Annotated in this window: 69 protein-coding genes and 11 pseudogenes (2 of these 80 running past the window's edge); 50 read left to right on the plus strand and 30 right to left on the minus strand. The window is 69.6% G+C overall.

Annotated features, from left to right (window positions below; all coding sequences use genetic code 11):
* The 3 genes in view from LP418_RS13755 to LP418_RS13765 are tightly spaced (each overlapping or abutting the next) and all read left to right on the plus strand, a layout consistent with a single transcriptional unit that may run on beyond the window.
* Positions 1–406, plus strand: the 3' portion of a protein-coding gene (locus LP418_RS13755) for a cytochrome P450 (RefSeq protein WP_257956696.1). 443 nt of this gene lie to the left of the window's left edge; the window shows 406 of its 849 coding nt (coding positions 444–849); its start codon lies off the left edge, out of view; the stop codon is at positions 404–406.
* On the plus strand, positions 357–611 hold the full coding sequence (locus tag LP418_RS13760; protein ID WP_257956697.1) for a cytochrome P450: 255 nt from the start codon (positions 357–359) through the stop codon (positions 609–611). The genes LP418_RS13755 and LP418_RS13760 overlap by 50 nt, the downstream gene beginning before the upstream one ends.
* Positions 578–985, plus strand: coding sequence for a cytochrome P450 (locus LP418_RS13765; RefSeq protein WP_257956698.1), 408 nt, complete (start codon positions 578–580; stop codon positions 983–985). The genes LP418_RS13760 and LP418_RS13765 overlap by 34 nt, the downstream gene beginning before the upstream one ends.
* Positions 986–1,021: 36 nt before the next feature.
* Here the strand turns inward: LP418_RS13765 and LP418_RS13770 are convergent, their stop codons facing one another.
* From LP418_RS13770 to LP418_RS13790, 5 genes are all read right to left on the minus strand, one after another.
* Entirely contained in the window at positions 1,022–2,149 is a 1,128-nt protein-coding gene (locus tag LP418_RS13770) for a sulfotransferase family protein (protein WP_257956699.1), read from the minus strand.
* A complete protein-coding gene (locus tag LP418_RS13775; protein WP_257956700.1) occupies positions 2,146–2,925 on the minus strand; it encodes an SDR family oxidoreductase in 780 nt (259 codons plus the stop codon). The genes LP418_RS13770 and LP418_RS13775 overlap by 4 nt, the downstream gene beginning before the upstream one ends.
* Positions 2,926–3,102: 177 nt before the next feature.
* Positions 3,103–3,780, minus strand: a complete 678-nt coding sequence (locus tag LP418_RS13780; RefSeq protein ID WP_257956701.1) for a hypothetical protein — start codon at positions 3,778–3,780, stop codon at positions 3,103–3,105.
* 473 nt (positions 3,781–4,253) lie between these two features.
* The gene (locus LP418_RS13785) at positions 4,254–4,538 is read right to left on the minus strand and encodes a hypothetical protein (protein ID WP_257956702.1); all 285 of its coding nucleotides are present in this window, start codon (positions 4,536–4,538) and stop codon (positions 4,254–4,256) included.
* Positions 4,513–5,133, minus strand: a complete 621-nt coding sequence (locus LP418_RS13790; RefSeq protein ID WP_257956703.1) for an LLM class flavin-dependent oxidoreductase — start codon at positions 5,131–5,133, stop codon at positions 4,513–4,515. Before LP418_RS13790 ends, LP418_RS13785 begins: the two co-directional genes overlap by 26 nt.
* Before the next feature lie 68 nt (positions 5,134–5,201).
* Here LP418_RS13790 and LP418_RS13795 point away from each other — a divergent pair, with 68 nt between their 5' ends.
* Positions 5,202–5,591: a nuclear transport factor 2 family protein gene (locus LP418_RS13795; protein ID WP_257957039.1), complete on the plus strand. Its 390-nt coding sequence runs from the start codon at positions 5,202–5,204 to the stop codon at positions 5,589–5,591.
* Between the two features lie 86 nt (positions 5,592–5,677).
* Complete coding sequence (locus LP418_RS13800) at positions 5,678–6,223, plus strand: hypothetical protein (protein WP_257956704.1); 546 nt, start codon at positions 5,678–5,680, stop codon at positions 6,221–6,223.
* A gap of 78 nt (positions 6,224–6,301) precedes the next feature.
* On the opposite strand, the gene LP418_RS13805 is transcribed toward LP418_RS13800, so the two are convergent.
* From LP418_RS13805 to LP418_RS33445, 4 genes and pseudogenes are all read right to left on the minus strand, one after another.
* Entirely contained in the window at positions 6,302–6,949 is a 648-nt protein-coding gene (locus LP418_RS13805; protein ID WP_257956705.1) for an MFS transporter, read from the minus strand.
* On the minus strand, positions 6,934–7,422 hold the full coding sequence (locus LP418_RS13810; RefSeq protein ID WP_257956706.1) for a hypothetical protein: 489 nt from the start codon (positions 7,420–7,422) through the stop codon (positions 6,934–6,936). The genes LP418_RS13805 and LP418_RS13810 overlap by 16 nt, the downstream gene beginning before the upstream one ends.
* Positions 7,419–7,775, minus strand: a complete 357-nt coding sequence (locus LP418_RS33440; RefSeq protein ID WP_442940269.1) for an EamA family transporter — start codon at positions 7,773–7,775, stop codon at positions 7,419–7,421. Before LP418_RS33440 ends, LP418_RS13810 begins: the two co-directional genes overlap by 4 nt.
* A gap of 217 nt (positions 7,776–7,992) precedes the next feature.
* A pseudogene (locus LP418_RS33445) lies at positions 7,993–8,136 on the minus strand (EamA family transporter); the annotation flags it as partial.
* Positions 8,137–8,387: 251 nt separating this feature from the next.
* Between LP418_RS33445 and LP418_RS13820 the strand changes: the two are divergent.
* Positions 8,388–8,552 (plus strand): hypothetical protein, encoded by a 165-nt coding sequence (locus LP418_RS13820; RefSeq protein ID WP_257956707.1) that lies wholly within the window; start codon positions 8,388–8,390, stop codon positions 8,550–8,552.
* Positions 8,553–8,565: 13 nt separating this feature from the next.
* Positions 8,566–8,886 (plus strand): MarR family winged helix-turn-helix transcriptional regulator, encoded by a 321-nt coding sequence (locus LP418_RS13825; RefSeq protein WP_257956708.1) that lies wholly within the window; start codon positions 8,566–8,568, stop codon positions 8,884–8,886.
* A gap of 199 nt (positions 8,887–9,085) precedes the next feature.
* On the opposite strand, the pseudogene LP418_RS13830 reads toward LP418_RS13825, so the two are convergent.
* The 7 genes and pseudogenes from LP418_RS13830 to LP418_RS13865 form a co-directional block, all read right to left on the minus strand.
* Positions 9,086–9,933: pseudogene (locus LP418_RS13830) on the minus strand (aldo/keto reductase).
* 39 nt (positions 9,934–9,972) lie between these two features.
* Complete coding sequence (locus LP418_RS13835) at positions 9,973–11,412, minus strand: M4 family metallopeptidase (protein ID WP_257956709.1); 1,440 nt, start codon at positions 11,410–11,412, stop codon at positions 9,973–9,975.
* Positions 11,413–11,728: 316 nt separating this feature from the next.
* Entirely contained in the window at positions 11,729–11,992 is a 264-nt protein-coding gene (locus LP418_RS13845; protein ID WP_257956711.1) for a hypothetical protein, read from the minus strand.
* 148 nt (positions 11,993–12,140) lie between these two features.
* Positions 12,141–12,377, minus strand: coding sequence for a hypothetical protein (locus tag LP418_RS13850; RefSeq protein ID WP_257956712.1), 237 nt, complete (start codon positions 12,375–12,377; stop codon positions 12,141–12,143).
* 263 nt (positions 12,378–12,640) lie between these two features.
* Positions 12,641–13,432: a hypothetical protein gene (locus tag LP418_RS13855; RefSeq protein ID WP_257956713.1), complete on the minus strand. Its 792-nt coding sequence runs from the start codon at positions 13,430–13,432 to the stop codon at positions 12,641–12,643.
* A 68-nt stretch (positions 13,433–13,500) separates the two neighbouring features.
* Positions 13,501–14,730, minus strand: a complete 1,230-nt coding sequence (locus LP418_RS13860) for an aminotransferase class I/II-fold pyridoxal phosphate-dependent enzyme (RefSeq protein ID WP_257956714.1) — start codon at positions 14,728–14,730, stop codon at positions 13,501–13,503.
* A gap of 28 nt (positions 14,731–14,758) precedes the next feature.
* Positions 14,759–14,998 (minus strand): hypothetical protein, encoded by a 240-nt coding sequence (locus LP418_RS13865; protein WP_257957331.1) that lies wholly within the window; start codon positions 14,996–14,998, stop codon positions 14,759–14,761.
* 31 nt (positions 14,999–15,029) lie between these two features.
* Here LP418_RS13865 and LP418_RS13870 point away from each other — a divergent pair.
* The 13 genes and pseudogenes from LP418_RS13870 to LP418_RS13925 all read left to right on the plus strand — a co-directional run bounded on the left by LP418_RS13870 (position 15,030) and on the right by LP418_RS13925 (position 24,790).
* Positions 15,030–15,837: pseudogene (locus tag LP418_RS13870) on the plus strand (nitrilase-related carbon-nitrogen hydrolase).
* Positions 15,822–16,856, plus strand: a complete 1,035-nt coding sequence (locus LP418_RS13875) for an amidohydrolase family protein (RefSeq protein ID WP_257956715.1) — start codon at positions 15,822–15,824, stop codon at positions 16,854–16,856. The pseudogene LP418_RS13870 and the gene LP418_RS13875 overlap by 16 nt, the downstream one beginning before the upstream one ends.
* Entirely contained in the window at positions 16,825–17,100 is a 276-nt protein-coding gene (locus LP418_RS13880; protein ID WP_257956716.1) for a hypothetical protein, read from the plus strand. Before LP418_RS13875 ends, LP418_RS13880 begins: the two co-directional genes overlap by 32 nt.
* 165 nt (positions 17,101–17,265) lie before the next feature.
* Positions 17,266–18,282, plus strand: a complete 1,017-nt coding sequence (locus LP418_RS13885; RefSeq protein WP_257956717.1) for a TIGR03842 family LLM class F420-dependent oxidoreductase — start codon at positions 17,266–17,268, stop codon at positions 18,280–18,282.
* A gap of 285 nt (positions 18,283–18,567) precedes the next feature.
* Entirely contained in the window at positions 18,568–19,161 is a 594-nt protein-coding gene (locus tag LP418_RS13890; RefSeq protein WP_257956718.1) for an ABC transporter permease, read from the plus strand.
* Positions 19,158–20,795 (plus strand): ATP-binding cassette domain-containing protein, encoded by a 1,638-nt coding sequence (locus LP418_RS13895; protein WP_257956719.1) that lies wholly within the window; start codon positions 19,158–19,160, stop codon positions 20,793–20,795. Before LP418_RS13890 ends, LP418_RS13895 begins: the two co-directional genes overlap by 4 nt.
* Before the next feature lie 68 nt (positions 20,796–20,863).
* Positions 20,864–21,181: pseudogene (locus LP418_RS33450) on the plus strand (ABC transporter substrate-binding protein); the annotation flags it as partial.
* Positions 21,063–21,563 (plus strand): ABC transporter substrate-binding protein, encoded by a 501-nt coding sequence (locus LP418_RS33455; protein WP_442940270.1) that lies wholly within the window; start codon positions 21,063–21,065, stop codon positions 21,561–21,563. The pseudogene LP418_RS33450 and the gene LP418_RS33455, both read left to right, overlap by 119 nt.
* 142 nt (positions 21,564–21,705) lie before the next feature.
* Positions 21,706–21,840 (plus strand): hypothetical protein, encoded by a 135-nt coding sequence (locus tag LP418_RS13905; protein WP_257956721.1) that lies wholly within the window; start codon positions 21,706–21,708, stop codon positions 21,838–21,840.
* A gap of 221 nt (positions 21,841–22,061) precedes the next feature.
* Positions 22,062–22,160: pseudogene (locus LP418_RS13910) on the plus strand (hypothetical protein); the annotation flags it as partial.
* A complete protein-coding gene (locus LP418_RS13915) occupies positions 22,115–22,996 on the plus strand; it encodes an aminotransferase class III-fold pyridoxal phosphate-dependent enzyme (RefSeq protein ID WP_257956722.1) in 882 nt (293 codons plus the stop codon). The pseudogene LP418_RS13910 and the gene LP418_RS13915, both read left to right, overlap by 46 nt.
* A 129-nt stretch (positions 22,997–23,125) precedes the next feature.
* A complete protein-coding gene (locus LP418_RS13920) occupies positions 23,126–23,290 on the plus strand; it encodes a hypothetical protein (protein WP_257956723.1) in 165 nt (54 codons plus the stop codon).
* A gap of 8 nt (positions 23,291–23,298) precedes the next feature.
* Positions 23,299–24,790, plus strand: a pseudogene (locus tag LP418_RS13925) (CoA-acylating methylmalonate-semialdehyde dehydrogenase).
* A 42-nt stretch (positions 24,791–24,832) separates the two neighbouring features.
* On the opposite strand, the gene LP418_RS13930 reads toward LP418_RS13925, so the two are convergent.
* Positions 24,833–25,072 carry a hypothetical protein gene (locus LP418_RS13930; protein WP_257956724.1) on the minus strand — a complete coding sequence of 80 codons (240 nt, stop codon included), beginning with the start codon at positions 25,070–25,072 and terminating at the stop codon, positions 24,833–24,835.
* An 18-nt stretch (positions 25,073–25,090) separates the two neighbouring features.
* A complete protein-coding gene (locus LP418_RS13935; protein ID WP_257956725.1) occupies positions 25,091–25,771 on the minus strand; it encodes an SGNH/GDSL hydrolase family protein in 681 nt (226 codons plus the stop codon).
* A 207-nt stretch (positions 25,772–25,978) separates the two neighbouring features.
* Here LP418_RS13935 and dnaK point away from each other — a divergent pair.
* From dnaK to LP418_RS13960, 5 genes and pseudogenes are all read left to right on the plus strand, one after another.
* A pseudogene (gene dnaK / locus LP418_RS13940) lies at positions 25,979–27,855 on the plus strand (molecular chaperone DnaK).
* A gap of 29 nt (positions 27,856–27,884) precedes the next feature.
* Positions 27,885–28,169, plus strand: a complete 285-nt coding sequence (locus LP418_RS13945) for a hypothetical protein (protein WP_257957332.1) — start codon at positions 27,885–27,887, stop codon at positions 28,167–28,169.
* A complete protein-coding gene (grpE, locus tag LP418_RS13950; RefSeq protein WP_257957041.1) occupies positions 28,115–28,498 on the plus strand; it encodes a nucleotide exchange factor GrpE in 384 nt (127 codons plus the stop codon). The genes LP418_RS13945 and grpE overlap by 55 nt, the downstream gene beginning before the upstream one ends.
* Positions 28,499–28,505: 7 nt before the next feature.
* Entirely contained in the window at positions 28,506–29,594 is a 1,089-nt protein-coding gene (locus tag LP418_RS13955) for a DnaJ C-terminal domain-containing protein (RefSeq protein ID WP_442940198.1), read from the plus strand.
* An 84-nt stretch (positions 29,595–29,678) separates the two neighbouring features.
* Positions 29,679–30,098, plus strand: a complete 420-nt coding sequence (locus LP418_RS13960; protein ID WP_257956726.1) for a heat shock protein transcriptional repressor HspR — start codon at positions 29,679–29,681, stop codon at positions 30,096–30,098.
* A 2-nt stretch (positions 30,099–30,100) separates the two neighbouring features.
* Here LP418_RS13960 and LP418_RS13965 read toward each other — a convergent pair whose 3' ends face one another.
* Positions 30,101–30,238 carry a hypothetical protein gene (locus tag LP418_RS13965; protein WP_257956727.1) on the minus strand — a complete coding sequence of 46 codons (138 nt, stop codon included), beginning with the start codon at positions 30,236–30,238 and terminating at the stop codon, positions 30,101–30,103.
* A gap of 130 nt (positions 30,239–30,368) precedes the next feature.
* Positions 30,369–32,207: an acyltransferase family protein gene (locus tag LP418_RS13970; protein ID WP_257956728.1), complete on the minus strand. Its 1,839-nt coding sequence runs from the start codon at positions 32,205–32,207 to the stop codon at positions 30,369–30,371.
* Positions 32,208–32,296: 89 nt separating this feature from the next.
* Between LP418_RS13970 and LP418_RS13975 the strand changes: the two genes are divergently transcribed.
* Positions 32,297–32,536, plus strand: coding sequence for a hypothetical protein (locus LP418_RS13975; RefSeq protein WP_257956729.1), 240 nt, complete (start codon positions 32,297–32,299; stop codon positions 32,534–32,536).
* On the plus strand, positions 32,463–33,131 hold the full coding sequence (locus LP418_RS13980; protein WP_257956730.1) for a hypothetical protein: 669 nt from the start codon (positions 32,463–32,465) through the stop codon (positions 33,129–33,131). Before LP418_RS13975 ends, LP418_RS13980 begins: the two co-directional genes overlap by 74 nt.
* On the opposite strand, the gene LP418_RS13985 is transcribed toward LP418_RS13980, so the two are convergent.
* From LP418_RS13985 to LP418_RS14005, 5 genes and pseudogenes are all read right to left on the minus strand, one after another.
* On the minus strand, positions 33,105–33,608 hold the full coding sequence (locus LP418_RS13985) for a pentapeptide repeat-containing protein (RefSeq protein ID WP_257956731.1): 504 nt from the start codon (positions 33,606–33,608) through the stop codon (positions 33,105–33,107). The two genes, LP418_RS13980 and LP418_RS13985, sit on opposite strands and share 27 nt — an antisense overlap.
* Before the next feature lie 216 nt (positions 33,609–33,824).
* Positions 33,825–34,214: a carbohydrate kinase family protein gene (locus tag LP418_RS13990; protein WP_257956732.1), complete on the minus strand. Its 390-nt coding sequence runs from the start codon at positions 34,212–34,214 to the stop codon at positions 33,825–33,827.
* Entirely contained in the window at positions 34,162–34,416 is a 255-nt protein-coding gene (locus tag LP418_RS13995) for a hypothetical protein (protein WP_257956733.1), read from the minus strand. Before LP418_RS13995 ends, LP418_RS13990 begins: the two co-directional genes overlap by 53 nt.
* Positions 34,417–34,467: 51 nt before the next feature.
* Positions 34,468–34,767, minus strand: a complete 300-nt coding sequence (locus tag LP418_RS14000; RefSeq protein WP_257956734.1) for a hypothetical protein — start codon at positions 34,765–34,767, stop codon at positions 34,468–34,470.
* Positions 34,764–35,305 (minus strand): annotated as a pseudogene (locus tag LP418_RS14005) (cysteine hydrolase family protein). Before LP418_RS14005 ends, LP418_RS14000 begins: the two are co-directional and overlap by 4 nt.
* 144 nt (positions 35,306–35,449) lie before the next feature.
* Here LP418_RS14005 and LP418_RS14010 point away from each other — a divergent pair.
* The 9 genes and pseudogenes from LP418_RS14010 (at position 35,450) to LP418_RS14045 (ending at position 39,420) form a co-directional block, all read left to right on the plus strand.
* Positions 35,450–36,787, plus strand: a complete 1,338-nt coding sequence (locus tag LP418_RS14010) for a hypothetical protein (protein WP_257956736.1) — start codon at positions 35,450–35,452, stop codon at positions 36,785–36,787.
* Entirely contained in the window at positions 36,784–37,104 is a 321-nt protein-coding gene (locus LP418_RS14015) for a hypothetical protein (RefSeq protein ID WP_257956737.1), read from the plus strand. The genes LP418_RS14010 and LP418_RS14015 overlap by 4 nt, the downstream gene beginning before the upstream one ends.
* The gene (locus tag LP418_RS14020; RefSeq protein ID WP_257956738.1) at positions 37,077–37,748 is read left to right on the plus strand and encodes a DUF4393 domain-containing protein; all 672 of its coding nucleotides are present in this window, start codon (positions 37,077–37,079) and stop codon (positions 37,746–37,748) included. Before LP418_RS14015 ends, LP418_RS14020 begins: the two co-directional genes overlap by 28 nt.
* A gap of 218 nt (positions 37,749–37,966) precedes the next feature.
* Positions 37,967–38,026, plus strand: a pseudogene (locus tag LP418_RS33460) (hypothetical protein); the annotation flags it as partial.
* A gap of 30 nt (positions 38,027–38,056) precedes the next feature.
* Positions 38,057–38,317 carry a hypothetical protein gene (locus tag LP418_RS14025; RefSeq protein WP_257957333.1) on the plus strand — a complete coding sequence of 87 codons (261 nt, stop codon included), beginning with the start codon at positions 38,057–38,059 and terminating at the stop codon, positions 38,315–38,317.
* The gene (locus LP418_RS14030) at positions 38,262–38,462 is read left to right on the plus strand and encodes a hypothetical protein (RefSeq protein WP_257957042.1); all 201 of its coding nucleotides are present in this window, start codon (positions 38,262–38,264) and stop codon (positions 38,460–38,462) included. The genes LP418_RS14025 and LP418_RS14030 overlap by 56 nt, the downstream gene beginning before the upstream one ends.
* A gap of 85 nt (positions 38,463–38,547) precedes the next feature.
* Complete coding sequence (locus LP418_RS14035; protein WP_257956739.1) at positions 38,548–38,733, plus strand: hypothetical protein; 186 nt, start codon at positions 38,548–38,550, stop codon at positions 38,731–38,733.
* Positions 38,663–39,301, plus strand: a complete 639-nt coding sequence (locus LP418_RS14040) for a TetR/AcrR family transcriptional regulator (RefSeq protein WP_257956740.1) — start codon at positions 38,663–38,665, stop codon at positions 39,299–39,301. The genes LP418_RS14035 and LP418_RS14040 overlap by 71 nt, the downstream gene beginning before the upstream one ends.
* The gene (locus tag LP418_RS14045; RefSeq protein ID WP_257956741.1) at positions 39,286–39,420 is read left to right on the plus strand and encodes a hypothetical protein; all 135 of its coding nucleotides are present in this window, start codon (positions 39,286–39,288) and stop codon (positions 39,418–39,420) included. The genes LP418_RS14040 and LP418_RS14045 overlap by 16 nt, the downstream gene beginning before the upstream one ends.
* 392 nt (positions 39,421–39,812) lie before the next feature.
* Here the strand turns inward: LP418_RS14045 and lepB are convergent, their stop codons facing one another.
* A complete protein-coding gene (gene lepB / locus LP418_RS14050; protein ID WP_257956742.1) occupies positions 39,813–40,238 on the minus strand; it encodes a signal peptidase I in 426 nt (141 codons plus the stop codon).
* A complete protein-coding gene (locus LP418_RS33465; RefSeq protein WP_442940199.1) occupies positions 40,235–40,543 on the minus strand; it encodes a S26 family signal peptidase in 309 nt (102 codons plus the stop codon). The genes lepB and LP418_RS33465 overlap by 4 nt, the downstream gene beginning before the upstream one ends.
* A gap of 139 nt (positions 40,544–40,682) precedes the next feature.
* On the opposite strand from LP418_RS33465, the gene LP418_RS14055 reads away from it, so the two are divergent.
* The 8 genes from LP418_RS14055 to LP418_RS14090 all read left to right on the plus strand — a co-directional run bounded on the left by LP418_RS14055 (position 40,683) and on the right by LP418_RS14090 (position 45,735).
* On the plus strand, positions 40,683–41,297 hold the full coding sequence (locus LP418_RS14055; RefSeq protein ID WP_257956743.1) for a hypothetical protein: 615 nt from the start codon (positions 40,683–40,685) through the stop codon (positions 41,295–41,297).
* A gap of 107 nt (positions 41,298–41,404) precedes the next feature.
* Complete coding sequence (locus LP418_RS14060) at positions 41,405–41,965, plus strand: DUF6114 domain-containing protein (RefSeq protein WP_257957043.1); 561 nt, start codon at positions 41,405–41,407, stop codon at positions 41,963–41,965.
* 148 nt (positions 41,966–42,113) lie between these two features.
* Entirely contained in the window at positions 42,114–42,995 is an 882-nt protein-coding gene (locus tag LP418_RS14065) for a DUF6230 family protein (protein WP_257956744.1), read from the plus strand.
* Entirely contained in the window at positions 42,986–43,306 is a 321-nt protein-coding gene (locus LP418_RS14070) for a DUF6230 family protein (RefSeq protein WP_257956745.1), read from the plus strand. The genes LP418_RS14065 and LP418_RS14070 overlap by 10 nt, the downstream gene beginning before the upstream one ends.
* A 14-nt stretch (positions 43,307–43,320) precedes the next feature.
* Entirely contained in the window at positions 43,321–43,647 is a 327-nt protein-coding gene (locus tag LP418_RS14075; RefSeq protein WP_257956746.1) for a hypothetical protein, read from the plus strand.
* A gap of 148 nt (positions 43,648–43,795) precedes the next feature.
* The gene (locus LP418_RS14080) at positions 43,796–44,140 is read left to right on the plus strand and encodes a DUF6114 domain-containing protein (protein ID WP_257956747.1); all 345 of its coding nucleotides are present in this window, start codon (positions 43,796–43,798) and stop codon (positions 44,138–44,140) included.
* A gap of 159 nt (positions 44,141–44,299) precedes the next feature.
* Entirely contained in the window at positions 44,300–45,097 is a 798-nt protein-coding gene (locus tag LP418_RS14085; protein ID WP_257956748.1) for a hypothetical protein, read from the plus strand.
* Entirely contained in the window at positions 45,094–45,735 is a 642-nt protein-coding gene (locus LP418_RS14090) for a DUF6230 family protein (protein WP_257956749.1), read from the plus strand. The genes LP418_RS14085 and LP418_RS14090 overlap by 4 nt, the downstream gene beginning before the upstream one ends.
* 224 nt (positions 45,736–45,959) lie before the next feature.
* Here LP418_RS14090 and LP418_RS14095 read toward each other — a convergent pair whose 3' ends face one another.
* The 3 genes from LP418_RS14095 to LP418_RS14105 form a co-directional block, all read right to left on the minus strand.
* Positions 45,960–46,472: a TetR/AcrR family transcriptional regulator gene (locus LP418_RS14095; RefSeq protein ID WP_257956750.1), complete on the minus strand. Its 513-nt coding sequence runs from the start codon at positions 46,470–46,472 to the stop codon at positions 45,960–45,962.
* Positions 46,460–47,782, minus strand: a complete 1,323-nt coding sequence (locus LP418_RS14100; protein WP_257956751.1) for an alpha/beta fold hydrolase — start codon at positions 47,780–47,782, stop codon at positions 46,460–46,462. The genes LP418_RS14095 and LP418_RS14100 overlap by 13 nt, the downstream gene beginning before the upstream one ends.
* A 100-nt stretch (positions 47,783–47,882) precedes the next feature.
* Positions 47,883–48,665 (minus strand): DUF2786 domain-containing protein, encoded by a 783-nt coding sequence (locus tag LP418_RS14105; RefSeq protein ID WP_257956752.1) that lies wholly within the window; start codon positions 48,663–48,665, stop codon positions 47,883–47,885.
* Positions 48,666–48,806: 141 nt separating this feature from the next.
* Here LP418_RS14105 and LP418_RS14110 point away from each other — a divergent pair, with 141 nt between their 5' ends.
* The 6 genes and pseudogenes from LP418_RS14110 to LP418_RS33470 all read left to right on the plus strand — a co-directional run.
* Positions 48,807–49,043 (plus strand): hypothetical protein, encoded by a 237-nt coding sequence (locus tag LP418_RS14110; RefSeq protein WP_257956753.1) that lies wholly within the window; start codon positions 48,807–48,809, stop codon positions 49,041–49,043.
* Positions 49,040–49,357 (plus strand): hypothetical protein, encoded by a 318-nt coding sequence (locus LP418_RS14115; protein ID WP_257956754.1) that lies wholly within the window; start codon positions 49,040–49,042, stop codon positions 49,355–49,357. The genes LP418_RS14110 and LP418_RS14115 overlap by 4 nt, the downstream gene beginning before the upstream one ends.
* Positions 49,336–50,082 carry a hypothetical protein gene (locus tag LP418_RS14120; RefSeq protein ID WP_257956755.1) on the plus strand — a complete coding sequence of 249 codons (747 nt, stop codon included), beginning with the start codon at positions 49,336–49,338 and terminating at the stop codon, positions 50,080–50,082. Before LP418_RS14115 ends, LP418_RS14120 begins: the two co-directional genes overlap by 22 nt.
* A 108-nt stretch (positions 50,083–50,190) precedes the next feature.
* Positions 50,191–52,771: pseudogene (locus LP418_RS14125) on the plus strand (ATP-dependent Clp protease ATP-binding subunit).
* 101 nt (positions 52,772–52,872) lie between these two features.
* Positions 52,873–53,277 (plus strand): NPCBM/NEW2 domain-containing protein, encoded by a 405-nt coding sequence (locus LP418_RS14130; RefSeq protein ID WP_257956756.1) that lies wholly within the window; start codon positions 52,873–52,875, stop codon positions 53,275–53,277.
* A gap of 35 nt (positions 53,278–53,312) precedes the next feature.
* A pseudogene (locus LP418_RS33470) lies at positions 53,313–54,310 on the plus strand (NPCBM/NEW2 domain-containing protein); it runs 338 nt beyond the window's last position.

The following is a 54,310-nucleotide window of genomic DNA, read 5'->3' on the forward strand; positions in this document are numbered from 1 at the left end:
CCATGCCCTGCGTGAGTACGCCGCACTCGTGACCGACGTCGCCACGGCGGAGGTGGACTCGTGGTTGCCGGGGGAGTCGTTCTCAGCCCTCCAGCGGATGAACCGGCTGACCCTCGAGGTGATCCTGCGCGTCGTCTTCGGCGTCACCGACGAGTCGCGGCTCGCGCAGATGCGGCCGCGGGTCAACAAGGTCGTCGACATCAGCCCGGCCATCCTGTTCGGCTACGGCATGCCGCGGTTGCAGAACCTCGGACCGTGGAAGCGCTCGAAGGACAACTCCTTCGAGCTCGACGCCCTGATCTATGCCGAGATCCGCGAGGCGGCGCGCGGCGTCCGACCCGGCCACGCGGACCGACGTGCTGTCGCGCCTGATCCGCGTCGGCACCGAGGGCGACTCCACCGATGACCGCCTCACCGACGAGGAGCTCCGCGACCAGCTCGTCACCCTGCTGCTGGCCGGCCACGAGACGACCGCGACGGCGCTGGCGTGGGCGCTCTACGATCTCGGCCGCTCGCCGTCGCTGCTCGCCCGCTCGCGCCCGCGGCGCTCGAGGGTGACGACGACTGGCTCGAGGCGGTGCTCAAGGAGTCGATGCGGCTGCACCCGGTGATCCCGATGGTGGTCCGGACGCTGATGAAGCCTGCGAGCATCGGCGGCTACGACCTGCCCGCCGGCACCACCGTCGGGCCCTCGATCATCATCGCCCACTCGCGAGCGGACAACCATGACCAGCCGGAGGCGTTCAGGCCGGAGCGCTTCATCGACGGGCAGCCCGCCACCAACACTCGGATCCCGTTCGGTGGGGGCGTGCGCCGCTGCATCGGCGCCGGCTTCTCGTTGATGGAGGGCGTGGTCGTGCTCCGCGAAGTGCTCTCGAGCTATGCCGTCGAGGCGATGGGCGAGGACCAGCCGAAGGTCCGCAACATCACCAGCGTGCCGCGGGACGGCGCGATCATCCGCGTCACTCGCTCCGCCGCTGGTTGAGCAGGCGCGCCAGCGCCGTGTCGAAACCAAGGCGGCTCAGGCTTCGAGCGCGTCGCGCACCTGCGCCTCGGTGAGCCCGTAGTCGGCCGGGTCATAGGCATGCTTCGGAGCGCGTACGCCGCTGCGTGACCGCGCGAGCTCGGCCGACGCGGCCGCTGCGACCGCGTCATTCCGGGTGAGCCCGGCCTCGGCGTACACGCTCCGCAGGGTCGAGAGGGGGTCGGCGACGAGGTCGCCGTACGCCACGTCGATCACGTCCCCCGAGTGCGGGCTCGCGCGGAGTGCCGCCTGCTCGCGGACGAGCAGGTCGAGCTGGGTGCGGCCGATGGTGTCACCGACGAAGACGTCGGACGTGCCGCGCGTCGAGGCCGCGGCCAGTGAGCACATCGACGCGGTGCAGGCCACCGGGTCGCGGTGGGTGACCACGATGACCGCTTCGGGATGGACCGTCCGGATCGCGTCGAGCGCGACGAGGTGACTGGGGTTCTTGAGGATCCAGCGCTGGTCGGCGTCGTGCATCCCGATCAGCCGGAGCAGGTCGCGGTGGCGCTCGTAGGCGGGGGTCCAGTCCTGTTCCCGGAGCCACGCCGAATATGACGGCGTGAAGGCCCGGGTCTCGAAGGCGACGGAGCGGCCGGCGTGCTGGAGCAGTCGCCAGCACTCCTCGTGCGACGCGGCGTCGGAGTAGTGCAGCCCGGCGAGCTCGGGGTTGGCCTCGTGGAAGGCGGCGTAGCCACCCTGCATCGCGCTGAAGATCGGGTCGGACTCCCGGGTGTCGCGCGGCGGCCTCGGCTGGGGGAGGTCGGCCAGCCACTGCTCGAGCCCTTGGTGCGCAGGGTCCGCGGTCATGAGGCGTTGCAGCAGCGTCGTACCGGATCGGGGGAGGCCCATGATGAACACGGGCTTCTCGATCGCGACGTCCTTCGACGCAGGGTTGGCGCTGAAGCCCTGCTGCGCCATCAGCTTTGCGACGAGCAGGCCCTTGACCATGCCGCGCATGCGGTAGTTGCCGACGTCGGTCAGTCCGGAGACGGTCGCGTAGTCCTTGAGCAGGACCTGCAGGCCCTCCTCGTGGGTGTCGTCGCCGAGGTCGGTCAGGCCGGTCGTACGCATGGCCGCCGCAGTGATGTCCGCCAGCGATCCGACGTCGTCTCGCTGTCTCACGAGTGGAACTCGCCGCAGTCGATGTTCAGCGTCTGCCCGGTCACCGCGCTGGCCGGGTCGCTCGCCGGGAACAGCGTCGCCCGCGCGACCTCGTCGGGCGTCGCGAGCCGCTTGAGGTCTGTCGGCGCGGCCTTCTCCGCGTAGACCTCGTCGTGCGTGCGTCCCGACTCGGAGGCGATCCAGTCGAAGTAGGCCTTGTTGACGTCCTCGTAGATGTAGGAGGGCGCGACCGAGTTGACCCGGATCCCGCGCGGCCCGAGCTCGGTCGCGAGGCTGGAGCTCAGGTGCTGCAGCGTGCCCTTGGACAGCTTGTAGCCGCTGTACTCCGGCTGCGACGTGTAGACCACGCACGAGCTGATGTTGATGATCGAGCCGCTCGACTCGGCGAGGGCGTCGGCGAACAGCGAGCTCAGCCGCAGGGGCGCGAAGACGTTGGTCTCCTGTGCCGCTCGCAGTGCGTCGAGGTCGAGGGTCGAGATCGGGTCCATCGGCGGGATCCCGAAGGCGTTGTTGATCAGGCAGTCGACGCGGCCGAACTCCTCCAGCGCCTTCTCGACGAGCCGTGCCCGTTGCGCCTCGTCGGTGATGTCGGTGGGTACGGCGAGGGCCCGGCCCCCCAGCTCACGCACGACGGCCGCCATCTTCTCCAGTCGGCGCTCCGTGCGACTCGCGAGCACCAGATCTGCGCCCATCCGCGCCGCCTCCTCACCGAGCGCGCGGCCAAGCCCGGGCCCGACACCGGAGAGCACGATCACCTTGTCCTTCAGCAACGTCATGCCCGCAGACTAGAACGTGTTCCAGTTGCGCGTCGAGGGGCTGGTCCCGCCCGCGTAGTCCAGTGGCAGACGGTCGTCCCAAGGGTCGATTCACGACCATCTGCCACTGGACTACCGAGCCGGCGGTTGAGGAGGTCGCGCAGCGACCGTCACGAAACCCCGGGCCTCCTGTGATGGTCAGCTGATCATCCGCCGCGCGACCCCGACTCGGCGCGCCTCGATCCGCGCGGCGTACTCCGCCGGCGTGACCCGCTGGTCGTCCAGCGACGACATCGACGCGAGCGAGGAGAAGGGCACGACCTTCACGACGGGCCCGCCCGGTGTCTCGTCCGTCCGCTGCCAGCGCAGCATCATCACGCCAGCCGTGTGCCCGGTGGTCTCCAGCCAGTTCGCGATCCCGGGGTCGCGCTCGGAGATCACGTAGCGGAGCACGTCGCCGGAGCGCACCGACTGCGCCGCGGTCAGCGAGGTCTGGTGGTGCTCGTAGTCGGTCGACACGTACCACTTCGAGCCGACCCGGATCGCTTGGTACGGCGCCGCGCTCACCGGCACCTCCACGACCAGCGCCTCGTCGTCGCCGAGCGCGTAGTGCCCGATCGAGGAGAACTGCGTGGTCAGGCCCCCGGGCGTCGTGGCCGGGGCGGTCAGGGTGTTGACCGGCTCCTTGTAGGTGAACCACTCCGGGAAGGCGAACCACGTGGACAGCCGCCCGGTGAGCAGCTTCGCCGCAACGGCGTACCTCTTCTCGATCCGGTCGACCGAGACCGGAGCGCGCGGCACCCCGGCGGTGTCGAGGCGCTGGATGCGCAAGGTGCCGCGGTCCTCGGAAAGCCAGTCGGAATAGACCTCGCGCACGATGAGCGTCGAGCCCTTGCGGAGTCCGAGCTCGGGCCCCGAACCTCCACTCGAAGGAGCCGTCGTCCGAAACTGAGAGCGACCGGTCGTCGAAGGCCGCCAGCGTGTCCGGCGTGCCGGAGGACGTGTAGCCCCCGCTCATGATCTGGAAGGACAGGTCGGCGGTCGTGCCGCGCTGTCCGGAGACGACATACGAAGCGCCGGACGTGAGGTAGGCGTTGAAGTAGATCGCGTCGGGGTTGTCGAGGCCCCGGCGCGCGTACTGGTGCGTCGGGTTGATCAGCACCGGGTGCTCGAGGTCGTAGTCGAACGCCATCTGGATCGCCGAGCGGATCGAGCCGGCGAGGTAGTCGAGCCCTTCGGCGAGCTCCTGATCGGTGATCTCGAAGGGCGGGTTGCGGATCATCCGCTCGGCCTCGGCGACCGCCTCGCGGAATGCGTCAAGCGGTTTCGTGACAGGACTTCGTCCTTCCTCAACCACCGATGCGTCCTATCACCGAGTCGGCGTACCGCTCCAGGTGCTCGACCTTCTTCTCGAGCGGCTCGAGGTCCGGCCCCTTGGTGTAGGGCACGCGGAACCCGACGATGCAGTCGGTGACCCCGCGGTCCTCGAGCGCCTTCACCCCGTCCGGCGTGTAGGCGTCGTAGGAGATGACGTGCACCTCGAAGTCATCACGCGTGTCCCCCTCCTCGGCCCGGATCGAAGCCAGCCGCGTGAGCAGCCGGTCGAGCTCATCCCCGTCGCCGCCGGCGTGCATCCAGCCGTCTCCCTTGCGTACGGCGCGGCGCAGCGCCGCGTCGCTGTGCCCGCCGACCGGGGAGCGGGATCGGAGCGCTCGGCGCGGGAGTCTGCTTCAGCGCCGGGAACTTGTAGAACTCCCCGTCGTAGCCGAAGAAATCGCCCGAGGTCAGTCCGCGCAGCACGTCCATGCACTCGTCCATCCGCTTGCCCCGCCGCTCCCACGGCACGCCCAGCGTCACGAAGTCCTCCGGCCGGGGCGAGAGTCCGACGCCGAGCCCGAGCCGGTTGTCGGAGAGGAAGGCCAGCGACGAGGCCTGCTTGGCGACCAGCACCGGCGGGCGCACCGGCAGCTTGAGCACGAACGGCGTCAGCCGCAGCGTCGAGGTCACCGCGAAGAGGTGCGCGCAGAGCACCATCGTCTCGATGAACTCCTTGTCCTCGAGGAACTCGCGATCGCCCGTGTCGGTGTAGGGATAGCTCGAGTCCGACTCCTTGGGATAGATCAGCGAGTCGGCCACCGTCATCGAGGTGTAGCCAGCCGCCTCGGCAGCCCGGGCGAGCGGTGCGTAGAGCCTCGCGTCGGTCATCGCTTCGGCGTACGTGAATCTCATGGCTACACAGTAGAACGTGTTCTAGGCTGGCGCCATGGACCTGCAGGAGCTGAGCGACCGCCGGGGAGATCACCGACCTCATCACGCGCTACACGCGCGCCGTCGACACCCGCTCCTTCGACGACCTCGCCCACGTCTTCACCGACGACGCGGTCCTCGACTACTCGATCGTCGGCGGGCCGAAGGACGTCCCGGCTGTCGTGGTGCCGTGGATCGAGAAGGGCCCGGCCGGCTTCGACCGGTTCCAGCACCTCGTCGGGCAGATCTCGATCGAGCTCGACGGGGACGCGGCCCGCGCGACGGCGTACTTCACGAACCCGATGGTGAGCATCAACCCGGACGGCACGGAGAAGCTGTGGGAGGTGGGCGGCTACTACCACCACGACCTCGTGCGTACGCCGAACGGCTGGCGCTCGCGCGGCATCGTCGACGACATGGTGTGGACCCGCGGCTTCTGACCGGGCTGGGTCACCGACCCGGTTGGGTTCTCACCCGCCCGTCCGTGACAATGGGGCGACAGCAGGACGCAACGAGGAGAGTGCACGTGGTCGACACCGAGGACCGCCCGGTCCTGACCGGGCTGATCGCGCTGGTCGCCGTCGCCGCGGTGATCGGCATCATCGGCGGTCTGGCCGCGCTCGTCGGCAGCAAGGTGATGGGCCTCGACGGTGACCCGGCTGCCTCCGCGCAGGACGACTCGACTAACAGTGCGACGCTCTACCTGCCCGAGCCGACCATCACCTCCGAGACCGTGGTCCCGGAGACGCCGGCCTCTCCCACCGCCGAGTCCGTCGACCCGTCGACGAGTGCGACGACCAGCGAGATCTCGCTGACGGCCGGCCAGCAGTCGGTGACCGCCATGCAGTCGATCGACCTCACCGGCACCTTCCCCACGGGCGAGGGTGCAATCCTTCAGGTGCAGCAGAAGGTCGGCGACGGTGAGTGGCGGGACTTCCCGGTCACCATGACCGTCAGCAACCAGACGTTCGGCGGCACCATCCAGACCGGCCAGCCGGGCGTGAACACCTTCCGCGTGATCGACACCGACAAGGACATCCTGTCCAACGAGGTCGTCGTCACCGTCGGCTAGCCAACTTTCTCTGACCGAGGTCCACCCGGTGGGTGAAGTAGCCGACCCACAGTGTCCCGACGGCCGCGCCCGCCCCCATCACGACGCAGGCGGTCGCCGGGGGCGCCACCGCGGCCACGGCCCCCACGAGCAACGCTCCGCCGGAGCCGCCGATGTCGCCGCACAGTCGCCAGCCGCCCGGGTGTGCGCGCCCCCCTCGACCGGCGCCGTGTCCGCGCCGAGCGTCATCACGATTCCCGCGCCCGGGCCGTTGCCGACGGCGATCAGCCCCATCACGGCGCCGACCGTGACGGCCGTGGTGGACAGCGGTAGCAGGAGGCAGCCGATGGCCGTGGTCGCGACGACGGGTACGGCGACGACGAACCGCCCGTAGTTGTCCATCAGCCAGCCACCGGGCCAGAAGAAGGCGAGGTCGACCGCGGCGGCCACCCCGAAGATCAGCGACGTGGTGCTCGCGGACAGCCCGACGTGCTCGGCCCACAGGGGGAGCAGACCGATCCGCAGCGCCCGGCTGGCGGAGATGATGACGACCGCGACGCCGACCGTGAGCAGCGTGCGTCGGTGGGCCGCCAGCACCGAGGAGACCGACAGGTGCGGGGCGGTGGCGCGGCGCTCCGAGCCGTAGTCGGGCATCGATCGCGCCAGCAGGGCCGAGACGAGCGACATGGCCGCAGCCAGCCAGAAGACCCGTGTCAGCCCGCCGACTCGGATCAGGGCCGCCCCCACCGGGGGGTCCGATGAGGACGCCGATACGCATGCTGCCGCCCATCGCCGACATGGCCCGGGCGCGGAAGGCGAGCGGCACGGCGTCGATGAGATAGCCCCGGCGCGCCATCATGAAGACCGTCCGTGGTCATGCCGCTGAGGACGACCGCGACGCCGAGCGCGGCCACCGAGTCGGTGGCGGCGGCGAAGGCCATCGCGACCGCGTCGAGGGAGCCGACGGTGGTCAGGGCTCGCCGCTCGCCGATGCGCGCGACGAGAGCGCCGGCGGGCAGGGAGGCGACCGGGCTGCCGAGCCCGAGCAGCGCCACCATGAAGGCCGCGGTCGACACATCGGCCCCGAGCTCGAGGGCTCGCAGGGCGAGGATCGGGATGACGGCCCCGTGGCCGATCGCGCTGACGATCGAGGGCCCGTACGCCGCGAGGGCGATGTCGCGCAGACGGAAGTCCGCGGCCTCCGTGCCCCCTGATGTCACCTCGCCATTGTCATCCCTCGCTCGGGCGTCGGCTGCACCGGGCCGACAGGCGCTGCCTTCCTCGGGCGGGCCACCCGCTGGCCGAGGACGACCCCGCCGATGACGAGCAGCACACCCAGCGCCTGCGCGGGACCGAACGCCTCATGGGCGAACGCGACGCCCAGCGCCGTACCCACCACCGGGTTGAGCAGGCCGATCAGGGATACGGCCCCGGCCGGCATGGCGCGCAGGCCGGTGAACCAGCAGACGTAGGCGAGGCCGGTGCCGACGATCGCGATCCGGGCATAGCCGAGCGCCGCCGAGAGGTCGACGGCCGGCGGCGCGCCCTCGACGATGAGGGCGACGGGGAGCAGGGCCGGGCCGCCGACGACAAGCTGCCGGGGAGACCAGCGTGATCATGTCGACGGGCGGGGTCCAGCTCTTGATCAGCACGAAGCCGAGTGCGCTGACCAGCACCGATCCGATCGCGCCGGCGAGCCCGAGCGCGGTCACGCCGTCAGGGCTCTTGAGCACCAGCAGGGTGACCCCGGCGATGCCGATGAAGGCCGCCGCGACCCGCGCAAGGGCGGCGCGCTCGCCGATGACCAGCCGGGCCACGGCCATGACCACCAGCGGGGAGCCGGCCCGGACCGTCGAGGCGAGCCCGCCGGGCAGGTGGTAGGCGGAGACGAAGATCAGCGGGAAGAAGAGCCCGATGTTCAGGAGCCCGAGCACGACAGCCTTCCACCACCAGTCGCCGTGGGGGAGCTGGCGACGCCCGGGCGAGCAGGGCGAGGCCGACGGGCAGTGCGCGGACCGGGGCGGCGAAGAGCGGTCGGTCCGGCGGCAGGAACTTCTCGGTGACGATGTAGGTCGTGCCCCGGGCGGCGGGAGCGACCGCCGTGAGCAGCACGAGGCCGAAGCGGTGTCGGAGAATAGTTTCCACGGAAGAGATAATATCTGCCGAGGCAGATATATTCCGAACTGTGAGCAACGACCTCGACCACGTCGGCCGGATCCGGGAACGGTGGGCCCGCGAGCGGCCAGACCTCGACACCGCGCCGATGGGCATCATCGGCCGCCTGCACCGGCTGGCCGACGCGCTCGACGCCGAGCTCCGCCCGGTGTTCGAGGCGGGCCGGCCTGAGTGACGGGGACTTCGACGTGCTCGCCTCGTTGCGTCGGGCCGGCGACCCGTTCGCGCTCACGCCGAGTCAGCTCGCCGAGACCACGATGATCACCTCGGGCACCGTGACCAAGCGCGTCGACCGCCTCGCGGCCGCCGGGCTGGTGACCCGCGAACGCGTCGAGCACGACGGTCGCGTACGCCGAATCGCCCTGACCGTCGCCGGCCGCGCGCTCGTCGACGAGGTCGTCGAAGCCCACTTCGCCAACGAGGAGCGCCTGCTCGCGGGGTTCTCCGCGATCGAGCGGACGCGCCTCACCCACCTGCTGACCCGGTGGACGCGCTCGCTGGGGATCTGAGGCCGGCTCCCCGCCGTCCGTACGGCGGTGAGTGAGCCACATTTCGGCGCGATGGAATGTGGCTGACCCACCTCCCCCGGCGCGCGTCCCCGGTCGACACGTGGAACAGCGGTGCCACAGCGACATTTCGTGCATCAGAAATGTGGCTGCGACACCGCTGGTGCAGGCGTGCGGCGACGCCTCGACCTGCGCCGGCCGGCTAGCTCGGGATCCAGTCGAAGACGTCGGGGTCGGGCCCGATCCGCCCGGCCGGGCCGAGGTCGAGCTCGTCGATGGACGACATCTGGGCGTCGGTGAGCGACCAGTCGAAGAGGTCGAAGTTCTGCTGCATCCGCTCGCGGTGCATCGACTTGGGGAAGACGATGTCGCCGCGCTGGATGTGCCAGCGCAGCGCGACCCGGGCCGGCGACTTGCCGACGAGTGCCGCCAGCTCGCCCATCACGTCGTCGTCGTTGACCTTGCCCTGAGCGATCGGCGACCACGCTTCGGTGAGCACCCCGTGGCGGGCGTTGGTCGCGCGCACGTCGGAGTTGGCGAAGAAGGGGTGCACCTCTACCCGGTTGACGACGGGGACGACGCCGGTCTTCGACACGATCTCGTCGAGATGCGAAGGCTGGAAGTTGGAGACGCCGATCGAGCGGGTCCTCCCCTCCGCCCGGAGGGCCACGAGCGTCTCCCACGTGGAGACGAAGTCGCCGTCGTAGCGCGTCGGCAGCGGCCAGTGGATGAGGAAGAGGTCGACCCGGTCCGGGCCGAGCTTCGTCAGCGACTCGTCGAGGGAGCGGCGCGTCGTCGGGACGGTGGAAGCCGTTGTTGAGCTTGGTGGTGATGTAGAGGTCGTCGCGGTCGAGGCCGGAGTCCTTGATGGCGGCGCCGACGCCCTCCTCGTTGTTGTACATCTGCGCCGTGTCGATGTGGCGGTAGCCGACCCGGAAGGCCGTGAGCACGGTGGCGGCGGTCTCGTCCGGCGGGACTCCGGAAGACACCGAAGCCGAGCTGCGGGATCGAGGTGCCGTCGTGGAGCGGGAGACTGGGAACGGAAGTCATGTGGTCGAACATAACCAGCCGTCCCCAACCTCCCCGGGATCAGCTCACGCTGACCGCGGTGTCATCGACGACGAAGCTCGTCTGGAGCGAGGAGTCCTCGTTCATCAGGAACTTCACGGTCACGGCCTTGCCCTTGTGCGCGAGCAGGCTGTGGCTGAACTGCGTGTACGTCGAGTTGGTGCCCACGTTGCTGAAGGTGCGCAGCGTCGAGGTCACCCCGCCCACGATCACCCGGATCTTCAAGGTGTCGTAGACGGTCGAGCCGGACTCGGCAGTGTCCGTGCGGATCCAGTAGGACAGGTTCGCCGCGGTCGCCGTCGAGGGGATCGTGACCGTCTGGGTCAGGTTCTCCGTCGAGGTCGACCCGTTGCCGCCGAACCACGCCTTGTAGGAGCCGGTCCGCGCCGGGCGGCCCGTGTTCGTCGTGATCAGGCCCGTGGTGCCGGCCCACGAGGCCGCACCCGACTCGAAGCCGGGGTTGAGGAGGATGTTGCCGCCCGTGGGAGGAGGCGTGGTGCCACCACACGTGGGGTCGCCCGTCTGGGCCGGCACGTTGACCGCGTCCCACGCGGTCTTCACGGTGTTGAACTGGGCGCAGGTGCTGTCCGGGTTCTTGGCCGCCTGCAGGGTCCAGGTGCGGTACTTCAGGTAGGACGACGACGAGGTCTTCATCAGCATCGCGTTGTAGAGGACCTTGATGGCGGCCTGCTCGCCGATGCCCGTGGTGCTGGTGCCGTCGCACTGGGAGACGCCGCCGCGCGACAGCAGGTAGAACCAGTGGTCGCCGGGGCCGGCGGCCGCGTGCACCTCGGCGTTGGGGATGGAGGTCGTCCAGCAGGCCGGGTCGCCCGCGTTGGCCGGGTTGGAGCCGTCGCGGATCGGGCCCCGGCCGACGAGGTTGATCTCTTCGCCGATCGTGTGGTCGGGGGAGTCGTACGGCGACGTCTGGCCGTCGTAGTACTCCGTGGCCGTCGCCAGCGCGTCACCGATGAACTCCCGGGTGCCCCCGCCGGAGATCCCGCCCGGGGTCTTGTCGTCGACGCCGTGGCCGAACTCGTGGGCGACCACGTCGATGGAGCTGATCCACTGGTTCGACTGGTTGTGGCCGATCTGGATCTGCGTGCCGTCGTAGTAGGCATTGATGTCGTTGAGGCCGACCCGGATCGGCACCCAGCCGCCGGTGCCGTTCATGCCGTTGCGGCCGAGCCACGACGACATCATCGCCTTCATCTGCTGTGCGCCGTAGAGCGCGTCGACACAGCCCGTCTCCTTGTTCGTGGCGACGCCGTTGCCCCACACGTCGTCGGTGCCCGAGAAGGTGACGTTGTTGGCCGAGTCCCGGCACTTCAGCGTGGTCGCCGTCGGGTCGGTCATGTTGAAGCTCGTGCCCGAGCCGCTGGTGGCGAAGGCCAGCGGGTTGGGTCCGCTGTAGGCCGCACTCCCGCTGCCGTGGATCACGTGCTCCTTGGTCCCGAGCACGGCGCCGTCCTGCGCGTCGACGTACACGGACTGGCGAGACGCCTCCCCGGCGTCCCGGCCCGACACGGTGGTCTCGTAGGCGAGGCGGCTGGTGGCGCCGTCCTGCCAGATGACCGGGGTGGTGGGCTCGACGTTCTCGACCGAGTCGACCTGTCCGCGTGCGATCTCGACGGCCCGGTCCTGCGACAGCGTCGGGTCGACGGAGGCGACGTCGACGGGGGCCGTCTGGGCGACCTCGGAGTTGAGGACCGTGCCGTCGGCACCGGTGACGACGACGAAGTCGCCGCCGACGACGGGCAGGCCCCGGTGCAGACGCTCATAGGCGACGGAGACCGTGCCGTTGCCGCCCCGGAAGGTGGCTGAGCGGACGAGTCTGTCGCCCTCGGCCAGCTTGACCTTGCCCTCGTGCCCGGGCGATCCACTGGGCCGCCTTGTCGTTGGCCGCCCGGAGCGAGCTGGGCTCGTCCTGTACGGCGTTGGCTGGCGCCACGGAGGTCATCGGCATGGCCGGGGTTGCGGCCGACAGGGCCAGTGCGGCCAGTCCTGCCAGTCGTGGAGTGCTCGCGAGTGAGCGGTTCACGGGGGTTCCTCTCCTTCATGGCCGGGTCTCGGCCACCGGATGCGACGGCGGGGTCACCGGCGCACTGCACAAACTGGCAACGCGAGAGTGCGCAGGTCTATGGAGAGGGCCTTGCAGGAAGATGCAATGCGAGAACTTGTAGAACCGCTCAGCGCCTGAGTCGCACCGAGCTGCTGGTGATCGCCGGTCCGGCGGTGCTCTTGGGCAGGACGACGCGGTAGGTGCCGCGGCGGAGGTTGACCACGACCACGTCCTTCGGGCCGCGGGTGCGGACGCGCTCGATCTTGCGCCAGCGCTTGCCGACCTTGCGCTGGATGACGACGCGGTAGTTGCTGGTCGAAGAGTCGGGGCCGACGTCGATGCGCAGCCTCGACTTCTTCTTCACGGCCTTCGTGGCAACGGTGCGACCTGCCGGCTCGCCGACGGGCGGCGGCGGGGTCGCGGGGGCGGTGACGGTGATGAGGGAGACCGCGGCGGTTGGGTCCCGGTTGCCGTAGGCGTCGGTGGCGCGGACCGAGATCTGGTGCTTGCCCGGAGTGAGCTTGACTCGGGTGCCGCCCCGGCAGGCGAACCCGGGGTTCGAAGTCCCAGCGGCACTCGAAGGTGGCGTTGGGCTCGTCGGCGGAGAAGGTCACGTGGATGACGTCGTCAGTCGTCGCGGTCGCCGGCGCTGAGGTGATCTTGGTGTTGGGCGCCGTGGTGTCGACGTAGATCGTCACCTGAGGTTGTGCGATCAGCCGATGATTGCCCGGTGTCCCCGGGGAGTTGATGGCATAGACGTAGACGGGTTGCGCGCCCGTCTTGGTCGTTGTCAGTCGCTGGCTGAAGCCCGGCCTGCCGTCGGAGCGGAGGCCGCTGGTGTTGAAGATGTGGCGCTCGACGCCGGGGGTGTCGTAGTTCCCCCGATGTAGACATGGATCTCGACCGGTGCCGTGGGCGCGTTGGGGTCGCTGCCCCAGCCGGCGACGTCGATCGTGCGGTGGACGGAGGAGGAGATCGACTCGAGGGCCCCCGAGGGCGACGGGTCGGCGATGACGACCCGGCCGGTCCCGAGAGCAATGCCGGATCTCCGCCCCGGGTGTCGATGCCGTAGACCGCCCGGGGCTGGTCGCCGACGACGGCGAAGTCGAGGAGCCTGTCGAATCCGTGGAGGTCGCCAGCGGACGGGTAGGTCGCTCCGACGTCCGGCCGGGACAGCTTGGCCTCGCCGATGTTGATTCCCTGACCGCCGACGTAGACGTGGATGGTGACGAAGGCGCCCGGCTGGTCGGGGTCGATCGCCCAGCCCGCGACCCGGACCCTGCCCGGTTCGGGGCTGTCGAAGATGTCGACCGCGCCGGTCGGGACAGTGGCACTGGCCGGCGCCGCGACGACGACCTGCAACAACCCCGCCAACAGCGCGACCACGCTGACGCGCACGAGCATGGCGACAACGCGCATGTGCTTCCCCCCGGAGCAAGACCCGATTCTGGAGCACAGGGTACGCCGCGAGCCGCCTCTGCAGGGATTCAGACGGCCGCCGCGGCGGCCACTGGGGCGGCCGCGACCTCCGACGCGTGCTCGGGATCGACCGGGCCGGACGTCACGCGGATGTGCGGTGAGCGGGCGTCGCCCGGGAAGAACGGCGAGCCACCGGCGACCCGGATGCCCTCGGCGGCCGGGTGGAGGAGGGCAGCGCGCTCGTCGAGCACGGGCAGCCACAGGTTGATGCCGTCGGGCGTGCTGACGGCCATGCCCGGGTCGGCCAGTCGCGCGGTCAGGTCGCGCTGGCGGCCGAAGTACTGTCGCCGCGCCTCCGACACCTCGTCCATCGACCGGGCCCGGGTCAGCAGGTCGTGCAGGATCGTCTGCACCATCCGCGACGTCCACCCCGGACCCAGCATCCGCCGCGCCACGAGCGCGTCGACCAGCTCGGCCGGTCCGCCCGGGGCAGCGATGCGCAGGTCGGGGCCGTGCGACTTGGAGAAGCTGCGCACGTGCACGACGCGCTGCGGGATGTGGGAGCCGAGCGAGACGTCCGGGCTGGTGCTGATCGCCCCCGAGTGGTCGTCCTCGATCACCCACGGCATCGGTTCCTTGCGGCGTCGCGACAGCACGCCGGCGAGCTCGCGCGCCCGGTCGGGAGACATCGAGATGCCGGTCGGGTTCTGGGCGCGCGGTTGCAGGACCACCGCCACTGGGCGCGCCCCCAGCGCCGTACGCAGGGAAGCGGGACGAATGCCCGAGTCGTCCGACTCCACGGGCACGATCTCGGCGCCGAGCGACTCCACGAGGTCGTAGAACGGCGGGTAGCCGGGGGACTCGAGCACGACCCGGTCGCCGAGGTGGACGCACTGCTCGAGCACGCGCACAATGCCGTCGGTCGCGCCGTCGACGACGGTGATCGCCTCGCTCGGGTAGGGCCACGTCGCGTCCGGGACGTCACGCAGCTGGGGCAGCACCGGCTCGTCCCGGTAGACGCCCGTCCCCGCGCGGGCCGACACCCGCCCGAACGCGGGCCCGAGGCTCGGCAGCAGCTCCGGGTCGGGGGTGCCGCGCGACAGGTCCATCCGCAGGCCCGCTGGGCTCGCGCCGACCAGTCCCCGCTGTCGTGGGCTCAGCCGGGCACGGGGCGTCTCGCGCACGAAGGTGCCCGAGCGTCCTCGCGAAACCACGACGCCCGTGCCACGGCGAAGCGCCTGCCACGCGGAGCTGACGGTGGCCGGGCTGACGCCGAGCTCGGCGGCGACCTCGCGCACGGTCGGCAACCGGTCGCCGGGCCCGAGCTCACCGGCCCGGATCGCCCGGCCGAAGGCGCCGGCGATGCCCCGGGGGTGACCGGTCGACGAGCGTGGCGAGGTCGGGCGAGCTCACCATCAGGGCTCCGATCGTGCCGCCGACGGCGGCTGCGAATTTACGCTCGGGAAAGGCATAGGAAATGTTCAAGCAAGAGGATAACGTTCCGGGCGGCAGCGTAGCCAACACCCGCGGAGGACATTCGATGACGACCGTCAGGGCAGCGATCACCCAGACCACGTGGACCGGTGACAAGGACTCGATGCTGGACAAGCACGAGCAGTTCGCGCGAGATGCGAAGGCGCAGGGCGCCCAGGTCATCTGCTTCCGGGAGCTCTTCTACGGCCCCTACTTCGGCATCACCGAGGACAAGAAGTACTACCGCTTCGCCGAGCCCTCCGACGGCCCGATCGTGCAGCGCTTCGGCGCTCGCCAAGGAGCTCGAGATGGTGATGATCCTGCCCATCTACGAGGAGGACATGACCGGCGTCTACTACAACACCGCCGTCGTCGTCGACTCCGACGGCACGATCCTCGGGCAGTACCGCAAGCACCACATCCCGCACCTCGACCGCTTCTGGGAGAAGTTCTACTTCCGTCCCGGCAACGGCGGTTATCCCGTCTTCGACACCGCGGTCGGCAAGATCGGCGTCTACATCTGCTACGACCGGCACTTCCCCGAGGGATGGCGCGAGCTGGCCCTCAACGGTGCGCACATGGTGTTCAACCCCAACGCCACCAAGCCCGGTCTGAGCAACCGCTTGTGGGAGGTCGAGGGACCGTGTGCCGCGGTCGCCAACGGCATGTTCGTGCTGCAGCCCAACCGGGTCGGCCGCGAGGACAACGAGTACGGCGAGCTGGCGGTCGACTTCTACGGCACCAGCCGGGTCATCGACCCGCGCGGCAACTTCGTCGGAGAGCGCGGCTCCGGCGAGAAGGAGGAGATCCCGGTGCGCGACCTCGACCCTGGACATGGTGCAGGAGATGCGCGACGACTGGCAGTTCTACCACGATCGCCGGCCCGACTCCTACGAGAAGATCGCGCAGGCCTGACATGTCGACACTGTTGATCAAGGGCGGGACGGTGGTCAGCGCCACCGGCCGCACCGATGCCGATGTCCCGGTCGACGGTGAGCGCATCGTCGCCGTACTCGCTCCGGGATCGACGTTGCTCGGACACGACCTCGCCTCCAGCGTCGACACCGTCATCGACGCGTCGGGGAAGTACGTCATCCCCGGCGGCATCGACGCCCACACGCACATGGAGCTGCCCTTCGGCGGCACGCAGGCCAGCGACACCTTCGAGACCGGCACCACGGCGGCGGCGTGGGGAGGCACCACCTCGATCATCGACTTCGCGGTCCAGAAGTACGGCGAGGCGGTCGAGACCGGGTTGGCGGCCCGGCACGACAAGGCCGGCGGCAACTGCGCGATCGACTACGGCTTCCACCAGATCATCGGCGGCGTCGACGAGCAGTCGCTGAAGGCGATGGAGACGCTGGTCGACGAGGGCATCAGCAGCTACAAGCTGTTCATGGCCTATCCCGGCGTCTTCTACTCCGACGACGCGCAGATCCTCAAGGCGATGCAGAAGGCCGCCGAGCTCGGGCTGATGACGATGATGCACGCCGAGAACGGCCCGGCCATCGACGTGCTCGCCGAGCAGCTCTACAACCGGGGCAAGACCGGGCCCTACTTCCACGGCATCGCCCGCGCCCGGCAGATGGAGGAGGAGGCCACCCACCGCGCGATCATGCTCGCCGACCTCACCGATGCACCGTTGTACGTCGTGCACGTGAGCGCCAAGCAAGCGGTGGCCCAGCTGGCCGCGGCCCGCGACCGCGGCAAGAACGTCTTCGGCGAGACCTGCCCGCAATACCTCTACCTGTCGCTGGAGGAGCAGCTCGGTGCGGGCGGCAAGGACGGCTTCGAGGGTGCGAAGTGGGTCTGCTCGACGCCGCTGCGCTCGCGCGAGGAGGGCCACCGGGGACGCCATGTGGCAGGGGCTGCGCACCAACGACCTGCAGATGGTCTCGACCGACCACTGCCCCTTCTGCATGAAGGACCAGAAGGAGCTCGGGGTCGGTGACTTCCGGGCCATCCCCAACGGCATCGGCTCCATCGAGCACCGGATGGACCTGCTCTACCGGGGCGTCGTCACCGGCGAGCTGACGCTCGAGCGCTGGGTCGAGCTCACCTCGACCACGCCCGCGCGGATGTTCGGGGCTCTACGGCACCAAGGGCGTGATCGCGCCCGGCGCCGACGCCGACCTCGGTGGTCTACGACCCCAACGGCCACACGTCCATCGGGGTGGACAAGACACACCACATGAACATGGACCACTCGGCCCGGGGAGGGCTACGAGATCGATGGGCACGTCGACGTCGTGGTCTCTCGCGTTTCCGTGGTCGTCTCCGACGGCACCTTCCACGGCCGCGCCGGCCACGGCAAGTTCCTCAAGCGCGGCCTGACCCAGTACCTCTCCTAAGGAGCTCGCATGGATTTTGGTGTCGTCCTGCAGACCAACCCGCCTGCGTGGCGCACGGTCGGTCTGGCCAAGCAGGCGGAGGAGCACGGCTTCGACTACGTCTGGACCTTCGACTCGCACCTGCTCTGGCAGGAGCCCTACGTCATCTACTCCGCGATCCCGGCCGCGACGCACCGCGTCGTCGTCGGGCCCATGGTGACCAACCCGGCCACCCGCGACTGGACTGTCACCGCGTCGGTCTTCGCCACGCTCAACGAGATGTACGGCAACCGCACCGTCTGCGGCATCGGTCGCGGCGACTCCGCCGTGCGCGTGCTCAACGGCAAGCCGACCACGCTCAAGGACCTCCGCGAGGCGACCCACGTCATCCGCGAGCTCGCCAACTGCCGGCCCGTCGAGGTCAACGGCACCACCCTGCAGTTCCCGTGGGCGAGGACCTCCGAGCTGGGGGTGTGGATCGCGGCATACGGACCCCCGGCGCTCAAGGCGGCAGGTGAGGTCGGTGACGGCTTCATCCTGCAGCTCGCCGACATCGACATCGCGACGTGGATGATCGCCGCGGTGCGCGACGCCGCCGAGAAGGCCGGCCGCGATCCTGACGCGATCACCTTCTGCGTCGCCGCGCCGATGTATGTCGGGGACGACTGGGCGCACATGCGCGACCAGTGCCGCTGGTTCGGCGGCATGGTCGGCAACCACGTCGCCGACATCGTCGCGAAATACGGGGACAGCGGCGACATCCCGCAGGCTCTGACCGACTACATCAAGGGTCGCGAGGGCTACGACTACAACGAGCACGGCCGCGCCGGCAACACCCACGCCGACTTCGTGCCCGACGACATCGTCGACCGCTTCTGTGTGCTCGGCACGCCCGAGGACCACATCGCCAAGCTCGAGGCGCTCAGGGCGATCGGCGTCCACCAGTTCGCGGGCTACCTCCAGCACGACAACAAGGAGGAGACCCTGCGGGTCTACGGCGAGACGATCATGCCGGAGCTGCGCGACCACGTCGTCGCAAAGGCGTGATGCCGATGCTCAGGAGTCTCCGCGCGGTCCTGCTGGGCGCCCTCGGCGTCCTGCTCGTGGCCGCGGCGTGGGACCTCTACAAGGCCTTCGGCCCCGAAGAGGGCGTCCTCGTCGGGGAGCGCACCCTGATCCTGCCGCGGGCCACCGACCTCGCCATGCCGCACACCCGGGAGATGGTGCGGCGACTCTTCGAGCCGGCCACGGGGCTGCTCGGAGCGCCGACGGCATTCGAGGCGGTGGTCGACGCGGCCTCCTTCACGCTCGGGATCGCCGCGCGGCTGGACCGTGGGGGTGGTCGTCGGCCTGTTGCTGGCGCTGCTGATGACCCGCTTCAGGATCGCCGAGTCGGGGCTGCTGCCGTGGATCGTCCTGAGCCAGACCGTCCCCCTGATCGCGATCGCTCCGCTCGTACGCCGATGGGGAGCCCAGATCGAGATCGGCTCCTTCACCCGGGAGAACGAGCACTCGGTGGCCCTGATCGCGGCCTACCTCGCGTTCTTCCCGGTCTCGATCGGAGCCCTTCGCGGGCTCAAGTCACCGGCCCGCACGCACCTCGAGCTGATGCACACCTACGGCGTCGGCTGGTGGCGCACGCTGCTCACCCTCCGGCTGCCGGCGAGCGTGCCGTTCCTGCTGCCCGCGCTCAGGCTCGCCGCGGCCAGTGCGGTGATCGGGTCGGTCGTCGCCGAGGTCTCGATCGGCCTGCGTGGCGGCATCGGCCGGATGGTCGTCGAATACGCCCAGTCCGCCGGCGGTGACCCGGCCAAGGCGTGGGCGCCGATCTTCGGCGCGGTCGCGGTCGGCCTCGTCGCGGCGGGTGCCGTCGGCCTGCTCACCCTTGTCCTGCGCCCGTTCCGACTGACGGAGACCAGCCGATGAGCCCCACCACCGACCTGTCGACTGCAGCGATCGAGGTCGCCGGTGTCGACCGCGTCTTCCGCACCCGACGCGACGAGGTCGTCGCCCTGCGCGACGTCTCCGTCAGCGTCGCGGCCGGGGAGTTCGTCTCCCTGATCGGACCCAGCGGGTGCGGCAAGAGCACGTTGCTGCGACTCGTCGCAGACCTCGACACCCCCACGTCCGGAAGGATCTCGGTCTTCGGCAAGACCACTCGTCAGGCCCGGCGCGACCGGGACTACGGCATCGCGTTCCAGCAGGCCGGCCTGCTGCCGTGGCGCACGGTCGCCTCCAACATCGAGCTGCCGCTCAAGCTGCACGGCGTGGGTGCGGACGCGCGCAGGGCCCGGTCGAGCGAGCTGCTCGAGCTCGTCGGGCTCCGGGACTTCGGCAAGCACCACCCCGACCAGCTCTCCGGTGGCATGCAGCAGCGCGTCGCGATCGCCCGCGCCCTCGCCGAGAGCCCGCGGCTGCTGTTGATGGACGAGCCCTTCGGTGCCCTCGACGAGATCACCCGCGAGCGGATGCAGAACGAGCTGGTCCGCATCTGCCGCGAGACCGGTGCCGCCGTCCTGTTCGTCACGCACTCCATCCCCGAGGCGGTCTTCCTGTCCGACCGAGTGGTCGTGATGTCGCCGCGGCCCGGCCGGATCGTCGACATCGTCAGCGCCTCCAGCATGGGCAGCTCCCACGACCGCACCGACGAGGTCCGTGACGCGGCCGAGTTCTTCCACGCGGTGGCCGCCGTGCGCGAGCACCTGCACGGTGCCCCCGTCGCCAGCGTCCGGGGGTCGAGAACAGATGAGCGCGGTCCTCACCCCGGAGGTCACGACGCGACCTCGGTTGCGGCTCAAGGACCTTCGCCTCGGCACGGTCCTCGCACCGCTGGCGGTGGGCGCGGTCTTCCTCGGCGGCTGGCAGCTCGCGGTCGACGGGCTCGGCATCGACCCCTACATCGTCCCCGCCCCCGAGCGCGATCTGGGACCCGGGTCGTCGCGGGCCGGGCCAACATCGTCGGCGGCATGTGGGTCACCGGCCGCAATGCCCTGATCGGGATGCTGGTCGGCGGAGTCGTCGGCGTGCTCGGTGCCGTCCTGTCGAGCCCGGTCAAGGTGATCGACCAGATGGCGGTGCCGATCGTGGCCGCGCTGTCGGTGGTGCCGATCGTCGCGCTGGCGCCCGTGCTCTACACGATGTTCGGCGCGGCCGTCGACACCGGCCGGATCATCGTCGCGGCGATCGCGGTGTCGATCCCGGTCTACCTCAACACCCTGCGCGGGCTGCGCCGGGTCTCGACCGTGCACCGGGAGCTGATGTCGGCGTACGCCGCTTCGCCCTCCCGGGTGATCCGGACGGTCACGCTGCCGACCGCAACGCCCTATGTCTTCACGGGCCTGCGCATCGCCTCTTCGCTCGCGGTGATCTCGGCCCTGATCGCGGAGTACTTCGGCGGGCCCGTCGGTGGACTCGGCAAGGCGATCACGTCGGCCGCGGCGAGCAGCAACTACCCGCTGGCGTGGGCCTATGTCACCGGCTCCATCGTCCTCGGCCTCGCCTTCTACGTCGTCACCCTGCTCGTCGAGCTGTGGTTCGCCCGACACGCCCCCGGCGCCTGATCAGCCCCATCACATCCCACCCCGAGGAGAAGAAGATGAGAAGGAACCTCAAGATCGGCGTCGTCGCCATGGCGCTCGCCCTGACGGCCACTGCCTGCAGCGGTGACGACGGAGACCCGGACAGCGACGCCGGCTCCGGTTCCGGCGACCTGACGCCGGTCTCGCTCCAGCTGCAGTGGGTGGCGCAGGCGCAGTTCGCGGGCTACTACGCCGCGGTCGACCGGGGGTTCTACGAGGACGAGGGCCTCGACGTCACGATCGAAGAGGGTGGCCCCGACATCGTGCCCCGGGACGTGCTCGCGGCCGGCGACGTCGACTACGCCATCTCGTGGGTGCCGAAGGTGCTCGGCTCGATCGAGCAGGGCGCGGGCATCACCGACGTCGCCCAGATCTTCGAGGCGCAGTGCGACCACGCAGATCTCCTTCAAGGACAAGGGCATCGAGTCGCCCGCCGACCTCGAGGGCAAGAACGTCGGCAGCTGGGGCTTCGGCAACGAGTGGGAGCTGTTCGCCGGCATGCAGGACGCCGGCGTCGGCCTCAAGGACATCAGCCTCGTCCAGCAGGCCTTCGACATGAACGCCTTCCCGGCCGGCGACATCGACGCCGCGCAGGCGATGACCTACAACGAGTACGCCCGGGTCCCGGAGTCGGTCAACCCGGACACAGGCGAGCTCTTCCAGCCCGAGGACCTCAACGTCATCGACTGGAACGACGTCGGCACGGCGATGCTCCAGGGACGCCATCTGGGCCTCCACCGAGCGTCTTGACGACGAGGCGTACGCCGATCAGACGGTCGCCTTCATCAAGGCCTCCATCAAGGGCTGGGCCTACGTCCGCGACAACCCCGAGGCCGGCGCCGAGGCCGTCACCGCGGCAGGCTCGCAGCTCGGCACCAGCCACCAGCTGTGGATGACCAACGAGATCAACAAGCTGATCTGGCCCTCCACCAACGGCATCGGCGTCATCGACGAGGCCGCACCGGGACCAGACGGTCGAGATCGCCCTCAACACCGAGAACGAGACCGGAGCGACCATCATCAGTGACGCGCCGCCCGAGTCGGCGTACACGAATGAATATGTCGAGGAGGCCCTCGACGAGCTGCGTGACGAAGGGGTCGACGTCGACGGCGCAGACTTCGCTCCGATCGACGTCACCCTCACCGAGGGCGGAAACTGACATGACCGACGACCTCGATCGCCGCGCCGTCGAGCTGGACCGTGCGCACGTCTTCCACTCGTGGTCGGCGCAGGGGTCTCTCGCGCCGATGGTGGTGGCGGGCGGGCTCGGCTGCCGCGTGTGGGACCACGCCGGACGCGAGTGGCTGGACTTCTCCAGCCAGCTCGTCAACGTCAACATCGGGCACCAGCACCCGCGCCCGGTCGCGGCCATCCGAGAGCAGGCCGCGATCCTGACCACGATCTCCCCGCCGACCGCCAACCTCGCGCGGGGCGAGGCCGCCAGAGGATCACCGACCTCGCGCCCGACGGCTTCCACAAGGTCTTCTTCACCAACGGGGGAGCCGACGCCAACGAGAACGCCATCCGGATGGCGCGCCAGTTCACCGGCCGCGACAAGGTCGTCTCGACCTACCGCAGCTATCACGGCAACACCGGCTCAGCGGTGGTGGCGACGGGCGACTGGCGGCGCGTGCCCAACGAGTACGCCCGGGCGCATGTGCACGTCTTCGGGCCCTACCTCTACCGGTCGGAGTTCTGGGCGACCACGCCGGAGGAGGAGTCCGAGCGCGCGCTCCAGCACCTGCGGCGGGTCGTCGAGGCCGAGGGGCCGACCTCGATCGCCGCGATCCTGCTCGAGACCGTGCCCGGCACGGCGGGCGTGCTGATGCCGCCGCCGGGCTACCTCGAGGGAGTGCGGGCGCTGGCCGACAAGCACGGGATCATGCTCATCCTCGACGAGGTGATGGCCGGCTTCGGGCGCACGGGCGACTGGTTCGCCTTCGATGCCTATGACGTCGTCCCCGACCTGATCACGTTCGCGAAGGGCGTCAACTCGGGCTACGTCCCGGTGGGCGGCGTGGTCATCTCCGACCCGATCGCCGAGCACTTCGACGAGCGGGTCTTCCCGGGTGGGCTGACCTACAGCGGGCACCCGCTCGCGATGGCCTCCATCGTTGCCTCGATCGACACCATGGCCGATGAGGGGATCGTCGACAACGCTGCCCGGGTCGGCGCCGCCTGACTCGCTCCGGGTCTTGCGGAGCTCGCCGACAAGCACGCGCTCATCGGGGAGGCGCGCGGCCGGGGCGTCTTCTGGGCGCTCGAGCTCGTCGCCGATCCCGACACCCGGGAGCCCGTCGCGCCGGCCGTGATGGGGCGCGCCAAGGCCCTGCTGCTCGAGCGGGGACTGCTGCCCTTCCCGGCCGACAACCGTATCCATGTGGTGCCACCGTGCGTGGTCACCGACGACGAGGCCAACGCGGCGCTGGCCATCTACGACGACGCATTCACCCTGCTCACCAAGGAGCTGTCATGAGTACAGAACTGCCCGTTCTCGACCACTGGATCGACGGAGCCGCCAGCGCCGGTTCCTCCGACCGGATGGGCGACGTCTTCGACCCCGCCCGCGGGGTCGTCCAGAAGCACGTCCGCTTCGCCTCTGCCGCCGACGTCGACAACGCCGTCGCCGTCGCCCGGAAGGCCTTCTCCTCGTGGGGGCAGGCCTCGATCGCCAAGCGGCAGGCGGTGATGTTCAAGTTCCGCGAGCTCCTCGCCAGTAGGCAGGGCGAGCTGGCCGCGATCCTCACCTCCGAGCACGGCAAGGTGCTCTCCGACGCGGGCGGCGAGATCGCCCGCGGGCTCGAGGTCGTGGAGTTCGCGTGCTCGCTGCCGCACCTGATCAAGGGCTCGATGTCGGAGAACGTCTCCACCGATGTCGACGTCTTCTCGCTCAAGCAGCCGCTCGGCGTGGTCGGCGTGATCAGCCCCTTCAACTTCCCGGCCATGGTGCCGATGTGGTTCTTCCCGATCGCCATCGCGACCGGCAACTGCGTGGTGCTGAAGCCGAGCGAGAAGGACCCGTCGGCGGCCAACTGGATGGCCGAGCTGATGGCCGAGGCAGGCCTGCCGCCCGGTGTCTTCAACGTGGTCCACGGCGACAAGGAGGCCGTCGACGCGATCCTGACGCACCCCGACATCGCGGCGATCTCGTTCGTCGGCTCGACGCCCATCGCGCGGCACGTCTACGAGACCGCCACCGCCCACGGCAAGCGGGTCCGGGGCCCTCGGCGGCGCCAAGAACCACATGCTCGTGCTGCCCGACGCCGACCTCGACCTCGGTCGCCGACTCGGCCGTCAACGCCGGCTTCGGCTCCGCCGGTGAGCGCTGCATGGCGGTCAGCGTCGTGCTCGCGGTCGACTCGGTCGCCGACCCGCTGATCGAGAAGATCACCTCACGGATGGCCACGCTGAAGATCGGCGACGGCACCCGAGGCACCGACATGGGCCCGATGATCACCCGCGAGCACCGCGACAAGGTCGCGTCCTACGTCGACGTGGCGGCCACCGACGGCGCCGACGTGGTCGTCGACGGCCGGGGGCACGAGGTGGACGGCGATGCCGAGGGGTTCTGGATGGGCCCGACGTTGCTCGACAAGGTGCCGACCTCCTCCGACGCCTACAACGACGAGATCTTCGGCCCGGTGCTGTCGATCGTCCGCGTCTCCGGCTACGAGGAAGGCCTCGAGCTGATCAACTCCGGCCCCTACGGCAACGGCAGCGCGATCTTCACCAACGACGGGGAGCGGCTCGTCGCTTCCAGCGCGAGGTCGAGGCCGGCATGGTCGGCATCAACGTGCCGATCCCCGTCCCCGTCGCCTACCACTCCTTCGGCGGCTGGAAGGCCTCGCTCTTCGGTGACGCCAAGGCCTACGGCCCGCACGGCGTCGACTTCTTCACCCGCGAGAAGGCGATCACCCAGCGCTGGCTCGACCCCTCGCACGGCGGGCTGAACCCGGGGTTCCCGCAGCACACCTGAGCGGCCGCCTGAGACCCGGCACCGAGCTCCGGCCCTGAACTTTCACTCGTACGAGTCGAAGTTCAGGCGGCTGAACGCGAGCCCACGCTCAGCACCCGATGGAGTTCCACTCGTGCGAGTGGAACTCCATCCAAAGTCGTTCTTGGTGCTCGTCTGGGCCAGCTGCTCGAAGCGCTCGACGCCCGAGATGGCCGCCAGCTCGCGGGCCGCGGTGAGGAAGTCGGTCTCCTCGGCCGAGCCGGCCGGGTGGACGAGCCGGAAGGCGACGGTGTGGCGGATCATGCCCGGAGCCTAGGGGCCTCAGCCGAGCAGGCCCCGTGCCGCGAGCTCGTCCGCGACGCGCTGCCCGTACGCCGCGTGGCCGGCGGCGCTCAGGTGCAGCCGGTCGGGCAGGTAGGAGAGCGCCCACGCGCTGGTGTCGATGAACGCGACGCCGTACTCCTCGGACAGGGAGGCCAACGTCGTGTTGACCCGCTCGACGGAGGCGGCGCGAGACGGTGCGGAGGCCGGGCCGACGACCACGACAGGGCGAGAGCCGAGCGACGCGATGAGCGAACGGAACCCGGCGCGGATGTCCGCGGTCGGCTGGTCGAAGTCGTTGAGGCCGCCCGCGACGATGACGAGCCCGGCGCCGCGGGCAGCGGGGGCGCGGGTCGCGAAGGCATGGTCGCCGCAGTGGCTCGCGCCTCGGCTGAAGCCGGACCCGGAGAAGCCCGCGACCCGCACTCGGGCAGGAAGCGAGGACGGCCACGACCGACCCGGGTCGGGGAGTCCCAGCCCGACCGTCCACGAGTCGCCGATGACGGTGACCGGGACCCCGGCACCCGTGACGATCCGCGCGCGAGCCGCAGCATCCACGGCATGCCGGGCGCACAGGGCGGCGTCCGAACCGCGGGCCCGGGTGGTCGTGAAGAAGACCGCGATCAGGACCGCGGCGAGCAACACGACCAGCACGTGGTGCAGGCTCGGTCGCAGGATCACCGGGCAAGTCTGCGCGTCCGGTCGAGGCGCCGTAAGGCAAATGGAGAATCTTTCCCCCAGCCGGAACAACGTCCGCGAACCCTGCGTTGACCCCCGTGAACAGACTTGAGTTGATCCGACTCAACTTGTTTGCCAGAATCGCCGCAGTCGCGGCAGGATGGCGACAGCTCCAGACAAACAGACTTTGTATCCCGGGAGGTACACCCCATGGCTCGTGCGGTCGGCATTGACCTCGGTACGACGAACTCCGTCGTCTCGGTCCTCGAAGGTGGCGAACCCACCGTCATCGCCAACGCAGAAGGCGCTCGCACCACCCCGTCGGTGGTCGCGTTCGCGAAGTCCGGCGAGGTCCTCGTCGGCGAGGTCGCCAAGCGGCAGGCCGTCACCAACGTCGATCGCACCATCCGTTCGGTCAAGCGCCACATGGGCACGGACTGGACCGTCGACATCGACGACAAGAAGTTCACCCCGCAGCAGATCAGCGCTTTCGTGCTGCAGAAGCTCAAGCGCGACGCCGAGGCCTACCTCGGTGAGACCGTGACCGACGCCGTCATTACCGTCCCGGCCTACTTCTCCGACGCCCAGCGCCGGGCGACCAAGGAGGCTGGCGAGATCGCGGGCCTCAACGTCTCCCGCATCGTCAACGAGCCGACCGCGGCCGCGCTGGCCTACGGCCTTGACAAGGGCGACGACCAGACGATCCTCGTCTTCGACCTCGGTGGCGGCACGTTCGACGTGTCCCTGCTCGAGATCGGCGAGGGCGTCGTCGAGGTCAAGGCGACCTCCGGCGACAACCACCTCGGTGGTGACGACTGGGACAACCGTGTCGTCGAGTGGATGGTCAAGAAGTTCAAGGACAACAACGGTGTCGACCTCGCGGCCGACAAGATCGCCAAGCAGCGCCTCCGGGGAGGCCGCCGAGAAGGCCAAGATCGAGCTGTCGTCCTCGAGCGAGACCACGATCCACCTGCCCTACATCACCCACGGCGAGGGCGGCCCGCTGCACTTCGAGGAGAAGCTGACGCGCAGCGAGTTCCAGAAGCTGACGGCCGACCTGCTCGACCGCACTCGCGAGCCCTTCAAGTCCGTGCTCAAGGACGGCGGCGTCGAGGTCGCGAAGATCGACCACGTCGTGCTCGTCGGTGGCTCCACCCGCATGCCCGCGGTGAGCGAGCTCGTCACCGAGCTGCTCGGCGGCAAGCAGCCCAACAAGGGCGTCAACCCCGACGAGGTCGTCGCCATCGGCGCGGCCCTGCAGGCCGGTGTCCTCAAGGGCGAGGTCAAGGACGTGCTGCTCCTCGACGTCACCCCGCTCTCCCTCGGCATCGAGACCAAGGGTGGCGTGATGACCAACCTCATCGAGCGCAACACCACGATCCCGACCAAGCGCTCGGAGATCTTCACGACCGCCGACGACAACCAGCCGTCGGTCGAGATCAAGGTCGCCCGGGGCGAGCGCCAGCTGTGGTCGCAGAACCAGCCGCTGGGCAACTTCGAGCTCACCGGCCTGCCACCGGCCCCGCGTGGCATCCCGAAGATCGAGGTCACCTTCGACATCGACGCCAACGGCATCGTGCACGTCTCCGCCAAGGACCACGCGTCCGGTCGCGAGCAGTCGATGACGATCTCCGGCGGTTCGGCCCTCTCCAAGGACGAGGTCGCCCGGATGGTCAAGGAGGCCGAGCAGTACGCCGAGGAGGACGCCAAGCGTCGCGAGTCCATCGAGGTCCGCAACCAAAGCCGACAGCCTCGTCTACTCGACCGAGAAGTTCCCGGCCGAGAACGCCGAGAAGATCCCCGAGGACGTCAAGACCGAGGTCCGGGGCGACGTCGACTCGCTCAAGGAGACCCCGGCCAAGGAGGACGCCTCCGCCGAGGACCTCACCGCTGGTGTCACCAAGCTCGGCGAGTCCAGCCAGAAGATGGGTGCCGCGATGTACGCCGCAGCGGACGCCGAGAACGCCGGTGACGCCAGCAGCGCCGACGAGGCTGGTTCTGCTGACGGGGCCGACGACGACATCGTCGACGCCGAGATCGTCGACGAGCCCACCGAGGGTGACGCTGCCGAGGGTGAGTCCAAGTGACTTCATCCTTCGGGGACGAGGCAGCCGAGATGGCCAACGAGACCGAGGTCGAGGTGCCCGTGGAGGGCGCCTCGGCCTCGGCCGGCACCGAGACCGCCGGCGAGCACATCGACTCGCACGCCGAGGACATCAGCGGCGTCGACAACCTTCTCGAGGAGGGCGGGCCGCTCGAGCCCCCGGGACATCGCCGAGGTCGAGGGCGAGCCGACCCCGTCGGCGGACGACCAGCTGGTCGAGCGGGACCGCCGATCTCCAGCGCCTGCAGGCCGAGTTCCTCAACTACAAGCGCCGTGTCGATCGTGACCGGGCCCTGATCGCCGACAATGCGACGTACAAGGTGCTCCAGCCGATCATCGAGGTGCTCGACACCATCGACCGCGCCCGCGAGCACGGAGAGCTCGAGGGTGGCCTCAAGGCGGTCGCCGAGCAGCTCGAGCGGATCGTGACCGGCCTCGGGCTGACCCGGTTCGGCGAGCCCGGCGACGCCTTCGACCCGACGCTGCACGAGGCGCTGAGCCACATGGGCGCCGACCCCGAGGTCGAGGTCGTCACGGCCAAGGTGGTGGCGAAGGCCGGCTACAAGATCAACGACCGGGTCGTGCGCGCCGCCCGTGTGCTCGTGGTCGACCCGGCCGAGGGCTGAGCTCTGCGTGGCTGAGAACAGTTTCCGCAACGACTGGGCCACCAAGGACTTCTACGCCGTCCTCGGCGTGGCCAAGGACGCGAGCGCCGACGAGATCAAGAAGGCCTATCGCAGGCTCGCGCGCGCCAACCACCCCGACTCCAACCCGGACGACGCGAAGAAGCACGACGTCTTCAAGAAGGTCGCCGAGGCCTACGACGTCATCGGCGACGCCGACAAGCGCAAGAAGTACGACGAGTTCCGCTCGGTCTCCGCGGGCGGCGGCTTCCCCACCGGGTTCAACCGGGGCGGCGCCGGCCGGGGCGGCTTCGACGTCAACGATTTCCTGCGCGACCGGGGCGCGGGTGGCGGTGGCGGCTTCGGGGACATGTTCGGCGACCTGTTCGGTGCGGGTCAGCAGCGCAACCGCCGGGGTCCGCGACCGACCAAGGGAGCAGACCTCGAGGCCAGCACCACGCTGCCGTTCGAGGAGGCCCTGAACGGCACGACCATCTCGTTGCGGCTGACGTCCGACGCTCCCTGTGCCACCTGCAAGGGCACCGGCGGCAAGCCGGGCACCCGACCGCACATCTGTCCCACGTGCGAGGGTGCCGGGTTCATCGTCGCGGGCATGGGCGGCTTCTCGATGAACGAGACCTGCCCCGCCTGCGGCGGTCGTCAGCTCGTGTACGACGAGGCGTGCCCCACCTGCCACGGCTCGGGCCACGGTCCGTCGACCCGGACGATCCAGGCGCGTATCCCGGCCGGTGTGAAGGACGGCCAGAAGATCCGGCTGCGCGGCAAGGGCGGCAAGGGTGAGAGTGGCGGCCCCGCCGGCGACCTGATCGTCACCGTGCGCGTCGGCTCGCACCCGGTCTTCGGCCGCAGCGGCGACAACCTCACCATCGAGGTGCCCGTCTCCTTCGACGAGGCCGCGCTCGGCGCGGACATCAAGATCCCGACGCTCGGTGGTCAGCCGGTCACGTTGAAGATCCCGGCCGGCACCCCCAACGCCCGCACCTTCCGGGTGCGCGGCAAGGGCGTCGCCGGGGAAGGACGGCACTGTGGGCGACCTGCTCGCGACCGTCGCCGTACAGGTGCCGGCGACCCTCGGTGACACCGCGCGCGAGGCCCTCGAGGCCTACCGCGCGGCCACCGGCCCGTCGTCCCTGCGTGCCAAGCTCCTGACGGACGCGCAGTCATGACGGGTTTCGGCGGCCCTGCGCCCGACGCGGCGGTCTACGTCATCAGCGTCGCCGCCGAGCTGACCGGGCTGCACCCGCAGACCTTGCGCACCTACGAGCGGATGGGCCTCATCACGCCCGGCCGCACCGCCGGTGGTGGGCGACGCTACTCCCACCACGACCTCGAGCTGTTGCGTGAGATCGCCGACCTCACTGCGCACGGCATCGGCATCGAGGGCGTACGCCGCATCCTCGACCTCGACAACCGGGTGACCGCGTTGCGTCTGCGCAACCGGGACCTGCAGGCCGAGCTCGAGGTCACCCGGGCGGCGCTGCGCCGGGCCCGGATCGCCGCCGGCACCGCGCACCCCAACACGCTGCCCGTGCTCCGTCACTCCGTGACCGGTCAGTCGGTCGTGGTCTGGCGCCCCAGCTGACGTCAACCCGCCGGGCCGGAGAGGCCCAGCTGGCGACCGAGCTCGGCCGCCACGACGTGGCTCCGTGTCAATGAGATGTGCGAACCGTCCCGGTAGACCACCACGCCGCCGGCGACGAGGCGGGCAACGGTGCTCGGCACACACCGGGTCCGTGACATCGACAGAAGCGAGCACCGGTGCGCTGCGCAGCAGCCCGGGTGAGCGCGTTGCCGGTCGTGGAGACGGACTGTTCCCGCTGGGTGCATGTCGCCATCGTCGACCGCGGCGCGGTCAGGCAGTCGCCGGGTCGAATGTCGCGGGCGGTGATGTCTGAGATGACTGTGACGCGTGGCGACAGTCGACGGAGCCGCGCCCGGGCTCGACGTCGCACCGGACGACCATGCACCGTCCACGGTCTGGCCGTCGGGTGGAGCCATCTCCAGCAGGCTGCGATAGGCGACCACGACCACGTCGGGCTGCAAGTCGCGCAGCTGCCGCAGGGCCCGGGCCCGGAAGGGCGTGCAGGTCGGGTGGGGCAGCCCGCGGTGCAGTTGGACGACGTCGAAGGGGGCGCACCCCATCTTCATCAGCGGCACCACCCTGAAGCCGTGGTACTGGCCGAGCAGGTCCGGGGGGCGGGAGCCACATCCCGGCGTGCGAGTCGCCGTACAGCGCGACGGTGCGCGTCGCCCGCCGGTCGCCCTCGTTGCACACGCTGTAGCTGGTCTGCTCCCAGTCAGCGTGGCAGGCGTACTTCAGGTGCCACGAGTCGCGGCGCAGGTTGTCGAAGTTGACGAGCGGGAACGGGATGGCACGGTCGGCGTCCGCCTGCTCGAGTGCGTCCCGGATCAGCTGGCCGATGTCGGGCTCCGCCAACTTCTCGGTCCGTCGATCGGAGTGGACGCCTTCGGCGGCGCTGGCCACCGCAGGGTCGAGGACTCGGTCGGGGTTGCCTCGGATCCGCGCCTCGAAGGCGGACGTCGCGTGGGCGTGGGCCCACGTCGCCGTACCCAGCACGAGGAGCAGCGTGACCGGCCAGAGGGCCAAGGCCCGGACCCCGTGGACGACCGAGAACCGCTGATGACGGATCGGGTCCTCGAGGAGATGGAAGCTGAGTACGGCGGCGCCCGAAAGCACCACGACCAGCATCGCCGACTCGAGCGCACCGGGCGGGTGACCCAGCTCGTAAGCCCCGAGCACCAGCACCGGCCAGTGCCACAGGTAGAGCGAGTAGGAGAGGTCGCCGACGTACCGCATCGGCCGGACCGTCAGGATGCGAGCCATCCCGATCGACCCACCTGCCCCCGCAGCGATGACTGCCGCAGTGCCGAGGACGGGAAGCGCGGCGCGCCATCCCGGGAACGGCGTGGATGCGTCGAACGTGACGACGGCCAGCCCGATGGTGGCGAGGCCACCCAGTGCCAGAGCCCGGCGGGACCACGCGCGCAGGCGGACCAGCTGATGTCCGGCCAACGCCAGCAACGCGCCGGTGGCCAGCTCCCGGGCGCGGGTCACGGAGGAGAAGTAGGCAGCCACCGGCTCGGCAGACGTCAGGGCAACGGACCATCCCAGTGAGCCGAGCCGGGCGAGACCCACGACCATCCGGGTGAACCGTTGCCGGCGCTTCAAGCTCAGCGCGAACACCGGGGCCACCACCAGCGGCCACACCGGGTAGAACTGCTCCTCGACCGCCAGTGACCACATGTGCTGGACCGGTGAGGCCGCACGGGTGTCCTCGAAGTAGTCGGTGCCCGGGCGGGAGAAGTGGATGTTGGCGGTGAACAGGGCCGCCGACCTGACATCGTCGACGACCTCGGAGACGCGGGTGAGTGGCAGCCGCAGGGCGGCAAACACCGCCGTCGCCATCAGGACGAGCCCGGCGGCAGGAAGGATCCGACGCGCTCGTCGGGCGTAGAAGTGGCCCAGCCTGACCCGTCCGGTCGTGGTCGCCTCGTGCAGGAGCAGGGACGAGATCAGGAAGCCCGACAGCACGAAGAACACGTCGACACCGACGAAGCCACCGTCGAAGCCGGGCAGGTGGACATGGCCGAGGATCACCACTCCCACGGCGATCGCACGCAGGCCCCGGATGTCGGGCCCGGGCGACAGGGGAGGCAGCGGGGGCTCCATACCTGATGGTCCGGGTTTGGGTATGGCCCCGGATATACGCACAACTGCGTAGCGGCGCGGAGTAGCGTGATGTGGGCTGGGAGGCGCCCATGAAGACCGACCGTCGAATCGTCGAGTGGATCGACCTCGTCGGCGACCTCCTCCAGCGGCCGCAGGACGCGTTCCCGGTCGCGACCATCGCGACGCAGCTCAACCGGACGTTCGCGGTGGGGGCAATCTCCCCGGAACTGGCGCGAGCACTCCGGACGCTCGGGCGTGCAGCTCTGGCCGTCGATCGACCTCGCCGCCATCGCCCACCTGACTCCCATCTGGGCGGAGGACGGTGGTGAGCGCTACCACCACGACTTCGACCCAATCCTCATGCGGCACCCGCTCCTGCAGTGGTTCGTCATCACCCGGGACCCGGCGCCGCAGAGCACGGGCCGGGTGCCCGGGGCGCTCGTGCCGAGCTGCGACTGGCGTCTCATCGACGACTACCTCAAGCCGGTCGGGGGCGAGCAGCAGCTGTCGATTCCGTATCTCCCGGACGGCGGCAGGCACGGAACCTTCATCCTCAGCCGTGCCACCGACGACTTCCGGGACGACGACCTCGAGCTCGCCGGCCACCTCCGGGGATTGATCCGCGGCCTGTACCTGCTCACCGGCCCCGTGGCGTACGGCGCCGTGAGCTGCGGATCTGCTGACAGGTCCGGCCTCACCGCGACTGAGCTCGCCGTGCTCCGCCATCTGGCCGACGGGCACACCGCCTACGGGATCGCGCTCCGCCTCGGAGATGGCGCCGCGCACCGCCAGCAAGCACCTCGAGCACATCTATCGCAAGCTCGGCGTCACCAATCGGCTCACGGCCGTCACCGCAGCCCGGGAGGCCGGCATCCTCACCGCCACAACGTCAGGTCCTCAGTACGCCGCGTTGCGCGACGGTGAGGAACAGCGCGCCTGACAGGTCGGCCCCGCAGGGTCCGCGCCGCGCAGGTCGGCGCCGAGGAGGTCGGCGTCGGTGAGGTCGCACTCGCGCAGGTCGACGCCGAGCATGGTCGCGCCGCGAAGCGCGGCGCCACGCAGGTCGAGAGAACGCAGGTCGCGCCCGGCCGTGTCCTGCCCCGCGAGGTCGAGCGCGTCGGGCCAGCCCGCACGGACGGCGCGGCTGGTGGCCGTGAGGACTCCGCCGACGTCGGCTCGCAGCTCGTCGATGTCGATGGTCAGCAGCTCCTCGGGCGTGCGCCCGATCAGGTCGACGATGCGCTCGAGCCGGGTGGCGGCGGAGGGTTCGTTGCGGCGTACGGCCTCGTCGAGCAGCGCGAGCACCTCGTGCAGCTGCCGCATCACCGACAGCACGGCGGCCATCTCGCCGAGGTTGTCGTGCTCGCGCCACGAGACCCCGGCGTAGGTCACCTGCGACACCTGCTGGCCGGCGCCGAAGCAGTCGAAGGCGACACAGCCCGACCAGCCCTGCTCGGTCAGGTTGGCATGGATGCCGCACCGGTCGTCGGCCGTGAGGTTGTCGCACGGGGCGCCCGCCGGGCTTGGTGACCGGGAAGCTCTCGCCCTTCTGCATGGGCAACAGCACGCAGCACAACGCGAAGCACCGCGTGCAGTCGGCCTGCAGGACGGGGAGGTTCACTCGACCGCCTGTGACGCGAGGAAGGCGTCGACCTCGGCCGCCGTCGGCGCCGTCGCGGGACCGCGGCGGGTCACCTTGATCGCCGCCGCGGCGTTGGCGCGACGGCAGCCCTCGACCCAGTCGGTGCCGGCGGCGACCTCCGCCATCAGCGCACCGGTGTGGGTGTCGCCGGCGCCATTGGTGTCGACCGGTGTCTGCGGGAAGCCGGGCACGACGGTGGTCTCGCCGTCCGCGAAGACCGCGCAGCCGGCGGCGCCGTCGCGCACGATCGTGATCGCGTCACCGCGCAGCAGCGGAGCGACCGCGGCGGTCACGGCCGCGAGGTCGTCGGCCTCAGGCGTGCCCGGGATGTCGGCGGCCTCCTCCCGGGTTGCTCGACCAGACATCGGTGAACCCCAGCATCTCCTCGCGTACGGCGGGGAGAGGCCCGCAAAGGCAGAGCCCGGATCCGGGACGACCACGACGCCCTCGTCGAGGGTGCGCAGCCAGGGCGAGCAGGGGCTCGCCGGTCTGTGCGAGCGCGAGCGAGAACCCGGTCACGCAGACGAGGTCGCCCGCCTTCGGCGCCGACGTGGCGAGCGACTCCACGGTGATCTCGCGCTCGGCCCCCAGCGTCGTGACAGAACGTGCGCTCGGCGCTCAGGCTCGATCAGGACGACGCAGATGCCGGTGTCGTGACCGGGGATGGGCGGGGCGCTCAGGCCGATGCCCTCGTCGGCGAGCGCGTGCCGGACCGGGGTCGCCGTGCGGGCCGGTCCCGTGGGCCCCGGCGTGCACGCACTCGGCACCGAACCGGGCGGCCGCGACGAGCACGGTGACGGCCCCACCGGCGTAGTCGGTGACCGACGTCGCCATCACGTTCTGCCCGCGCTCGGGCAGGTCGGGCACCTCGACCACCACGTCGACCGGGGCCCGGCCGGTGTGGATCACCCTCGTCACGCCAGCACCTCCGCGGCCGTCGCGATGGTGATCTGCGGCGGGTAGAGCCCCATCACGTGCAGCGCCGCCGCCCGGTTCTCCGGCGTAGAACCCGCGCAGGCATCGGACACGATCGTGATCGTGGCGCCGGCATCGGCGGCCGCGAGCGCGGTCGAGATGACGCAGCAGTCGGTGGCGACGCCGGCCAGCACGAGGTGCGGTGTGGGGCCGGTGACCGCTTCCAACGCCGGCCACTTGCCGAAGGTCGGTGCGGTGACGACCGTGGCGGCCGGGTCCTGCAGCTCGTCGACGACGTCGAAGAGCCGGTCGTCAGGTGCCACGTCGGCGAACGGCCATGCCTCGAGGTACGGCGCCCAGCTGCCGTGCGCCGGGGCGGGGGCCACCCAGCGTGTGACCACGGTGCGGTCCCCTGCGACGGCGGCGAGTCGCCGTGCACGGGATCGAGGATGTCGGCGAACATGGGCGAACCCCACGGGCTGTCGGGGGCGGCGAAGATGCGCTGCGGGTCGATCACGACCAGCCGGGCGTCGGGATGCATGGGCCTACGATGTCAGGGAATCGCCGTTCCGGCGCGCTGGGCGCCCGTGTCCACACTCTTGACAAACAGAGGCAATTTGTCTTCGGATCGCCTAGTGTGCGCCTGTCGGGCCGGAGGTTCGACTGCCGGAGTGGGAGTTGTGCCTTGTCAGAGTTCTGGGACTGGTTGCTGCACGTCGACTGGACGTTGCAGCGCATCGACGAGCCGATGGAGTGGCTGGCGTTCGCGTCGATCCCGCTCTTCACCGCCGCGATCGGCTGGCTCATCAACCTGACCGGTCTGTGGATGCTGTTCTTCCCGATCCACTTCCACGGCTGGCAGGTGCGCGGCCTCGCCGACCTGACGCGCAAGGCGCCGCACAAGATCCGGGAGATCCCGGGGCTGCTCACCGGCGGCGTCGGCTGGCAGGGCATCGTCCCCGCCCGTGCCGCCAAGATGGGCAGCATCGCCGTGGACAAGGCGATCGCCAAGATCGGCACCCCGGCCGACTTCTACCAGCAGCTCGAGCCGGACCGCATCGCCGACCACATCGTCAGGGTCTTCGAGCCCGAGCTCCCCGAGCTCGTCGACTCGGTCATGCGACGCGAGCACCCGACCCTGTGGCGTGACCTGCCGGCGGTGGGCAAGCGCGCCGTCATCGCGCGGGTCCAGACGCAGCTCCCCGCCGTGGCCCGGTCGGTGACCGACCAGATCGGCGAGCACATCGATCAGCTGCTCGACCCCAAGCTGATGGTGATCAACCACTTCCGCGAGCACCCCGAGCTCGTCGTCCGGGTCTTCCGCGACATCGGCGCCCACGAGCTGCGGATGATGGTCCACTTCGGTGCCATCTTCGGCTTCCTGCTCGGCATCCCGGTCGCGTTCGCCGACCACTGGTTCCACCGGGCCCGGCTGCTGCCCGTCCTCGGCATCCTCGTGGGTTGGATCACCAACAAGCTCGGCATGTGGCTGATCTTCGAGCCGTTGGTCCCGACCCGGATCATGGGCTTCAAGTTCCACGGACTGTTCCTCAAGCGCCAGAACGAGGCCGCGGAGATCTACGCCCGGCTGATCGCCGACGAGGTCGTCACCCTCGAGCGGATCGGCGACTTCCTCCTCGACGGTCCGCGCGGCGACCGCACCCGGCAGATGCTGGTGACGGCCCTCGGCCCGGCCATCGACAAGGCCGCCGGCCCGCTGCGCGCGGCCGCCCGGATCGCCATCGGGCGCAAGTCCTACGACAACATCAAGGAGTCCTTCGCCGAGGAGGCGATGCTCCAGACCGTCCGGCCGTTCCACGACCCGGAGTTCAGCAAGCTGCAGTCCGTGCGGATCCGGGAGATGTTCTCGACCCGCACCAAGGCCCTGCCGCCGGACGAGTTCGTCGAGATGATGCGGTCGGCATTCAAGGAGGACGAGTGGATGCTTTACGCCCACGGCGCCATCATGGGGTTTGCAGGTGGGTTGATTCACTTGGCGATCTTTGGAGTGGGTGGCGGATGACGACCGAGCGTGATGTGACTGCCGGCGAGCTCGATTCGGCGTACGGCGACAAGCTGCCCGTCGAGGACAGCGTGCACGTGCCCGAGCCGATCGGGCCGGGCATGACCGACGTCCCCGGGCTCGCCCGGCTCGCGGCGTCCACGTGGCTGCACGGCACCGAGTGGGGCCTGATGACGTCGGCCAAGGTCGCCGGCCGACTTGCCCGGGCCACCACCGACCGAGAAGAGGCACAGTCGCTGGTCAAGGATGTCGGCAAGACCGCTCACCCGGTCTCCGACGTCACGCGCGCGTGTCCGCAGGCGCGCCGTTGCCGGTGATCCCGGCCCAGATCGGCGACTCCTTCGGCGAGCTGGCCGACCCCGTCCTCGCGCCGGGCCAGAAGTTCGCCGGCCAGCTCCAGTCGACGGGCCACCGGGTGATGCGGCGCGTCCCGAGCCTGCGCGAGCGGGGCAACGAGCTGCTCGAGCGCAGCCGCGACGTGTGGCGCACCGATTCCGCACACCCGGCCTACGAGCGCATCCTCGACGAGCTCGCGCCCGACGAGGCGCGGGTGCTGGTGCTGCTGATGCGTGGCGGACCGCAGCCGAGTGTCGACGTACGCACTGGTGGTGCGGTGGGCATGGTCAGCTCGACCCTCGTGAAGCCGGGGCTGACGATGATCGGCCCGCGCGCGGGGTGTCGCTACGTCGACCGGGTGCCGTCCTACCTGCACAACCTCTTTCGCCTCGGCATGGTCTGGTTCTCGCGCGAGCTGGTCAAGGACCCGATGGAGTACCAGGGTGCTCGAGGCCCAGCCCGACGTGATCGCGGCGATGAAGTCGGTGCGGCACGCGAAGGTGTTGCGGCGCTCGATCAACCTCACGCCGTTCGGCGAGGACTTCTGCCGCGCCGTGCTGGTGGACGCTGGAGATGCGAAGGACCTGCCCGACCACGCACAGCCCGAGGCTTGAGTCCCGGGTAAAGACTCCGCAAAGGGTCGGTCCGATCAGGGGGTCGCGACGTTTGTCGTACCACGCTGCGTGTAAAGTTCCTTGGCATGACGACAGTGGCTGAGAAGAGGGCGGGCGGGGAGGGCAGCTTCCGCGACCGGATGCACACCCTTCTGCGCGAATCGATCCTCGCGGCGGCCGCGACGCGTGCCAACAAGGTCGACTGGAGCCGAGGTCCCGCATCGCCGACATCGCGGAGGACGTCGGGGTCAGCCGGCAGACGATCTACAACGAGTTCGGCTCCAAGGACCGGCTCGGCCGGGCCCTGTTCGAGCACGAGATGGCTGCCTACACCGTCGGCATCCCGGAGACCACCAAGGAAGCCGGCTGCTTCAGTGAGGCCATCCGGGCGAGCGTGGTCTGGATCCTCGCGCAGGCGCGAGCCAACGAGATGGTGCAGCGCACCCTGCGCGACGCCCGGACCGGCAACGCCGGCACGGGAGACGCTCCTGCCGCTGCTGACGGTCAACGCCCACCACATCCTGCTGCCGGCGCGCGCCGCGCTCAGCGACTACTTCGAGTCGCGGTGGCCCTCTGGTGACCCCGATCGCGCCACGATCCCGGTGGAGCTCGTGATCCGGCTCGTGATGAGCATGGTGATCGTGCCGAGCGACTTTCCGGAGGACGTCTTGATCGACACGATCGTGCACATGGTGGAGCAGTCACTGGACGGCAGTCCCGTCTGATCTCGTGACCCGGCCAGCTGAGCGTCTGGTCACACCGGGCCACTTCAGTTCTTTGTGACCAGACGGGCCATGTCACGATTCACGTATGACTGAGTCAGCAGGCGGGCTGTTCCACGACCGGGTGCAGGGCCTGCTGCGCTCGTCCATCCTCGACGCGGCTCTGGGCCAAGGCCACCGAGGTCTCGTGGAGCCGGGTGCGGATGGCCGACCTCGCCGAGGTGGTCGGCGTCAGTCGGCAGACCATCTACAACGAGTTCGGCTCCAAGGATGACCTCGTCCCGGCGCTCTACGAGCGAGAGAAGGACCGCTTCATTGCGGGGTTCGAGGAGCGGATGGACGCGGGCGAGAGCCTCGACGTCGCGATGCGCGCCTCGATCATGTGGATGCTCGACGAGGTCGTCGAGCACCGGGTCCTGACTCGCATGGTCGCCGACGCGCGGGCGGGATCGACCGACGGTCTGATCCCACTGTTGACGGTGCACTCCGACGCCATCGTCAAGCCGGTGCGCGAGCAGGTCGTTCAGCTCCTCCTCGAGCGGTGGCCGAAGCTCGACCGGGAAGCGGTCGAGGTGAGCACCGAGCACACCGTCCGCTTCATCCCGGGACAGCTCGTCACGCCCACCGACCTCGATCGTGGGCGCATGGTCGACGGGATCCTCGCCATGACCACTGGGCCTCCAGCCCGGGCCCGTCAGCTGAGCTTCAGCAGGTCTGATCGCCCCACGCGGCGCGAACGGCTGCTGAGGACAACCGCATGCCGTCACGGAGAACGAGGCCGTAGACGTCGGCATCCGTGTCGTTCATGTCGGCGGCGTCGTCACCGGTGCTCGACATCGTGAAGACGCCATGCCCGATCACCCCCGGGTCTTCGACGGCCCGGGTGGAAGGCTGCCCGATCACCATCGGACCGGTGTCGAGCTGTCCGGTCTTCAAGCTGCTTGCCGCGAGCGTCACCTGACCGAGCCGGACCGAGTCCGGAGACGTGACCTTGAGGCTGCCCCAGCGCCCCAACAGGGGGATGTCGGCCCGCACCGGGGAGGCACAGGTCGTCCAGCTGTCCATCTGTGATGTCGACCATGGCAGCGCCGCGAGCGGAGTCCGTCGGGGACAGGCGGGTCACGCTGGTGTCCGACCCCACCCCGATCAGCAAGCTGTCAGCAGTCCCGTGGGACACCGACATCGTGATGGGCATCGTGCCGGAGAGTGCCAACGGAAACCAGCCGAGGAAGATGCCGGCCGCAAGTATGAGTGACACGACCGGGCCCGGAGTGCCGATCAGGAGAAAGCGAAAGAGCCTTACGCCACCGTGTGGCATGGTCGCGCCAGTCATGGATCCTGCCTCCGGTTGCGTCATGGAGCCGGATCCAGCGAGATGTCGGCGTTCTCGAGAAGGCCGAAGGAGGGCAGGGGCGTCAGCCGCCAGATGGCGACGCCACGGATGTCGCTCGTCTTCATGAAGCCGTACGTGCGTGAGTCGTCGGAGCCACCCCAGTTGTCGCCGATGACCCAGTAGGAGTCGTCGGGCACGGTGCTCCAGCGTGTTTGGCTCCGTTTGCCCGCGCTGCCGTCACTGCTGCAGCAGCCAAGGACGCGTGTGCCCACCCGGCCACGCCACCGGGGATTGTTCACCGTGAAGGTGCCGCTCCCGTCGGCAGGCCGCACCAGCACGGTCGGTCGGTCGCCTTGCGGCGTCTCGACGCTGACGCTGTCCCCCGGAAGTCCGATCACCCGCTTGATGACCGCGCTTCCCTCGAAACCGGCGAACGAGCCCCTCAACGATGTCGAAGCGCTCCGTAGTGCCCCCCGAAAGGATTCACGACGATTCGATCGCCGGTCGTGACTGTCGGCTCCATGCTGTCGCCCTGCACCACGACCGAGCTCGTGAACGCCGCGGCTATGACGAGCAGTGCACTCAGGACGACTGCTGTCAGTACCCAACCCAGCCCGCGCAGGATCGCCGAGCCGCGCTCGTCATGAAACCGCATGATGACCCTCCGGGGGTGAGTAGAACGAGCCCAAACCATAGTGGATTCTGGTTGACGTTGAGGCAGTTTCGTCAAGTGAACGACATTTTGCATCATTTTGTAGACAGCCTCGGCAGCGGCACCTAGTGTGTCCAGTGGCTTCGCCCGTACCGGATGGGCGACAAGCCGATTCCCGGGAGGGAAACAAATGAACAAGCAGGGTATGGGTCGCACCCGCCTCGGTCGTTTCGCAGCCGTGACGGTCCCCGCGACGGTCTTGAGCGCCGGACTCGGCGTTGCCGTCCTCAACGGAATGGTGGGCGCGGCCTTCGCGTCGGCCGACTCCTTCAAGCTCACGTCGCCCAGCCTGTCGGCGACGGACCTCTCGGTCCGTCCCGGTTTCGCGGGTCCCGCCACGACGGCGGGCAGCAAGTCCAGCGCGGTCGCTGCTGTGTCTGGCGCCTCGGCCAACGGCCTCGGCATGGCCGTCACCAAGAACATCCCGGTCGTCGGCGACGTCAGCGTCGCCTTCTGCCCGGGCGGCACCAACTTCGTCCTCGGTGACACCCTGCTCAACGCGGCTGAGCTCAGCGCCAACGGGGCCGGCACGAAGATCGGCGGCGCGATCGTCGTCGGCGCCACGCAGAGCGGCGCCTCGTCGCTGGCCGGGTGGAGTGACGGCGACACCGGCTACGACACCGCTGGTAACGGGTCGGGATTCGCGCTCACCGCCAACGGTGACGCGACCAACCAGACCGTCATGAACGACCTGAGCGCGACGGCCTACCGTGCCGACCTGCCGGGTGGCCTGTCGGGACTGACCACCCTCGCGATCAAGACGGCCAAGAGCGCCACCGCGCCGACCTGCTGATCTCCTGACCAGCGCTGTGCGGTGTGGTCGAGGACCTCGTTCCTCGACCACACCGCCCGCGGTTCCGCAGACAAGCAGATGAGCTGAGACGAAGATGGACCTGATGACTGAGCCCGCAGCCACCCGCACCGACGAGACGCCGGAGGCGGCCGCCGCCCCGGGCCGGTGGACTCCTCGCGCGTGTTCGCGCCCGATTCGCACACTTCCGCAAGACCGGGCCGTTCTGGGGCTCGCTCGTGTTGGCACTTGGCGGCTACCTGATTCTTGATCCGGTTGTCGGCGGCAATGCCAGCTTCTTCGTCCAAACGGGGTTGCCGGCGTTTTTGCCGGTCTTCTCGGGCGGCGGCATCATGATCGCGGCCCCGGTGTGCATGGTGGCGCCGAGCCAGCGCATGTTCCCGGCGATCTTCGCGGCGCTGCTGGCCGTGGCGTCGTTGCCGCTGGCCAACCTCGGTGGCTTCGTCGTCGGGATGACACTCGGCATCATCGGTGCCGGCCTGTGCTTCGCCCTGGACGCCCTACTCCGAGAAGCAGCTGGCGAAGATGGCGTCGCGCGACGAGCGTCGGGCCGCCCGCCGATCGGCCAAGGCCGCCAAGTAGTCGCACCGAATTCTCGGGGAGCCGCCGTGAACGATCACGGCGTGAGGTTTGGGGAGCGGTCGGCGTGATCACGCCGACCGGGGAGAAATGGGAGCACCATGACCACATCTGGTAAGCGCGTCGACGCCCGCACGTCGTTGCGCCACCGAGTTGCGCAGGCGACCGGAGATCGAGTGAGTGCGCTGCGCAGAACGCGCCGCCGACCACAACAACCTCATGCTGGATGCCTCAGCTGAGCGCACCGGCACCCGCAAGCGGGGACTGCCACTGGTCGGGCTGGGTTTCGCGCTGCTCGGCGTGCTGGGCACCATGGTCTACCAGAGCGTGCTGGCGGTGAACTTCACCACCGGCAACTCCCAGATCAAGATCTACTCCAACTACCTCGACGCCCAGAAGGCAGCGGCCTACCTCGCGCCCTCGTCCAAGGCGTCCGCGCCGCAGGTCGGGGTGGCCGAGCTCGGCATCAAGACCGCGAAGCTCGCCGGCTTCTGCGCGATCACGACTGAGTCACTCGGGGTCCCGGGCGACTACTCACTCATGATCACGGCTGGCCGGGCGGTGCCGGACACGACTGCCTTCACCGGGACCGGCGTCCCGGCCGGCGTCACCACCGACACCGTGACGGGCAGCCTCAACGGCACGAGCGCGGCGCAGGCGATCAGCGCCAACAACCTCTTCCTGAACACGACGGAGATCAGCGGGTTCGGAAACCTGATCCAGGGGCATGAACCTCGGACAGTCTGCAGACACCGTTGCCACCTCTGCCGGACTCAGCTGGCCGGGTGCAGCCAACCCGACCGCAGGCACCTTCGGTCTCTACACCGATCGGCTCAACGTGGCTGCGCTGGGCGGTGCCGGCTACGGGCTCAACCCGGCCGGCGACATCACCCTGCCCAAGCTGAACCTGCGCGTCGTCCGGGGGTGCCAAGACCCAAAACGATTGCTCCTGAGCCGTGGTGTCCCGCGCTGACCGACGAGGCGCCCGAAGTGAGCACGGCAACTTCGGCACGCGACGGCGCGTCGCGCCTGCCGTCGCCGCCGGATTTGCTGCGCTCATGGTCATTCAGTCCCCGGTGTCCTCGACCGCCATGGCAGTGAACATCACGACCAGCGACCAGCACTTCAAGGTCTACTCGAACTACGTGCAGGGTGTGTACGGCGCAGCCTTCACGGCCCCGAACAACGGCACCGGCCCGACCGACAACATCGGGGTGACTGAGATCGGCTTCAAGAACGCGAAGCTTGCCGGGCTGTGCCTGATCACCACGCAGGAGTTGGGGCCGATCGGCACCACGTCGGTGATCATCACCGGGGGCGTGCCCGTCAAGGCGTCGTTCGACCACAGTGCCCCTGGACGCCACGGATGCAAACGGCGATCCGATCGAGCTCGACGCCAACGGTCTCCCTGACCGGCCAGAGCCCGGTGGATGCCGTCGACGTCTCGGACATGTACATGAGCACGGACAAGATCGAAGCGTTCGGCAACAAGTTCGCCGGCATGAATGTCGGCCAGAACGCCCCCGATGCGGCAGCAACGGCCGGTCTGGCCCGGCAGACCAGCGGCGGCGGTAGCGCCCCTCAGGACGGACAGAGCGGACTGATGGCCGAACGGATGAACCCGGGCCAGCTCGACGGCGGCTCCTTCGGCATCGAGATGGCGGGCGGAATGAAGCTCCCCGGCCTGCGCGTGCGCTCGATCAGGGGTGTCGCCACCCGTGCAGATTGTGCTCTCGAGGCAACAACCCCATGAATGAGACTGAGACGACCATGACCGACGAATCCACGCCCGACCTCTCTCCGACCGCTCAATGGTCACGGACGCTCGGAGCGCTGGTGCATGCCCGGGCGTGGTTCCGCGCTTCCGGCGCACGCGCCCCTTCTGGGGTGGACTGTGGACGATGCTCGCGGGCATCTGGATCATCCGGGCCATGGACTTCGGCCTCGGACTGGCCATCAGCGGAGGCTGGAACTACTCCGCCGGCTACACGCTCGGCGGCGCCTTGGTCCTTTTCGGACTCACGGCCCGGGTCGCCCCGCATTACAAGGGACTCGTGGGCATCCTCGCCTTCGCGGTTGCCCTGATCGCGTTCGTCGCGGCCAACCCGGGCGGCTACCTCGTCGGCACGGTGCTCGGCATCATCGGCGGATCGATGATCTGGGCCCGGGGGGAGAAGAAGCCGCGCCGTGCCAAGGGCACGCGGAGCGTCTCCGACGACAGCACGCACGGCGAGGACACGACGTGAACCTTGCCGTACGTCGCCAACGGCTGGTGCTCCTGTTCGTGCTGGTCCTCCCGGGCTGCCATTCCCCCGGTCGCGCCAGCACTCGATCCCGAGAAGTCGTCTGCGGCCCACGCGGCCATGCCGGAATGCCCCAAGAGTCCCGTCCCACTCACTGGCTTGGTGAACGGCAACGCGCTCTCCCCGGGCAACGGCACGACGGTCACGCCGTGCATCCCGAACGCGCCGATCCACATGCGCATCGGCTACGCCGACGGCGGAACCGGAGCCAGCGTCGCCGGCTCGACGACCCAGTTCACCACCGACGGCATCACGTTTCCCCGACGGGAGGTTCACGCGTACGAACACCACGTGCGCGGCGTGGATTCCCGGCAGCAGCACGATCGCCCAGCCGACGATCCTCAAGCTCGCCGACGGCACCCAGACGGCAGGCCCCAGCAACGTCGGCACCTACGGTTCGTGGCCGTGTGGGTCGACCGTCTCGACGCTCTACGCGAGGAACTCTGGCCGACGGGCTTCGCCCAGAGCGACGACGCGATGCTCGTCCACATGCGGCTGAAGAACCTGCAGATCCTCAAGAACGGCTACATGACCGTCGTCCCACAGGCGAATCCGGCTGCTCCGACTGCCGTGGGCACGGGGGAGTACAGGCTCACCTTCACTCCCGCCAACCGGGGCACCGTCGGCTGGAACATCGGCGACGCTTGCGTCTACACGGACCTGTGGCTCCGCGCAGACACGCACATCAAGGTCAACGTCTTCGGAATCAACACGACGGTGGGCGACCCGGCTGGTGATGACAGTCTGTGGGGCAGCATCCTCTCGAGCATCGCCACCGGCAATGTCGACGGCCTCGAGCTCGACGCATGGGTCTACTACATGAACACCAACAAGGGATCGTGCACGGGAACTCCCACGACCCTCAACATGCCGAACACCGGGATCGCGGTGACTCCATGACCGACGCACGCACCGAGACCCGGGGGCGGCTCGGGGTGAGGTGGGGTCGAGCGACGAGCATGAGCCTGCTCGGAATCGGATGCACCGCGCTCCTCGCCGTCCAATCGGTGTCCAGCTCGGTGTTCGGCCCGGGTGGTGCCACCCTCGTGGTCCAGGGACAGAAGGCCGAGTTCAGCACCGCCAAGCTGAGTACCTCCAACGTCGGGTTCGGCATGATCCCGATCAGGCTGCGCCCCAGCGGCGCCAGCACCGATGGCACAGCCGACGTCAACAAGTACGTCCTGCGCATGGGCTTCGCGGCCGGTGCCCTCGACGGGTTCTGCTTCTCCCAGACCGAGACCATCGCCGGCCTGCCCTTCACCATCCGCGTGATCTCGGGCAGCAACGACCTCAACGTCACAGATGTGGGCGGAAAGAACGTGCAGTTCGACGTGACGACAGCGAGCTCGTCCGCAGCGCCGAACACCAGTGGCAACGGCATCGCCCTTCGCGGCAACGTGTCCCCCGGGGGTTTCCAGCCAGTCGATCACCACGTGGAAGGACAGCGGCGGTGTCGATGTCGTGAACCCGCTCGACGGACCGGAGAGCTATGCCGGCGTCAATGGCCGGCTGTTCGGTGTCGATTCCGATGTCGGTGACCTGTTCAACGTCAAGGGCGACATCTATGACGCCGTGATCGAAGGGCCGATCACGATCCGCAACTTGAGCATCAAGGTCGTGCCCGGGACGGCTGCCACTCAGGGGTGCAAGTCCCAGCCGATCCCTTATTGAGAGGGGGCGCCGGGGGCCTCACCAGCACGAGCCAGCATCAGGGTGTGAGCGACGGTCATCTCGACCGCCGTCTCGATGAACTCCTGCGTTGTCAGGATGCTGCTGGGGAGAGGGTGACTCGGCTCTGGCCCGGGCGGATGACCATCTCCGCCACCTGCTGGGCCTCGAGGGTGGTGGGTCCTGCCCAGCGCTCGAGGAAGGCGTCGGCGAGCTGCTCGCGCAGCGGGCGGATGAAGATGTCGGCGTGCACGGTCAGCATCGGTAGCAACGACTCCCGGTCCCCGTGCTGGTGGGCGGTGAGGATGCGATTGAGGAGTGCGGACTCCCCGGCTTCCTTCAGCATCCACGTGAAGGCGGCGCGCACCGCGTCGCGGAACGAGTCGGCGGCCCGGACCTGTTCCACCATGCCGTCGCCGAAACGCGTGACCTCCCGCTCGAACAGTGCGGTGCCGAGCTGGTCCTTGGTGCCGAACTCGTTGTAGATCGTCTGTCGGCTGATACCGACCGTCTCGGCGACGTCCGCGATCCGCACGTCGGTCCAGTCGCGACCCGCGGCGGCTTCGGAGGCCGCATCGAGGATCGACTCGCGCATCAGCTCGTGCATGCGTGCCCGGAACCCGTTCGCACCTTCGCCCATCCCCGAAGTCTACGAGTGACAACATCTGTCAACGGGATTGACGTCGCGACGACCAGCCCTACGACGCGATATCGGCGTCTGTTGTGCGAACGGCCGCCTCGGCCCCGGCCCGCTGCTGCGCACGCACGACGAGGTCGTGGAGCTCCATGTTGACCTTCTCGGGAGCCTCCAGCATCGCCATGTGGCCGCTGTGCGGGATCGCGACCATCCGTGCACCGTCGATCATCCGGGCCAGCTCGAGCTGGATCGCGGTGGGGATCAGCCGGTCGCGACCGGGATTGATCGTCACGACCGTGGTGCACTCCGAGCGCGGGGACCGCGTCCCGCTCGTCGTGGGTCATCACCGCGCGCAGTGCCATTGCGGCGACGTGCAGGCGGTTGCGCCACATCGTCGCGGAGGTGATCGCGACGGCGTCGTCGGCTGCGTCGCTCGCGTGCGCCAGCAGGTTGGCGGAGAGGAGGTAGGGCCCGACGCCCAGCAGCCGGGCCATGCCGACCGGCATCAGGCCGAGCAGGGCGATCATCGCCACGGCGTAGCGGCGCACGATCCAGTGTGCGGGCGTCAGGAAGTGCGGCAGGCCGAGGGTCATCTGCTTGTCGAGCGGTCCGGCGCCGGTCGCGACCAGCATCACGCCGTCGACGCGCTCCTTGATGATCGACAGGTGCGACTGGGCGAAGGCCATCAGGGTCATGCCACCCATCGAGTGGCCGACGAGCACGAGCCGGCCGGTCGGTGCGACCGCCTCGATGACGCTGGCGAGGTCGCCGGCCAGCTGCCGCACGCCCCTCTCGCCCCGATCGAGACCCTCCCAGCTGGACAAGCCGTGACCACGCTGGTCGTAGAACACGCGGCGGACGCCGGACTCGTTCAGCGCCTCACGCTGGAAGTGCCACGTGCTGAGGTCCATGTACCAGCCGTGGCAGAACACGACCGTGACATCGGCATCCTCGGGGCCGTCCACCTCGACGTGCAGGCGGGTGCCGTCAGCGGAGACGACTTCCCGGACGCTCCCTCCGCGCCCGGTCGCGTCGTCAGTGTGCGCCGTACGGCCCGGACCCGTGCGGTGTGCCGAGATCAACCACGCACCGATCGCCCCCACAGCGAGCAGTGCGCCGCCACCCACGACCACCGGGGCGAGGCCGAGGTGCACCGGGCTCAGGATGTAGAAGACGGCCGCCAGCGCTGCCGGGCTGGCGCCGATCGTCAGGATCAGCACCACCGCCAGCTCGATGCTGCGGAGCGGGGTGACGAACGTGAGCTGCGGGTTCTTCTGCATGAGTCGCCGGTCTCCCTGCCGGCCGTGTCCGGGCCTCCCAACCGTGGACACAGTGTCCGCACCGGATCGTGGACAGATCGCACCTTAATGTCACCGGGAGTTACATGACACCCTTTGACGTAAAATCTTGGGAGGTGAACGTGGTTGCGTCAACCGAGGCGTCGCCGCTCGGATGCCCCGACGCGGGTCGTCCGGCCCCGTGTCCGCCCGCTGGCCCGCGGCGTGGCCGTCGGCGATGCCGCCGCCGGACAGGTAGCGCGGTCGGGCGGTGCGCAGCTGCGGGTAGGCGTCGGCCGCGGACCGCTCCGCAATGGACGCCCGGTCGGCGAGCACCAGCGCAGCCGAGGTGCCGGCCGCGGCGAAGTCCGACTCCGATTCCTTCGCGGCGCAGGCCTCCGCCTCCTCGAGCCGACGCCTGATCGCGGAGGCGAACCCCAGCCACCGGGTCCGGCGGTATGCCGCAGCGTGCTCGCCCCTCGGCACCGGCCGCCGCGTCAGCTCGCCGGCGCCCCGGGACCAGCAGGCTCGTCAGCAGCATCTCCGCCAGCACCGGGTCGGTCGTGTGGCCGAACAGGTGCAACGAGTAGGCCTTCCCTTCCTCGGTCCAGCGCTGGCGGAGCACCGCGCTGCAGCGCAGTCCGCGAGCCACGGCCGATCCCGGGCTGCCCTTCTCATAGGCGTACGGCGCCAACAGCTCAACGGTGAGGTCGCCGACCACCTCGCGGCCCGGATCGCTGGCCGCGAGCAGCGCGGCGTCGACGCCGTGGCGCGCCATCAGCTCGGCCGCCTTCGCGTTGAACGCCTCCGACTCGGCCGGAGTGGCGGCCGCATCCTCCGCCTGCGCGAGCAGCTTGCGGATCCGGGCCAGCTTGTCGTCGTGCATTCCATTCCCCCTGACGTGAGGCGAGCAGGATTGCAGGCGGCACCGACAACACATTTCGGGAGGCGTCTGGTCTAATGCCTCCTTGACACACACTTCACCGATGTAAACCTCGGGCCCACGCTCTCAAGGACTGGTTGCTCCATGCCCCATGCACCCCTCGCCCGCCTCGCCGAGCGCATCGACGCGCCGGTCGAGCGACTCGACCCCTTCGCCGCTTTCCCCGCGGAAGACATCGAGCGGCTCGACGCGATCGTTGCCCGTGCCTTCGACACCGAGGATGCCGCCTTCACCGAGGCGCTGACCGGCGCGCTGCGCATCGTGCCCCGGCCCCTGCGCGGTGTTGCCCGCTCCCTGCTCTTCCCGGGAGGCGCACAGTGAGCGACCTCGCGACCCGCGTCGAGATCACCAAGCTCGCAGGCGAGCTCTACGTCGAGGAGGGCGAGCTCGCCTTCCTGCGTGGCTCGTCCGCCGGCGACGTGCGCGCGTGCGGGAGGCCGCGTCCGGCGCACTCTTCGCGCGCAACGAGCCCCCGCCTGCAACGCATCCGGCGGCTGAGCGGGATGCTGCCCGTGCCGATGACCGCGAAGATCGCCGAGCTGGTCTTCGGTCCGTTGCTCTCCGCCCGCGTGGCCGCGGTGCTCCCCCGGCCGAGGCGGTCAAGCTGGCGGCTGTGCTCAAGCCCGCCTTCCTGACCAAGCTGGCCGTGTCGCTCGACCCGAAGCGAGCAGAGCCCATCCTGCGAGCCCTTCCCCGAGCGCTGGTCGTCGACGTCGGCCGGCGCCTGCTCGCCCGTGGGGAGCACATCACCCCGGGCCGCTTCGTCTCGGTGGTGTCCGTCGCTGCCGCCCCGGGTGTGGTCGAGGGTGCGCAGGGCAGTGACCTGCTCAAGGTCGCGCTCTACACCGAGGAGCCCGCCGCGCTCGAGGCGATCGTGCAGCGGCTCGACGACGACGCGCTGCGCTCGGCCCTCGAGGCCGCGCACGTCGAGCAGACCTACGACGACGCGGTGGTCCTCCTCTCCGCCCTGTCCGCCGGGAGCACCGCCCGCCTCATGGGGCTGGTGGCCGGCCTCGACCCCGAGGCGCGCGAGGAGATCGTGGCCGCCGTCGTCCGCAACGACGAGTGGCGCGAGATCTTGCCTGCCCTCGGATCCATCGACGCCGAGGCGCTGCGCCTGCTGGCCAACGTCCCCGCGATGCTGTCGCCCGACGCGGTGGACCGGCTGCTGCTGGTCGCCCGCGCCTCGGACGGCGGTGGCCCGGGGCTGGTCGCGCTGGTCCTCGCCCTCGACGAGGAGCACCGCAGCGTGCTGGGCTCGTCCGAGCAGTTGTTGCCCGCCACGACCCGGACTCGTTGGTCGAGAGCGCCGGGTCCTCCCGCCGCCGTGCAGAACCTCCTCACCGAGCTCGGCTTCTGAATTTCTCAGAGTTGAGTGGAATCGACTCAACTTCTGGCGCGTTGGTTGGAGTGGGACCACAGTGGTCCCACAGTTCCCCCCACGACGCGATCGCAAGGAGAGTCGGAGTTGAGCCAGTTCGGCGCCGAGAAGTTCACCACCCGCAGTCGCGAGGTCATCGAGGCCGCGCAGCTGGCCGCCACCGCCGGTGGCAACACCCAGACCGAGCCGATCCACCTGCTGGTCGCTGCTGCTGCGGGAGGACGGCACCGCCCGCAACCCGGTCACGAAGGCCGGGGTCGACGCGAGCCTCCTCACGGCCCGGGCGGAGCAGGTGATGGGCGCGCTGCCCACCGCGAGCGGTGCCACGGTCCAGCAGCCCGCGGCCAGCGCTGCGCTCACCCGCGTCCCGGCCAGTGCACTCGACCTCGCCGGGAGCATGAAGGACGACTACGTCGCGACCGAGCACCTCTTCATCGCGGTCGCGACCGTCGAGTCGTCGGCTCGCAAGGTCCTCACCGACGCCGGCCTCACCGAGGCTGGTCTGCGCGAAGGCCTCACGGCCGTCCGGGGCAACCGGCGCGTCACGAGCCGGGACGCGGAGTCGACGTACGAGAGCCCGGAGAAGTATTCCGTCGACCTCACGCAGTCGGCGCTCGACGGTCGGCTCGACCCCGTCATCGGCCGGGACGCGGAGATCCGGCGGGTCATCCGGGTCCTGAGCAGGCGGACGAAGAACAACCCGGTCCTCATCGGTGAGCCCGGTGTCGGCAAGACCGCCGTCGTCGAGGGTCTCGCACAGCGGGTGGTCGACGGGGACGTGCCCGACTCGCTCAAGGGTCGCCGCGTCCTCAGCCTCGACCCGGCCGCGATGGTGGCGGGCGCGAAGTACCGCGGCGAGTTCGAGGAGCGGCTCAAGGCCGTGCTCGAGGAGATCAAGGACGCCGGCGGGCAGGTCATCACCTTCATCGACGAGCTGCACACGGTCGTCGGCGCGGGCGCCGGCGGCGACTCCGCGATGGATGCCGGCAACATGCTCAAGCCGATGCTGGCCCGCGGTGAGCTGCACATGATCGGCGCGACCACGCTCGACGAATACCGCGAGCGGATCGAGAAGGACCCCGCCCCGGGAGCGGCGCTTCCAGCAGGTCTTCGTCGGCGAACCCACCGTCGAGGACACGATCCAGATCCTGCGCGGGATCCGGGAGAAGTACGAGGCGCACCACGGTGTGCGCATCACCGACGCCGCCCTCGTCGCGGCCGCGACGCTGAGCGATCGCTACATCACCGGCCGCCAGCTGCCCGACAAGGCGATCGACCTGATCGACGAGGCGTCGTCGCGGCTGCGGATGGAGCACGAGTCGAGCCCGGAGGAGATCGACCAGCTGCGGCGCCAGGTCGACCGGCTGAAGATGGAGGAGTTCGCGCTCGCCAAGGAGAGCGACGACGCGTCCGTCGAACGGCTCGCGGCTCTCAAGGCCGACCTCGCCGACAAGGAGGAGGAGCTGCGCGGGCTCGAGGCTCGTTGGGAGCGGGAGAAGTCGTCGCTCGAGGGCGAGGGCGAGCTGCGCCGCCAGCTCGACGGCCTGCGGATCGAGGCCGACAAGCTGCTGCGCGAGGGCGACCTCGCCGGCGCGAGCAAGATCAACTACGAGTCGATCCCGGCGCTGGAGAAGCAGATCGCGAGCGCCGAGACCACTGAGCACGAGGTCGTCGACAAGCTCGTCGGCGATGAGGTCGGCGCCGAGCAGATCGCCGACGTGGTCGAGGCCCGGACGGGCATCCCGACCGGACGGCTGCTCCAGGGTGAGACGGCCAAGCTGCTCGAGATGGAGTCGGTCATCGGCGCTCGCCTGATCGGGCAGCGCAGCGCCGTACAGGCAGTGAGTGATGCCGTACGCCGATCGCGGGCCGGGATTGCGGACCCCAACCGTCCGACCGGGTCGTTCCTCTTCCCGGGCCCGACGGGCACGGGCAAGACCGAGCTGGCCAAGTCGCTGGCCGACTTCCTCTTCGACGACGAGCGCGCGATCGTGCGGATCGACATGAGCGAGTACTCCGAGAAGCACAGTGTGAGCCGGCTCGTCGGTGCGCCTCCCGGCTACGTCGGCTACGACGAGGGGGGCCAGCTGACCGAGGCCGTCCGGCGTCGCCCGTACAGCGTGGTGCTGCTCGACGAGGTCGAGAAGGCGCACCCGGAGGTCTTCGACATCCTGCTCCAGGTCCTCGACGACGGGCGCCTCACCGACGGCCGGGGGCGCACGGTCGACTTCCGCAACACGATCCTGATCCTGACCAGCAACCTCGGCTCGCAGTTCCTCGTCGACCCGACGCTCGCGCCGGAGGCCAAGCACGAGGCCGTGATGGGCGTCGTGCGCACGGCCTTCAAGCCGGAGTTCCTCAACCGGCTCGACGAGATCGTCATGTTCGACGCGCTCACCAAGGACGACCTCGCGCACATCGTCGACCTGCAGCTCGCGCTGCTGGAGCGGCGCTCGGCGGTGCGCCGGATCAGCATCGAGGTCACCGACGCTGCCCGCGCCCGGCTCGCCGAGACGGGCTTCGACCCGGCGTACGGCGCCCGCCCGCTGCGGCGCCTGATCCAGTCCGCCATCGGCGACCCGCTGGCGCGACTGCTGATCGGTGGCGAGATCACCGACGGGGGACGGTCACGGTCGACGCGGGTGAGGGCGGGCTCGTGCTGGGCTGAAAATTGGGGCTGGCGCGAAGTGACGGTCGTCACTACGGTGACGTAACCGTATTGGTGGGAAGTCGGGGGGCACCCACTCACATTCCTTGGAAGGGGAATCGATGAGTCTGTTCTCGCGCGTCTCAATGCTGAGCGGGGTGGTGGTCGTTGCGGCGACCCTCACCCCTGTCACAGCATCCTCCGGTGTCGAGCCGGCGCCGCTCAACGGCGAGGTGTGGGCCTCCGACCTGCCCTTCGTCTCGGAGGTCAACGGATGGGGGCCGGCCCAGCGCGACCGCTCCAACGGCGAGCAGGGGGCCACCGACGGCCGGACCATCTGGGTCGACGGCAAGAGCCACACCAAGGGCATCGGCGTGCACGCCGACTCCGCCATCCGCTTCGACGTCGGCGGTGACTGTGAGTTCTTCCGGGCCGAGGTCGGCATCGACGACGAGGTGGGCACCCGCGGCAGCGTCGTGTTCGCGGTCGTCGCCGACGGGCTCCGGTCGCGCAGACGGCGACCCTGACCGGAGCCTCGGACGCGAAGACCATCTACGCGAGCATCGACGGCGCGCAGCACGTCGACCTGCTGGTCTCCCGGGCCGAGGGTTCGAGCACCTACGACCACGCCGACTGGGCCAGCGCCAAGTTCCGCTGCTCGGGCGACGGAGTCGCCGCGCCCGTCGCCGTACCGGCGCCGCCGACCACGGCTGTCTACGCCAGCGACTGGCCCTTCCCGGGCGTGCCCAGCAACGGCTGGGGCCCGGTCGAGCTCGACCGCGCCAACGGCGGGACCGCCGCTGGCGACGGGCCGGCGCTCAAGATGCAGGGCGTGACCTACGCCAAGGGATTGGGCGCACGCCGCGTCCTTCATCAGCTACAACCTCGGCGGGCAGTGCTCGGCGTTCACCGCGAAGGTCGGCGTCGACGACTCGATGGGCTCCTACGGCACCGTCCGGTTCCGCGTCTTCGCCGACGGCGTCGAGATCGCCGACACCGGCAAGATGTACAACAGCACCGCCACCAAGGCGCTCTCCCTGACCACCACGGGGGCGGAGCGCCTCGACATCCCGGTCGACAATTCCGGCGACAACAGCGATCGCGACCACGCCGACCTCGCCGACGCCCGCCCGGTGTGCGGCGACGGTGCCGCCGGGGCCGCCTTCTACACGCCTCCGGCCACGCTTCCGGCCGGCCCGGGCAAGCTCGTGCGCACCGAGCCGTCGCAGTTCTGGGTGACGCCGCTCAAGGTCGTTCCGGTCGACGCCGCGGTGACGCGGATGATGTACACCTCGAGCGACCGCAACGACACGCAGATCCCCGTCACCGGCCAGCTCGTGGTGCCCAACAAGGCCCGGACCGGCACCGGTCCGCGGCCGTTGGTCGCCTACGCGGTCGGCACCCGGGGGCTCGCCGACAACTGCGCCCCCTCGCGGCTCTCCGACGGCGGCGGACTGGAGTACGAGAACATCTTCATCGCCGGCCTGCTCTCCCGCGGCTACGCCATCGTGGTCACCGACTACCGGGGCCTCGGCACGCCGGGCGTGCACACCTACATGA

The organism is Nocardioides sp. B-3, from assembly GCF_024703895.1.
In the GTDB taxonomy this organism is placed as follows: domain Bacteria; phylum Actinomycetota; class Actinomycetes; order Propionibacteriales; family Nocardioidaceae; genus Nocardioides.

Excerpts from the sequence above, each read along its gene's own strand:
- LP418_RS13775 (WP_257956700.1), bottom strand. The coding sequence starts at position 2,925 with ATGACGTTGCTGAAGGACAAGGTGATCGTGCTCTCCGGTGTCGGGCCC.
- LP418_RS13785 (WP_257956702.1), bottom strand. The coding sequence starts at position 4,538 with ATGCACGCCGGCGGCGACGGGGATGAGCTCGACCGGCTGCTCACGCGG.
- LP418_RS13790 (WP_257956703.1), bottom strand. The coding sequence starts at position 5,133 with ATGAGATTCACGTACGCCGAAGCGATGACCGACGCGAGGCTCTACGCA.
- LP418_RS13855 (WP_257956713.1), bottom strand. The coding sequence starts at position 13,432 with ATGCGCGTTGTCGCCATGCTCGTGCGCGTCAGCGTGGTCGCGCTGTTG.
- LP418_RS13875 (WP_257956715.1), top strand. The coding sequence starts at position 15,822 with ATGTCGACACTGTTGATCAAGGGCGGGACGGTGGTCAGCGCCACCGGC.
- LP418_RS13880 (WP_257956716.1), top strand. The coding sequence starts at position 16,825 with ATGAAGGACCAGAAGGAGCTCGGGGTCGGTGACTTCCGGGCCATCCCC.
- LP418_RS13885 (WP_257956717.1), top strand. The coding sequence starts at position 17,266 with ATGGATTTTGGTGTCGTCCTGCAGACCAACCCGCCTGCGTGGCGCACG.
- LP418_RS13895 (WP_257956719.1), top strand. The coding sequence starts at position 19,158 with ATGAGCCCCACCACCGACCTGTCGACTGCAGCGATCGAGGTCGCCGGT.
- LP418_RS13905 (WP_257956721.1), top strand. The coding sequence starts at position 21,706 with ATGACCAACGAGATCAACAAGCTGATCTGGCCCTCCACCAACGGCATC.
- LP418_RS13920 (WP_257956723.1), top strand. The coding sequence starts at position 23,126 with ATGGGGCGCGCCAAGGCCCTGCTGCTCGAGCGGGGACTGCTGCCCTTC.
- LP418_RS13930 (WP_257956724.1), bottom strand. The coding sequence starts at position 25,072 with ATGATCCGCCACACCGTCGCCTTCCGGCTCGTCCACCCGGCCGGCTCG.
- LP418_RS13945 (WP_257957332.1), top strand. The coding sequence starts at position 27,885 with ATGGCCAACGAGACCGAGGTCGAGGTGCCCGTGGAGGGCGCCTCGGCC.
- LP418_RS13960 (WP_257956726.1), top strand. The coding sequence starts at position 29,679 with ATGACGGGTTTCGGCGGCCCTGCGCCCGACGCGGCGGTCTACGTCATC.
- LP418_RS13970 (WP_257956728.1), bottom strand. The coding sequence starts at position 32,207 with ATGGAGCCCCCGCTGCCTCCCCTGTCGCCCGGGCCCGACATCCGGGGC.
- LP418_RS13975 (WP_257956729.1), top strand. The coding sequence starts at position 32,297 with ATGAAGACCGACCGTCGAATCGTCGAGTGGATCGACCTCGTCGGCGAC.
- LP418_RS13990 (WP_257956732.1), bottom strand. The coding sequence starts at position 34,214 with ATGTCTGGTCGAGCAACCCGGGAGGAGGCCGCCGACATCCCGGGCACG.
- LP418_RS14015 (WP_257956737.1), top strand. The coding sequence starts at position 36,784 with ATGACGACCGAGCGTGATGTGACTGCCGGCGAGCTCGATTCGGCGTAC.
- LP418_RS14025 (WP_257957333.1), top strand. The coding sequence starts at position 38,057 with ATGGCTGCCTACACCGTCGGCATCCCGGAGACCACCAAGGAAGCCGGC.
- LP418_RS14035 (WP_257956739.1), top strand. The coding sequence starts at position 38,548 with ATGACTGAGTCAGCAGGCGGGCTGTTCCACGACCGGGTGCAGGGCCTG.
- LP418_RS14040 (WP_257956740.1), top strand. The coding sequence starts at position 38,663 with ATGGCCGACCTCGCCGAGGTGGTCGGCGTCAGTCGGCAGACCATCTAC.
- LP418_RS33465 (WP_442940199.1), bottom strand. The coding sequence starts at position 40,543 with ATGATGCAAAATGTCGTTCACTTGACGAAACTGCCTCAACGTCAACCA.
- LP418_RS14065 (WP_257956744.1), top strand. The coding sequence starts at position 42,114 with ATGCTGGATGCCTCAGCTGAGCGCACCGGCACCCGCAAGCGGGGACTG.
- LP418_RS14070 (WP_257956745.1), top strand. The coding sequence starts at position 42,986 with ATGGCAGTGAACATCACGACCAGCGACCAGCACTTCAAGGTCTACTCG.
- LP418_RS14080 (WP_257956747.1), top strand. The coding sequence starts at position 43,796 with ATGCTCGCGGGCATCTGGATCATCCGGGCCATGGACTTCGGCCTCGGA.
- LP418_RS14090 (WP_257956749.1), top strand. The coding sequence starts at position 45,094 with ATGACCGACGCACGCACCGAGACCCGGGGGCGGCTCGGGGTGAGGTGG.
- LP418_RS14095 (WP_257956750.1), bottom strand. The coding sequence starts at position 46,472 with ATGCACGAGCTGATGCGCGAGTCGATCCTCGATGCGGCCTCCGAAGCC.
- LP418_RS14100 (WP_257956751.1), bottom strand. The coding sequence starts at position 47,782 with ATGCAGAAGAACCCGCAGCTCACGTTCGTCACCCCGCTCCGCAGCATC.
- LP418_RS14105 (WP_257956752.1), bottom strand. The coding sequence starts at position 48,665 with ATGCACGACGACAAGCTGGCCCGGATCCGCAAGCTGCTCGCGCAGGCG.
- LP418_RS14110 (WP_257956753.1), top strand. The coding sequence starts at position 48,807 with ATGCCCCATGCACCCCTCGCCCGCCTCGCCGAGCGCATCGACGCGCCG.
- LP418_RS14130 (WP_257956756.1), top strand. The coding sequence starts at position 52,873 with ATGAGTCTGTTCTCGCGCGTCTCAATGCTGAGCGGGGTGGTGGTCGTT.